Origin of the sequence: Actinoplanes sp. CA-051413 (genome assembly GCF_050955795.1) — a bacterium.
Classification (GTDB): domain Bacteria; phylum Actinomycetota; class Actinomycetes; order Mycobacteriales; family Micromonosporaceae; genus Actinoplanes.
Map to the genome: position 1 here is coordinate 1,600,001 of NZ_CP192100.1, position 57,671 is coordinate 1,657,671.

Below are 57,671 nucleotides of genomic sequence, written 5' to 3' on the forward strand. Positions count from 1 at the left end.
CCGTAACTTAGGGAGAAGGGGGGCCGGACGCGTGAAGCCCCTTGCGGGTGGAGCGTGGTATGGCCGCAGAGAGCAGGGGGAAGCGACTGTTTACTAAAAACACAGGTCCATGCCAAGTCGTAAGACGATGTATATGGACTGACGCCTGCCCGGTGCTGGAACGTTAAGGGGACCTGTTAGCCTTTCGGGGCGAGGCGGAGAACTTAAGCGCCAGTAAACGGCGGTGGTAACTATAACCATCCTAAGGTAGCGAAATTCCTTGTCGGGTAAGTTCCGACCTGCACGAATGGCGTAACGACTTCCCCACTGTCTCAACCACAGGCCCGGCGAAATTGCAGTACGAGTAAAGATGCTCGTTACGCGCGGCAGGACGGAAAGACCCCGGGACCTTTACTATAGCTTGACATTGGTATCCGAATGTAATTGTGTAGGATAGGTGGGAGCCTGTGAAGTCCGGACGCCAGTTCGGGTGGAGGCAATCTTGAAATACCACTCTGTTGGATTTGGGTATCTAACTTGCGGCCCTGATCGGGTCGAGGGACAGTGTCTGGTGGGTAGTTTAACTGGGGCGGTTGCCTCCTAAAAGGTAACGGAGGCGCCCAAAGGTTCCCTCAGCCTGGTTGGCAATCAGGTGTTGAGTGTAAGTACACAAGGGAGCTTGACTGTGAGACTGACAGGTCGAGCAGGGACGAAAGTCGGGACTAGTGATCCGGCACTTGCGAGTGGAAGCGGTGTCGCTCAACGGATAAAAGGTACCCCGGGGATAACAGGCTGATCTTCCCCAAGAGTCCATATCGACGGGATGGTTTGGCACCTCGATGTCGGCTCGTCGCATCCTGGGGCTGTAGCAGGTCCCAAGGGTTGGGCTGTTCGCCCATTAAAGCGGTACGCGAGCTGGGTTTAGAACGTCGTGAGACAGTTCGGTCCCTATCCGCCGTGCGCGTTGGATACTTGAGAAGGGCTGTCCCTAGTACGAGAGGACCGGGACGGACGAACCTCTGGTGTGCCAGTTGTCCCGCCAGGGGCACGGCTGGTTGGCTACGTTCGGAAGGGATAACCGCTGAAAGCATCTAAGCGGGAAGCTCGCTTCGAGATGAGGTATCCCACCACCTTGAGTGGGTAAGGCTCCCAGCTAGACGACTGGGTTGATAGGCCGGAGATGTAAGCCTAGTAATAGGTTCAGTCGACCGGTACTAATAGGCCGAGGGCTTAACTACACCAAACTTGATGTTCGACCGCGTCCACTGTGTGATTCACAGCAAACAACCACCCCACCCCAGGGAACAAGCCGAACGTTGGTTTGGTTCTGGGGGTGCAGGGAGTGTTGTGTCGCTGATAGCTGTTTCGGTGGTTATAGCGGAGGGGAAACGCCCGGTCTCATTCCGAACCCGGAAGCTAAGCCCTCCAGCGCCGATGGTACTGCACTCGGGAGGGTGTGGGAGAGTAGGACGCCGCCGGACTTAACGTTGGGAAAGGCCCACACCAGTGATGGTGTGGGCCTTTTCTATATCCCCTTTTGGAGCTCACCCCGGTCCGGGGTGGGCTCTTTTTGCGTTCCTAGGGCTTCCGGCCGGCGCCGGTCAGCCTGTGGTTGGCGGTGGCTTGGGCGCTGTTGCGGTCCGGGCCGGGCAATACTGCGGGGGCTAGTGACCTGCGTGGGTGACTGTCATGCCGGTAGGCCCCCGCGCGGACCGGGGATCGTGGATTCGCCGCGCGGAGGGTTTCGATTGGCCGCAAGAGCGTTCCGGGAACAGAGCCGATCATCGCTGAGCCGCGCCGCGGCTATTACGGCCAGCTGCAGAAAGCCCGCTCAGTTGCGAGTTTGGGCGGCGGCCCGGATCTCGCTGAACAGCTTCGCTGAGTCATCGACCGTGCGGCCCGGGAACATCGCCAGAGCCAGGCTGCCGTGGTCGGCCCAGCCGCATACCGGCATGTCCGCCCCGTCCGCCTTCGTCGTCCCGCACTTCATCGTGCCGCCGAGCGGGCCGGCCGGCACGTCGTGCAGCCCGGTCACCGAACCCTGCTCGTCGGAGACCAGATCAAACGCCGTCACCAGATCATCTTCCGGCGTCCAGAACAGCGTTGTGCCGCCGAAGAAGAGGACGTCGTTTGCTGAGCCGTCCGTGTACACCGCTCCAACTGCCCGGTCCAAGGCCACGTCCGCTGACAAGGCCGTCTGCAGGTAGTCCGCTGTGCTGCGGCCCTCGTCAGTGCTGTCGACAGTCAGCCCTGCGACCTTTGCCGGGACAGTCAGAGTCGCGTCCTTCTGCGAGGCGATGCGCCAGCCCACGTACCCGAGGACGGATGCACCCGCCAGGCTGACCGCCAGCAGTGAGCTCAGGACGATGGTCTTGGTCCTTGACCTGGGCGCTCGCTCCTCCTTTTCCTCACCGGTGGACTCGGTGAGGGGGAACGGGTCAGCGGCGATCTCCACCGGTGTTGCCTCGGGTGGCGGAGCGGAGCCAGGGCGTTCGGACATCGTGCGAGCCTAACAACTCGTCGATCCAGCGCCGGGCGTTGTCCACAGACCCACCCTTGTCCACAGGGAGGCGGTGCGATCGCAGGCTTCCCGGACGGGCTCCGTAGACTTGTCGGGTGAGCGAAGCAACCGACACCCGTACCCCCGACAGCCGGCCCACCGGTGGCCTTTCCGCCCAGTACCAGCCGGGCGAGGTAGAGCAGCGGCGGTACGAGCAGTGGGTATCGGCCGGCTACTTCACGGCGGACCCGGCTAGTGACAAGCCGCCCTTCTCCATCGTCATCCCGCCGCCCAACGTGACCGGCTCCATGCACGTCGGCCACGCCCTCGAGCACACCATCATGGACACCCTCAGCCGCTTCAAGCGGATGCAGGGCTTCGAGGTGCTGTGGCTGCCCGGCATGGACCACGCCGGCATCGCCACCCAGAACGTCGTCGAGCGGCAGCTCGCCGCCCAGCAGGTCTCCCGCCACGACCTGGGCCGGGAGGCCTTCGTCGAGAAGGTCTGGCAGTGGAAGGCCGAGTCCGGTGGCGCGATCACCGGCCAGATGCGCCGGCTCGGCGACTCCGTGGACTGGAGCCGCGAGCGGTTCACCATGGACGAGGGCCTCTCCAAGGCCGTGCAGACGATCTTCAAGCAGCTGTACGACGACGGCCTCATCTACCGTGCCGAGCGCATCATCAACTGGTGCCCGCGCTGTCTCACCGCGCTCAGTGACATCGAGGTGGAGCACACCGACGACGACGGTGAGCTCGTCTCCATCCGCTACGGCGACGGCGACAACGCGATCGTTGTTGCTACCACCCGGGCCGAGACGATGCTCGGTGACACCGCGGTGGCCGTGCACCCCGACGACGAGCGCTACAAGCACCTGATCGGCACCGAGGTCGAGCTTCCGCTCACCGGGCGGCGCATCCCGATCGTGGCCGACGAGCACGTCGACCCCGCTTTCGGTACGGGTGCCGTCAAGGTCACGCCGGCGCACGACCCGAACGACTTCGAGATCGGCCGGCGGCACGACCTGCCGAGCATGACGATCATGGATGAGCGGGCCGTCGTCACCGTACCGGGGCCGTTTGAGGGTCTTGATCGGTATGAGGCTCGGCCCGCGATTGTTGCTGCCCTGCGTGAGCAGGGGCGCATTGTCGCCGAGAAGCGGCCTTACCAGCACTCGGTCGGGCACTGCTCGCGGTGCAAGACGACCGTGGAGCCGCGGCTGTCGTTGCAGTGGTTCGTCAACACCGGACCCCTTGCCAAGGCGGCCGGCGACGCCGTCCGGGACGGCCGGGTCACCATCGAGCCGCCGGAGCTGGCGAAACGGTACTTCGCGTGGGTCGACAACATGCATGACTGGTGCATCTCGCGCCAGCTGTGGTGGGGGCACCGCATCCCGGTCTGGTACGGCCCGGCCGGCGAGGTCGTCTGCGTCGGACCGGACGAGCAGCCGCCGACCGGCGACGGCTGGCGCCAGGACGAGGACGTGCTCGACACGTGGTTCTCGTCCGGGCTGTGGCCGTTCTCGACCATGGGCTGGCCGGAGCAGACCGAGACGCTGGCGAAGTTCTACCCGACCAGCGTCCTGGTCACCGGCTACGACATCCTCTTCTTCTGGGTCGCCCGGATGATGATGTTCGGCCTGTACGCGATGGACGGTGTGCAGCCGTTCGACGTGGTGGCCCTGCACGGGCTGGTCCGCGACGCGCACGGCAAGAAGATGTCGAAGTCGTTCGGCAACGCCGTCGACCCGCTGGACTGGATCGACCGGTACGGCGCCGACGCCACCCGCTTCACGCTCGCCCGCGGCGCCAACCCCGGCTCCGACGTGCCGATCAGCGAGGAGTGGTGCCAGGGCTCGCGCAACTTCTGCAACAAGCTGTGGAACGCGACGCGCTTCGCGCTGATGAACGGGGCCACGGTCGAGGGCGAGCTGCCGGCGTCGGCGGAGCTGTCGAGCGTCGACAAGTGGATCCTGTCGCGGCTTCAGCACGTCATCGCTGAGGTCGACGAGCAGCTCGCGACGTACGAGTTCGCCAAGGCCTGTGACACGCTCTACCACTTCGCGTGGGACGACGTCTGCGACTGGTACGTGGAGCTCAGCAAGCCCGTGCTGGCCACGGACGGCGTCGAGGCTGCGCGCTCGCGCCGGGTGCTCGGGCACGTTCTTGACCAGCTGTTGCGTCTGTTGCACCCGGTGATTCCGTTTGTCACCGAGGAGCTGTGGACCGTGCTGACCGGTGCCGAGTCTGTTGTCGTCGCTGCTTGGCCGGTTGCCGACCAGGCTCGTGTCGACGATGTGGCCGAGGAGGAGCTGGCCGCATTGCAGAAGGTCGTCACCGAGGTGCGGCGTTTCCGCTCCGACCAGGGCCTGCGCCCGGGTCAGCGGGTCAGCGCCGCGCTCACCGGCCTCGGTAACGTCGGCATCGACGTGCACGAGCCGCTGATCCGCGCGCTGGCCCGGCTCGACGCCCCGACGCCCGAGTTCTCGGCCACGGCGACCCTCGCGGTCACCGGTGGCATCACCGTCGACCTCGACACCCGGGGCACCATCGACGTCGCTGCCGAGCGGGCCCGACTGGACAAGGACCGCGCCGCCGCCGAGAAGGAAGCGGCGCAGTGCCGGGCCAAGCTCGACAACGACGCGTTCGTCGGCAAGGCGCCCGAACAGGTCGTCGCGAAGATCAAGGATCGGCTGGCCACGGCCGAAGCTGACCTCGCGAGAATTGCGGCGGCCCTGAAAGTGTTGCCCTCGTCATGAGCACATACCGAGAGGTGATTGCCGCGCTCGACGGGCGCGGCTTCACCCGCATGGCCTTCGACATGCAGAAGATCCGTGACCTGATGGACGTGCTCGGTAGTCCGCAGCGGGCGTACCCGTCGATCCACCTCACCGGGACCAATGGCAAGACGTCCACGGCTCGGATGATCGACGGCCTGCTGCGTGCGCACGGGTTGCACACCGGTCGCTACACGAGCCCGCACCTGGAGACGGTCCGGGAGCGGATCAGCCTCGACGGTGAGCCGATCTCCGAGGAGCGGCTGGCTGCCGTCTACGACGAGGTGGCCCCGCTGGCCCAGTTGATCGACGAGCGGTCGGCTGAGCCGCTCACCTACTTCGACATGACCACAGCGCTGGCGTACGCGACGTTCGCCGATGCGCCCGTGGACATTGCCGTGGTCGAGGTCGGCCTCGGCGGCGAGGAGGACGCGACCAACGTCCTCGAGGCCGGCGTCTGCGTCATCACGCCGATCGGGCTCGACCACACCGAATGGCTCGGCGACACGATCGAGGACATCGCCTGGGCCAAGGCGGGCATCATCCACAAGGACGCCACCGTCATCAGCGCGCTGCAGACCGAGGATGCGATGCGGCCGTTGCTGGAACGCTCGGCACAGGTCGGTGCGACCGTCGCCCGCGAGGGCAGTGAGTTCGGCGTCATCCGGCGGGACCAGGCGGTCGGCGGTCAGGTACTGACGCTGCAGGGGCTCGGCGGCGTGTACGACGAGATCTTCCTGCCGCTCTTCGGCGCCCATCAGGCGCAGAACGCCGCCCTCGCGCTCGCTGCGGTCGAGGCGTTCCTCGGCGCGGGCGCGGCCAAGCAGCTCGACTCGGACCTGGTCCGGGAAGGCTTCGGCGGGGTCGACTCGCCGGGCCGGCTCGAACGGGTACGCAGCGCGCCCACGATCCTGCTCGACGGTGCGCACAATCCGCACGGCATGGCGGCGACCGTGACCGCGCTCGAGGAGGAGTTCTCGTTCCGTCACCTCGTCGCTGTGGTCGGCGTGCTCGGCGACAAGGACGTGGCCGGCCTGCTCGAGCTGCTGGAGCCGGTCGCGGCCCGGCTCGTCGTGACGCAGAACAGCTCACCCCGGGCGATGCCGGTCGACGAGCTGGCTCAGATCGCGGAAGAGATCTTCGGCGAGGACCGGGTGACGATCACCGAGAACATGCCCGACGCCATCGAGGAAGCGGTCGTGCTCGCCGAATCGGACACCGACGGTGAGCACAGCGGCGTCGCGGTGCTGATCACCGGGTCCATCGTCACCGTCGCCGACGCGCGGAAGCTCCTCAAGAAGTGACCACGCCGCCGCCGGAGCCGGCCTCGCCCGTGCCGTCGCCCGAGGAGGCGCCGGCCGGGGTCGAGGGCGACGAGCCGCGGCGGTCCGGGCTGCGCAATCCCGAGGCAGCGGTACGGGGGCTGGGGGCGGGCACGCTCGCTCTGGAAGCGATCGTCCTGCTGCTGGCGATCCAGCCGATCCGGATCATGGGCGGAGATCTCAGCGGCTGGGGCATCGGAGTGGTGGTGGCCCTGGCGGTGGTCGCGGCCCTGGTGGCCGGGAGCATGCGGCGCCGCTGGGCCTGGCATGCGGGTACGGGGTTGCAGGTGCTGCTGCTGGCGTCCGGGCTGCTGCACTGGTCACTTGCGGCGCTGGGATTGATCTTCGGGTTGACCTGGGCTTACGCGACGTCGGTACGGCACAAGATCCTGGGCTAGCCGCGGTCGCGGCCGGGTCTGTGGGTCCACCCGCTGCGGTGGGCGGGTGGACCGGCGACGGCTTGGTCAGCGGATGGCGCGCCACTGGGTGATGGCGATGTTGTGCTGGTCGGGGTCGTGGAAGGAGGCTGCCCAGAGTTCGAGCCTGTCGCCTCGGTTCACCGGGCGGGGGCCGTGGACGAACTTCACGCCCTTGGCCTTCAGCTCCTCGTAGACCGCCTCGACGTCGCCCACCTCCAGGTTGAGGTAGATCAGGCGGCCGGCCACGCCGGACAGGTCGGGGACCGTGCGGAGGACCAGCCTCGTGTCGCCGGAGGCGAGCACTGCGCCGCCTGAGCCGCTGTCGATTTCGTAGAAGCCCAGCAGCTGGCGGTAGAACGCCACTGAGCGTTCGAGGTTGGTGACCAGCACCGTGATGCCTACGCCGTGGATCGCGCCGGCCGGGCCGGGGCGGGCGCTCGGGTAGGCGGTGATCAGGTCGTCGGCGCGCTCGTCGGGTTCGAAGCCGCCTTCGAGGTCGGCCCAGGGCCTTCCTCGCTTCGGTGACGTCCCTCCGGCGGGGGTGGGAGTTAGGGGCTTCGGCTGGGCGGCGGCGGGTGCGGGGTTTTGCTGGGTGGGTTCGCTTGTGGTTGCGGCGGCGTAGACGGTTCCGGGGCGGATCGGGGTGGGTTCCGGTCGGGGTCTGGTGTCCTCGGGGTTGCCGGTGCCGGAGCCTCCGCCCGGGCCGAAGGCGGTTGGGGAGGCGTAGACCTGTCCGGGAGCTCCTGAGGCTGCCGGCCTGGGGTGAGTGGCGGAGACAGCTCCGGTGGCCGCTGCGCCCGATGCAGCGCCGAGACCGGCTGCGGTGGCCGCTGGGCCCGATGCAGCGCCGGAGCCGGCTGCGGTGGTCGCTGAGCCCGGTGCGGCGGCGGAACCGGCTGCGGCAGGGCCGCCCGATGGAGCATCGGGGCCGGTCGCGACCGCGGGACCAGATGCAGCGCCGGATTCGGCTGCGGCGCCGGACCGGGACGCGGCGCCGGACTCGGACGCGAAGCCGGACCCGGCCTGGGCGGCACGGTCAGAGGCCGGGGCCGGGGCCGGGGCCGGGGTAGAGCTTGGCGCGGGAGCTGAACGGGTAGCGGAGACTGCGCCGGGGCCTGGGGCGGAGGTTGATTCCGCTTCGGAGGCGCGGTCAACGGCAGGCGAGTCGGTGGGTCGAGGTGCGGCCGGCGCTTCGGCAGCCGGCTCATCCGTGGACCGGCCGGAGTAGGCGGCGGTGCCGGCGCTCGGACCGGGCTCGGCAGCCGACCGCGGAGCATTGGCCGGCTCCACGTCCGGAGCGGCCGCGCCGGCCGCGGCGGCTGTGCCGGCGGCGGCCGCGCTGGGTGAGGTGGCTGGGCGGGGAGCGGTAGCGGGCTCGGAGGGAGGGCTGAGCGCCGCCGCCGGGTCCAGACCATCCGGCGGCGGCTGGGTGGCCGACACCGAGCCGGTGGCCGCAACCGGCTCGGCTGGGCTAGGTGGCTCCGGACGCCGAGACGCTGGGCGTGGGGCGTCGGGGGTAGGGCGAGCTTCTTCTTGCTTCTTGCCGCGGAACGCATTGCCCAAAGCCGCCAACCCCGCAGCCACCACCGCCCCCGCAGCCGCTGCCAGGCCGGTCGTCTGCGCCGTGCTGCGTGGCTCGCCAGCACTGCGTGGGAGGTCGTCCGCAACTGGTGGCGCGTTGTCTGGTGGGCGCGGCCGGGGCGTCGGGCGGGGTTCCGCAGCCGGCGGCGGTTCCTCGGTGACCAGCGGCGGTGGAGTCTCGCTCTGGGATTCCGGCTGCCGGGCGCGGACCTCCCACGGCGGCGGTTCCAGATCCCCGAGAAGGTCGTCCTCGGCGTCCAGGACGCGGCCCGCGCGGTCGGTCGCCGGCGGGGCGATGATGTCCTCGTCCACCGCCGCCCGCGCCGCGCGGGTCTGCTCCGGGGGTGGTTCCGGGTCGCCGTCCAGGGGCAGGTCGATCTCCGGGTCCTGCTCCCGGCTGCGCTGGGCGGGCACCGGCTGCGCCGGGTCCTCATCCACTGAGTCTGAAGCCACTGGTTCTGAAGCAACTGGGTCTGAAGCCACTGGGTCTGAAGCCACTGGGTCTGAAGCCACTGAGTCCGAGGGCGGCCGGGAGGATGCCGTGGGGGCTTGGTCCGGTGCTGCTTCTGTCGGCTCTGTGCCCGTACCGTCGTCTTCCGGGTCCATGGTTGCTGTCGCGTGCGGTCTTGGTCTCGGGCGGGGTTTTTCCGCCGGGCGCGGCGGCGAGGCCGTCGCGGTGCGGGCGCGTTGCGGCAGCGGCGTCGTGTAATCGTAGTCCGGCTCCACCAGCTGGCCCTCGACGATCGGGCCGCCGGGGGAGTCGCGGACGATCACCGGCGGTGGTGGTTCGTCCAGCAGGCCTGCCTGCGGGGGTGGCGGGGGCGGGCCGTCCAGGTCGCCCAGGCGCGGCGACGGCGGCGGCGGGGGTGGCGGCTCGTCCGGGCCGCGGCCCCACTGGCGGTCTCGGGTCGCCCACGGCGGGGGTTCCGGTTCGCCGCCCAGCAGGTCGTCGTCCGGCAGGTCTTCCTCGTAGTACGTCGGGGGGACGTTCTGGGTGCCCAGATCGTACGTTTCCGCCTCGTCCCAGTTGATGCGGACGCGGCGCATGTCGTCGACGTCCACCGTCACCGGCAGGGTGTCGCCCACCCGCGGCCATTTGGCCACCGGGACGCGGGGGTCGCGGACCGTCACCTCCGACGTCGGCAGACCCGGGGCCACGATCACTATCTGCAACTCCGCGCGGCCGTAGATCGCCGTTGCCGGCGGTTCCGAGATGGCCTTGACCTGCGCTGATCCTGCCACCCAGGCGCGGGCGCCGCGCCGGACCACGTTGACCATGCCCAGCGCGATCGCCAGGATCAGCATCGCCAGGCCCAGCGCGACGATCGCCCAGCTCGACATGCCGAGCCCGAACAGCATCACGAAGACCGCGATCGTGCCGACGACCGCCGCCACGAGTTTGCGGGCCGGAGCGATCGGCCGGCCGTTCTGGTTCGCCACAGTGGACCTCCCGGGTGTACCCGTCAGGTTACGTAGCCGCGACCGCCCGTGGAAAGTGCGCTACCGGGCGGTTGCCGCTCGCGCCCGATCCGGTACCGATAGGCTGACCTCCCGACCGGCGTGTCGGCTTGCCACGTCCTACCCAGGAGGAACTACCGGTGTCCACTGCCACCGAGCGCACGCTCGTGCTCGTCAAGCCCGATGCGCTGCGGCGCGGCCTGCTCGGGGAGATCCTGGGCCGGTTCGAGCGCAAGGGCCTCACGATCGACGCGCTGGTCGTGCGGACCATGGACGCCGAGCTGGCCGACCAGCACTACGCCGAGCACGTGGACAAGGCCTTCTACCCGCCGCTCAAGGAGTTCATGACCAGCGGGCCGCTCGCCGCGCTGGTGCTCTCCGGCGACGAGGTCATCGCGGTCGTCCGGGCCCTGGTCGGCGCCACCGACGGGCGCAAGGCCGCCGCGGGCACGATCCGCGGCGACCTGTCGCTGTCCAACCGGGAAAACCTGGTCCACGCCTCCGACTCCCCCGACAGTGCGAAGCGTGAGCTCGCCCTGTGGTTCCCGGAGCTCTGAGCAGCCTCAGACCTCCAGCGGCGGTTCGTTCTGGATCGCGATCGACAGCCGGTTCCACACGTTGATCGTGGCGATGGCCATCAGCAGATCGGCCAGCTCCTCCTCGGTGAACTCCTTGGCGGCCGGCGCCCAGACCTCGTCCGGGACGCCGTGCTCGCCGAGGCGGGTCACCGCGTCGGTCAGGGCCAGCGCGGCCCGCTCCCGCTCGCTGAAGAACGGGGCGTCGTGCCAGGCCGCGACGGCGAAGAGGCGCCGGCTCGACTCGCCGGCGGCCAGCGCCTCGCGGCTGTGCATGTCGGTGCAGAACGAGCAGCCGTTCACCATCGAGGCGCGCAGCTTGATCAGCTCGTACAGGGTGGGGTCGACGCGGTCGCGGCAGTACTGCTCCATGCCGTAGACGGCCCGGTACGCAGCCGGTGCGACTTTGTCGATCGCCAAGCGGGGCATGAATCCTCCTGTGGTCGTGGTGTACACCGTCAGGACGAGACAGCGGCGAAGGACGTGACAGGGGGCGCAGCCGGCCGTCTGATCTTCGGCCGCCGTCCATCTCGGTCCCGCCCGGGCTTCACCTGGTCCCGAGAGCCTGCCGGTATGACCTCCATCGATCGGCGTAGCCTGCTGCGGGCCGGGGTGGCCGGCGGCGTACTCGGTGTCCTGCCCGCCGGGCCGGTCTTCGCCCGGCCGGTCGGCGCAGCGTCCCGTGCTCACCCACGGGGGCCGAGCAGCGTGAGTGGCTGATCCGCGGCCTGCGCAGGTCGCGGGCCACCTGGAAGGTGATCGCCAACGACCTGCCGCTGGGCGTGGTCGTGCCGGACGGCCCGGCGGCCCAGGAGGGGGTGGCCCAGGGCGACCCGGGCGCGCCGCTGGGCCGGGAGCTGGAGTGCCCAACGCGCTGGACGGCACGTTCGGCCCCGAGGCGGTCTTCGTGAACGCCCCGCAGGCCGTCGACCACCCTGCCGAAGCCGCGGAACAAATGACGGCCGGTATCGTTGTGTAGTCAGGCGTTGATCCGGCCATCACCGGGGAGCCTCCGGAAGAACAGGCGCGTGCGCCTCAGTAGAACCGGGCGGACACCGGCCCGCACCCCAGCCGGCGAACGAGCGGGCGACCCCATGGGCCGTCAAGCGAGGTGGTACCGCGGGCTCCGGCTCGTCCTCGCAGTCCACGCAAGTGCACTGCTCGAGGAGTGACCACCGATGGCTTATCCCAAGCACACCGACGCCGCCGGCGTTCCGGCGAGCCCCGACCTGCCCGCGGTCGAGCGGGCCGTGCTGGAGCACTGGGCCGCCGACAAGACCTTCGAGGCCAGCGTCGACGCGCGCCCGGCCGGGGAGAACGGCAGCAACGAGTACGTCTTCTACGACGGCCCGCCGTTCGCCAACGGGCTGCCGCACTACGGCCACCTGTTCACCGGCTACGTCAAGGACCTGGTCCCGCGCTACCAGACCATGCGCGGCAAGCACGTCGAGCGCCGCTTCGGCTGGGACACCCACGGGCTGCCCGCCGAGGTCGAGGCCGAGAAGCAGCTCGGCATCACCACCAAGGCGCAGATCCTCGAGCTCGGCGTGGACAAGTTCAACGACGCCTGCCGGACCTCCGTGCTCGCCTACACCAAGGACTGGGAGCGCTACGTCACGCGCCAGGCCCGCTGGGTGGACTTCGGCAACGACTACAAGACCCTCGACCCCAGCTACATGGAGTCGGTCATGTGGGCCTTCAAGACGTTGCACGAGAAGGGCCTGATCTACGAGGGCTTCCGGGTGCTCGCGTACTGCTTCCGGTGCGAGACGCCGCTGTCGAACACCGAGACCCGGATGGACGACGTCTACCGGGACCGGACCGACCCGGCGCTGACCGTCACCTTCCAGCTGGAGACCGGCGAGCGGATCGCGGTGTGGACCACCACGCCGTGGACGCTGCCGTCGAACCTTGCGCTGGCCGTCGGCCCGGACATCGAGTACGCGATCCTGGAGAAGGACGGCTCGCGCCTGATCGTCGGCGCGTCCCGGGTGGCCGCCTACGCCAAGGAGCTCGACGGATACGAGCAGGTCGGGACGGTGCTGGGCCGGGAGCTGGCCGGGCGTCGCTACACCCCGATGTTCGACTTCCTGGTCGAGCAGGCCGGCCCGAACGCGTACCAGGTGCTGGCGGCCGACTACGTCAGTGACGAGGACGGCACCGGCGTCGTGCACCAGGCGCCCGCCTTCGGTGAGGACGACCAGAACGTCTGCAACGCCGCCGGCATCCCGACCATCGTGACCGTCGACGACCACACCCGGTTCACCGCGCTCGTGCCCGACTACCAGGGCGTACAGGTCTTCGACGCCAACAAGCCGATCACCGCCGAGCTCAAGTCCCGGGGCGTGGTGCTGCGGCACGAGGGGTACACGCACTCGTACCCGCACTGCTGGCGCTGTGACACGCCGCTGGTCTACAAGGCTGTGTCGTCGTGGTTCGTGGCCGTGACCAAGTTCCGGGACCGGATGGTCGAGCTCAACCAGGAGATCACCTGGACGCCGGCGCACATCAAGGACGGCTCGTTCGGCAAGTGGCTGGCCAACGCCCGGGACTGGTCGATCAGCCGGAACCGGTTCTGGGGCTCGCCCATCCCGGTGTGGAAGTCCGACGACCCGACCTACCCGCGGGTCGACGTCTACGGCTCGCTCGAGCAGCTCAGCGCGGACTTCGGCGTCGAGGTCACCGACCTGCACCGGCCGTACGTGGACGAGCTGACCCGGCCCAACCCGGACGACCCGACCGGGCAGTCCACCATGCGCCGGGTGCCCGAGGTGCTGGACTGCTGGTTCGAGTCCGGTTCGATGCCGTTCGCGCAGGTGCACTACCCGTTCGAGAACAAGGACTGGTTCGAGCACCACTACCCGGGCGACTTCATCGTCGAGTACATCGGCCAGACCCGCGGCTGGTTCTACACCATGCACGTGCTGGCCACGGCCCTGTTCGACCGGCCGGCGTTCCGCAACTGCCTGAGCCACGGCATCCTGCAGGGCGCCGATGGCCGCAAGATGTCCAAGAGCCTGCGCAACTATCCGGACGTCTACGAGGTGTTCGACTCCTACGGCTCGGACGCGATGCGCTGGATGCTCATGTCGTCGCCCGTGCTGCGCGGCGGTGACATGCCGGTGACCGAGACCGCGATCCGGGACTCGGTGCGCCAGGTGCTGCTGCCGGCCTGGAACGTCTGGTACTTCTTCAGCCTGTACGCCAACGCCGCCGGTCACGAGGCCCGGTTCCGCACCGACTCGACGCACCTGCTGGACCGCTACATCCTGGCCAAGACCAGCGAGCTCGTCACGGACACCACCCGCCAGCTCGACGAGTACGACATCTCGGGCGCGGCCGCGTCGGTGCGCTCGTACCTGGACGCGCTGACCAACTGGTACGTGCGCCGCTCCCGGGACCGTTTCTGGGCCGGCGACGCCGACGCGTTCGACACCCTCGCCACGGTGCTGGAGACCCTGTGCCGGGTGGTGGCGCCGCTCGCGCCGCTGACCGCCGAGGAGATCTGGCGTGGCCTGACCGGCGAGCGCTCGGTGCACCTGACCGACTGGCCGACGGTCGAGGCGTTCCCCGCCGACCCGGAGCTGGTGGCTTCCATGGACGCGATCCGGGAGGCGGCCTCGGCGGCGCTGTCACTGCGCAAGGCCAAGGCGCTGCGGGTCCGGCTGCCGCTGGCCAAGCTGACCGTGGCCAGCCCCGACGCCGACGCGCTGCGGCCGTTCGCGGACCTGCTCGCCGACGAGGTCAACGTCAAGGATGTGCAGCTCAGTGCCGATCTGGCCGCGTACTCCCAGCAGGTGTTGACCGTGGTCCCGCGGGCCCTGGGCCCGCGCCTGGGCAAGCAGGTCCAGGTCGTCATCAAGGCCGTCAAGGCCGGCGACTGGGAGCTCGTCGACGGCGCGCCCGTCGCCGCGGGCGTCACCCTGCAGGAGGGCGAGTACGAGCTGAAGCTCATCGCCGCCGACGCGGAGAACTCGGCGCCGCTGCCGGCCGGCCGGGGCGTGGTGCTGCTCGACACCGAGGTCACGCCCGAGCTGGCGGCCGAGGGCCTGGCCCGCGACCTGATCCGGGTCGTGCAGCAGGCCCGCCGCGACGCCGACCTCGACGTGTCCGACCGGATCGCCCTGCGGATCGCGGCGTCGCCCGTGGTCGCCGCGGCCGTCGACGTCCACCGGGACTTCGTCGCCGCCGAGACGCTGGCGACCGCGCTGACCCTCGACGAGGCCGTGACCGGCTTCAGCGGTGAGGTCGGCGACGGCGAAACGGTAACGGTATCGGTCACCCGCACGGTGTGAGTCCTGCCTCCTGGCTCGGCATTTGCCGCATTGCGCGGTAAATGCCGAGCCGGGAAGCGGCCGCTCGACGGGAGTTTTCCGGGCTGTTTCCGTTAATCTCACATCGCCCCCCGCATCTCCCGCAGTCCCCGCCCGGAGGAACACGTTGCCGCTGCTCTACTCGATCGGCAAAGTCACTGTCGGTCACGCGATGACGCTCGGCTGGCGGCCGCACGTCGAAGGTCTCGAGCACATCCCCCGGACCGGCGGCGCGATCTTCGCCGGCAACCACCTGTCCGTCGCCGACGAGCTGTTCCTCGGCGCTGTCGTGCCGCGGCACATCGCGTTCTGGGCCAAGGCCGAGTACTTCCGCGGCGGCGGCATCGGCGGCAGCATCACCAAGTTCGTGATGCACGGCCTCGGCGCGATCAAGGTCGAGCGCGGCGGTGGCCGGGCCGCGCTGACCGCCTTCGACGGCGCGATCCCGGTGCTCAAGGCCGGTGACATGGTCGCGGTCTACCCCGAGGGCACCCGCTCCCCGGACGGCCGGCTCTACCGCGGGCGTACGGGCGTGGCCCGGCTCGCCGTCGCGGCGGGCGTGCCGATCATCCCGGTCGGCATGCTCGGCACGGACAAGGTGCAGCCGATCGGGCAGCGTTTCCCCCGCCCCGGCAAGGGCCAGGTCACGATCAAGTTCGGCACGCCGATCCCCACGGTCGGCCGCAGCGACGACCGCACCGCGCTGCGCGCGCTGACCGACGAGGTCATGGCCGAGATCCAGAAGCTCACCGGCCAGGAGTACGTGCCCAGGTACGCACCCCCGCGCCAGTCTTCCTAAGGAGCCCGGGAGCCACGGGCCTGCTCCTGCTCGACCAGTGCTTCCAGGTCGGTCAGCCGGTGCAGGCCCTGCATCGGCCGGCGCATCCGGTGGTTGTTCGCCAGCTGCTCCTCGTGGCGGTCCAGGAAAGCCCAATAGCCGGCCGTGTACGGGCACGCATCGTCACCGACGCGCACTTTCGGGTCGTACCGGCAGCCGCCGCAGTAGTCGCTCATCCGGTTGATGTACGCCCCGCCGGCCGCGTACGGCTTGGTGCTCATCCGGCCGGCGTCGGCGTACTGGCTCATGCCGACCACGTTGGCGGTCATCACCCACTCGTAGCCGTCGACGAACGCCCGGTGGAACCAGTCCGCCATCGCCCCCGGCCGCCAGCCGCGCTGCATCGCGTAGTTGCCGAGCACCATCAGCCGGGGAATGTGGTGCACCCAGCCGCGGTCGCGGACCCCGGCCAGCACGTCCGACAGGCACCGGGCCTCGACCGCGTCGGCGTCCAGCTCGGCGAACCAGCGCGGCACCGGCTTGCTTGCCTTGAGCTCGTTGGCGCGCCGGTAACCAGGCTCGAAGTACCAGTACAGGTGCCAGACGAAGTCGCGCCAGCCGATCAACTGCCGCACGAAGCCCTCCACGCTGGCCAGCCCGGCCCGCCCCCCGCGGTACGCCGCCTCGGCCTGCTCGACGGCCTCCAACGGGTCCAGCAGACCCAGGTTGAACGCGGCGCTGAGCCGGCTGTGGGCCAGGAACGGGTCCCCGGCCAGCATCGCGTCCTCGTGCGGCCCGAACGCCGGCAGCCGGTGCCCGACGAAGTGCCGCAGCCGCTCGACCGCCTCGGCGCGAGTCGCCGGGAACAGCCGCGGACCGTCACGGCCGATGAAAGTGATGCCGTCGTCGCGCTCCCAGCGGTCCAGGTCCTCCCGGACGGCCGCGTCGATGTCGTCCTCGCGGATCTCCGGCGGCTCCTCGACGTCGAGCCGGGTGACGCCGCGCGGCGGTGGCTCCCGGTTCTCCGCGTCCAGGTTCCACGTGCCGCCGGCCGGTTCGGTGCCGTCCATGAGGATGTCCAGGCGGCGCCGGGCGTCGCGGTAGAAGTCCTCCATCCGCAGGCCGCGCCGGCCGTTGGCCCAGGCGACGAACTCCGGCGGGGCGGTCACGAAGCCGCGCGGCGGCAGCAGCTCGGCGCCGAGGCGCTGGACCAGCCCGCGGGCCGCGCGGGAGGTCGGGTGGCAGACGCTCAGTGGCTCGCCGAGGTCGCGTACCGCCTCGGCGTAGGTCTCGGCCCGCACGAAGACGGCCTGGTCAGCGAGCTCGGCCGCCCGGTGCCGCAGCGCGGACAGCACCAGGTGGGCCTTCTGCCGATGGAACGCCCGGCGCCGGAACACCGCCTTGGACTCCACCAGCAGCACCGGCTGGGCGGGGTCGTCGAGGAAGTGCGGGCCGAGCTGGTCCGCGAACAGCCAGCGGCGGGTCATGCCGCCTTCTTACCCGCGGGTGAGCACCGCATTCCGCAGGACACCCGTGAGATCCGCGCTCTCCTCCACGGAACGCCTGGTCAGCAGCACGGTGGCGAGACTGCCGTGGTCGGCCCAGGCGCAGACGACGACAGCCTTGCCCCCGGAGCGGCCGACGCCGCAGCGCTCGTGCACACCGGTCTCGCCGAGGTCGTAGGACTGGATGTCCTTGATCGCGTACTCGCTGCTCAGGTGGGTGATCTCGGCCTCGACGTCGGACTCGGGGGTGAGCCGCAGCCCGGTCGTGCCGAACATGGTCACCCGCTTGCCGTTGCCGTCGGCGTAGACACCGGCGAAGACGTCGCCCTGGACCAGGTTGGTGCCGTTCAGCTGCTCGGAGAGCTTCTCGACGGCCCGCCGGCTGGCGCCGTCGTCGCGCAGAGCCAGGTCGGCCACCGACTGGGGCAGGGCCGCCGAGACCGGATACTGCTGGGCGGCGGGCCAGGCGAGATAGGCCGGTACGCCGCAGCAGCAGATGGCGCTGATCAGCGTGAACATGGCCAGTCTCCGGGGCCAGCGGCGTTTGCGCCGGGGCGGGGGCGGCGGGCCCTTGCCGGCCGGACCGCCTTGTCCCGGCCAGCCGGGTGCCGGGCGCTGCTGGACCGGCCGCTGCTGGGTGGCCCGTTGCGGGATCGGCCGCTGCTGGGCCGGACCTGACGGAGCCGGTGGGACCCAGGGGGAGGGGGCCGGGGGCCGGGACTGGACGGGGAGGCGGTTGGCCGGGGGCTCGGGTGTCTGGTTCGCACGGTTCTTGCGGCCCCAGCGGCGGCGTCGCGGTGGATCTCCGGCCGTGGGGGTTGCTCCCGCGGCCGAAGGCGGTGGGGCCGGGACCGGATCGCTCGCCGGCGGGCTCCCGGCCGGCGGCTGCATCCGGGTAGGCGGCAGCGGCGCCTCTGAGCGGGCCGGCGGCAGCGGCGCTTCTGAGCGGGTGGGTGGGAGCGGCGGCTCCGAGCGGGTCGGTGGTAGCGGGGCCTGCATCCGGGTCGGCGGCAGCGGGCTGTCGATCCGGGTCGGCGGCATCGCCTCCGGGAACGGGATCTCCGCCTGCCACGGGGTGTCCTGGTCGGCCCAGGGGTCGACCGCGGGTGTGGTGGACCAGTCCTCGCTGTCCGCCCACGGGTCGGCCGGGGGCGGCGGCTCGTCGGCGTCGGCCTGCGTGCGGCGGCGCGACCACCACGCCTGCTTGGGCACCGGCGGCGGCACGGCCGCCGAGCCGCGCGCTCTTGTCTCCTCCGCCGCGCCGCGTGCTCTGGTCTCCGCCGCCGCGCCCGGCGCTCCCTCGACGCGGGTGGGGTCGGGGGTGGTGTTCGGCGGGGTCCCGGCGGCCGGACTCTCCGGCTGCTGCTCGGTCATCCGTCGATCTCCTTCCGCTGCTCGCCCCGGGCCCGGGTGCCGGGCGTCTTCCGCCAGGTTAGAGACGGGCCGCCACCCATCGGCGAAGATCGAGGCCGCGGATCGACGGCCGTGGCGGCTCGCCGGCGCTGCGGACCAAACGCGAGAACGGACACCCGGGGCGATGTGCCGGACGGTGCGGAGTCGTATGGTGACCCGGTGGTGAGTGCGAAGAAGGCGACTGAGCGGAACGCGGTGACCGTGACCGGCCGGGCCCACGCCCAGCCGATGATGTTCGCGCACGGGTACGGCTGCGACCAGAACATGTGGCGCTCCGTCGCACCCGCGTTCCTGGACACCCACCGGGTGGTGCTCCTAGACCACGTCGGTGCCGGCCGTTCCGACCTGAGCGCGTACGACGACCAGCGGTACTCGACCCTGGACGGCTATGCCGAGGACATCCTCGAGATCATCCACGAGCTGGACCTGCGGGACGTCATCTTTGTCGGCCACTCGGTCAGCGCGATGATCGGCGTGCTCGCGGCCAACCGTGAGCCCGGCCGCTTCGCCAAGCTGGTCCTGGTCGGCCCGTCCCCGCGCTACATCAACGACGGCGACTACCAGGGCGGTTTCGACCACAGCGACATCGAGGCCATGCTGGAGTCGCTCGACAGCAACTATCTGGGCTGGTCGAGCGCCATGGCCCCGGTCATCATGGGCAATTCCGACCGGCCCGAGCTGAGCCAGGAGCTGACCAACAGCTTCTGTGCCACCGACCCCGAGATCGCCCGCAAGTTCGCGCACGTCACGTTCATGTCCGACAACCGCAAGGACCTGGGCCAGGTCCGGATCCCCACGCTGATCCTGCAGTGCGCCGACGACGTCATCGCGCCGGCCGTGGTCGGCGATTACGTGCACAGCAACATCCCCGGGAGCACACTGGTGGCCATGAACGCGACCGGGCACTGCCCCAACCTCAGCGCTCCCGCCGAGACCATCGCCGCGATCAGGACCTTTCTGTAGAGCGATGACGGAGAACGGTGGCGGTGGGCCCGACGTGACGCAGGATCTACGGGTCCCCTGGGAAGAGGATCCCGGGGACCTGTACGAGTACGCGCCCTGCGGCTATCTGACGACGCTGCCCGACGGCACCATCGTCAAGGTCAACGAGACGTTCCTGGCCTGGACCGGTTACGTCCGCGGCGAGCTGATCGGGCAGCGCCGGTTCCGGGATCTGCTCAGCGCGGGCGACAAGATCTACCACGAGACGCACTACGCGCCCCTGCTCAGCATGCAGAACGACGTCCACGAGGTGGCCTTCGACCTGATGCGCGCCGACGGTGAGCGGCTGCCGATCCTGGTCAACTCCAGCCTCGGCCGGGACCCGAACGGGATGCCGCGGGTCATCCGGACCACCATCTTCAACGCCAGCGAGCGGCGCGGCTACGAGAAGGAGCTGCTGGCCGCCCGGCGGGCGGCCGAGGCCTCCGAGCGGCGGGTCCGCGCGCTGCAGCAGATAGTGGCCGATCTCGCCGCCGCGCCGACCGCGGCGGAGGTGGCCGACGCCGTCGTCCGCGCGCCCGGGCCGGCCTTCGGCGCCGCGTCGGCGACGGTCTGGCTGGCCGACCCGGACCGGGACCAGCTCACGGCCGTGGCCGGCACCGAGTCGGCCGCCCTGACCGGCGACGACATCCCCCGCGGGTCGTCGCGGGTGATCGCCGAGGTGGCCCGGCGCGGCGACCTGCACGTGGTCGGCTCGCTCGACGAGGCGCAGGAGCACTTCCCGGAGCTGGCCGTCACCATGCGCCGCACCGAGCGGGCCATGGTGGTGCTGCTGCCGCTGACCGCGGCGCCCACCGCCGACCCCGCCGCCGTCGAGGTGCTCGGCGTGCTCGGGTTCGACTTCGCCGAGCCGCGCGAGCTCACCGACAGTGAGCTGCGGGTGGTCCGGCTGCTCGGCCACCAGGCCGGTCAGGCCCTGGACCGGGCCCGGCTGTACGACGACGCCCGCCGGCGCGAGGCGCTGGCGGTCTTCCTGGCCGCGACGACCCGGGCGCTGGAGGTCGAGTCCCGGCTCATGCCGCGGGCCCGCCTGCTGGTCGAACGCACGGTCCCCGAGATCGCCGAGTGGGCGGCGGTGCGGCTCCAGGTCGGCCCGGCCGGCCTGGTCGCCGAGGCCGGTGGGCCCGCACCCGACCCGCAGCGGCTGGCCGAGCGGGTCGCCCAGGTGCTGCTCGACGGCGAGGCGCAGCTCAGCGACGACAAGGAGTTCGACGCCGGGTGCGCGGTGCTGCCCCTGGTCGCGAACGGCCGGGTGCTCGGCACGCTCGCGCTGCGGATGGCCCCGGAGCGGCGTACGGCCGCGGCCGAGGCGGTCTTCCTGCGGGACCTGGCCGACCGGGCCGGGCTGGCCCTGGAGAACGCCCGCCTCTACGAGCAGGAACGGGCCATCGCCCGGACCCTGCAACGCAGTCTGCTCGCCGGTGACCTGCCCGCGGACCCCCGGTTCGCGGTCGAGACGCACTACCAGGCCGCCGCGCACGACCTCGAGGTCGGCGGTGACTGGTTCGACGCCTTCCTGATCACGCCGGACAAGCTGGCCGTGGTCGTCGGCGACGTGGTCGGCCGGGGCATCGACGCGGCCACCACCATGGGCCAGCTGCGCAGCGCCATCCGCGCGCTGGCCTCGGCCGAGGCGGGCCCGGCCCGGCTGCTGGAACGCCTGGACCGGTTCGTCGAACGGGTCGAGTCGGCCCGGATGGCCACGGTCGCGTACGCCGAGGTCGACCTGTCGGCCAACGAGATGGTCTACGCCTGCGCCGGCCACCTGCCGCCGCTGCTCACCGAGCCCGGCGAGCCACCTCGCTACCTACTTGACGCCCGTTCCGGGGCACTGGGCTCGCGCGCCGCCCGCCAGGCGCGGATCGAGCACCGGACGCAGCTGGCGCCGGGCAGCCGGCTGCTGCTCTACACCGACGGCCTCATCGAGCGCCGCACCCGCCGCATCGACGCCGGCTTCGAGCTGCTGGCCCGCACGTACGCCGGCAAGCGGGACTCGCCGCTGCCCGGGCTGACCGCGTCCATCGCCGACATGCTCGTCGGCCAGGAGCACGCCGACGACGTCTGCCTGCTGTGCCTGGCGCTGGGCACCGAGCAGCGGCTGGAACGCACCATCGGCGCGGACCCGGTGCAGATCGCCCTGTTGCGCAAGGACCTGCGCGGCTGGCTGGTCGCGCATGCTGTCGACGACGAGAGCGCGCAGGCCGTGCTGCTGGCCTGCTCGGAGGCAGTGGCGAACGCCATAGAGCACGGCTACCGGGACAACCCGCTGGGCCTGGTGGAGGTCGTCGCCACGGTGTCGCCGGACACGGTCGACGTCCGGATCACCGACCGGGGCGTGTGGGCCGATCCCGAGCCGGGCGGCGCGCGGGGCCGCGGCCTGCAGCTCATCCGCCAGGTGATGGACACCGTCGCGTTCGACCACGTCGACGGGACCATGGTGTCCATGCGGCGGATCCGCCGGGGAGCGCGACGATGACCGAGCAATGGGTGACTTTCGCCAAACTGGGTCAGGCCGATCTGGTCCGGCTCGCGGGCGAGATCGATCTGGCCAACGCCCCGGAGATCGGCCGCGAGATCGTCCGCCAGACCGGCCGGGCCGACGCCGTGGTGATCGACCTCACGGCGGTGTCGTTCCTGGACAGCGCCGGTGTGCGGCTGCTCGACGCGCTCGTCGGCGACCTCGACCTGCAGGGCACACCGATCCGGCTCGTGGTCGGCGCGACCGGCGCGGCGCGGATGACCCTGCAGCTGTGCGCGTTCCGGGATGATCTCCTGGCCACCGACCTGGACCGGGCCGCGGACGAATTGGGGCGCTGACCCGCGTACCCTAGGGCCCCATGAGCGTAAGTTCCGTCTTCCCGCAGCTCGAGCAGCTGCTGCCCCGGGTCAGCAAGCCGATCCAGTACGTGGGCGGCGAGCTCGGCGCCGTAGTCAAGGACTGGGACGCCACCACGGTCCGGTGGGCGCTGATGTATCCCGACGCGTACGAGGTGGGCCTGCCCAACCAGGGCGTGCAGATCCTCTACGAGGTGCTCAACGAGCAGCCCGACGTGCTGGCCGAGCGCACGTACGCGGTCTGGCCCGACCTCGAGGCGCTGATGAAGGAGGCCGGCGTCCCGCAGTTCACGGTCGACGCCCACCGCCCGGTGCACGCCTTCGACGTGCTCGGCCTCTCGTTCGCCACCGAGCTCGGCTACACCAACATGCTCTCGGCCCTCGACCTGGCGGGCATCCCGCTGGAGAGCAAGGACCGCACCGTCGACCACCCCATCGTGCTCGCCGGCGGCCACGCCAGCTTCAACCCGGAGCCGATCGCCGACTTCATCGACGCCGCCGTGCTCGGTGACGGCGAGGAGGCGGTCCTCGAGATCACCGGCATCATCCGGGAGTGGAAGGCCGAGGGCTGCCCCGGCGGCCGCGACGAGCTGCTGCTGCGCCTGGCCCGCACCGAGAGCATCTACGTCCCGCGCTTCTACGACGTCGACTACCTGCCGGACGGCCGGATCCAGCGGATCGTGCCGAACCGCCCGGACGTGCCGTTCCGGGTGCACAAGCGCACGACCATGGACCTCGACGCCTGGCCGTACCCGAAGAAGCCGCTGGTCCCGCTGGCCGAGACCGTGCACGAGCGGTACGCCGTGGAGATCTTCCGGGGTTGCACCCGGGGCTGCCGGTTCTGCCAGGCCGGCATGATCACCCGCCCGGTGCGCGAGCGCTCGATCACCACGGTCGGCCAGATGGTCAAGGAGGGCTTGGAGTTCTCCGGCTTCTCCGAGGTCGGCCTGCTGTCGCTGAGCAGCGCGGACCACTCCGAGATCGGCGACATGTGCTCCGGCCTGGCCGAGCAGTACGCGGACACCAACGTCTCGCTGTCGCTGCCCTCGACCCGGGTGGACGCATTCAACATCGACCTGGCCCAGGAGCTGTCCCGCAACGGGCGTCGCACCGGGCTCACCTTCGCTCCCGAGGGCGGCTCGGAGCGGATCCGCAAGGTCATCAACAAGATGGTGACCGAGGAGGACCTGATCCGTACGGTCGTCACGGCGTACTCCAACGGCTGGCGCAGCGTGAAGCTCTACTTCATGTGCGGCCTGCCCACCGAGACCGACGACGACGTGCTGCAGATCGGCCGGATGGCGCACGAGGTGATCCGGGCCGGCCGGATCGCCACCGGCACCAAGGACATCAAGTGCACGGTCTCCATCGGCGCGTTCGTGCCCAAGCCGCACACCCCGTTCCAGTGGGCGGCCATGGAACGGCCGGAGGTCATCGACAACCGGCTGCGGATGCTCAAGCAGGAGATCAACAGTGACCGGTCGCTGGGCCGGGCCATCGGCTACCGCTACCACGACGGCGAGCCGTCGCTGATCGAGGGACTGCTCTCGCGCGGCGACCGCCGGGTCGGTGCGGTGATCCGGCGAGCCTGGGACAAAGGCCAGCGTTTCGACGGCTGGAGCGAGCACTTCTCGTACGCCCGCTGGGTCGAGGCGGCCGCGGAGACGCTGCCGGCCTTCGGCGTGGACCTGGACTGGTTCACCACCCGCGAGCGCGAGCAGCTCGAGGTGCTGCCCTGGGACCACCTGGACTCCGGGCTGGACAAGGACTGGCTCTGGCAGGACTGGCAGGACTCCAAGACCGAGTTCGAGCAGGACGACTGCCGCTGGACCCCGTGCTTCGACTGCGGCGTCTGCCCGTCCATGGACACCGAGATCCAGATCGGCCCGACCGGCAAGAAGCTGCTCCCGCTCACCCCGACGAACGGGCTGCGCTCGCCCGCGCATACGCACTGACCAGGAGAAATACCATCGCCAAGAATCAGCCGGTGGGCGGCCAGGCCCCGGTCGTGCAGCGGATCCGCCTTCGGTACGCGAAGCGCGGACCGCTGCGCTTCACTTCGCACCGGGACTTCGCCCGGGCCTTCGAGCGCGCGCTGCGCCGGGCCGCCGTCCCGATCGCCTACTCCCAGGGCTTCACCCCGCACCCCAAGATCTCGTACGCGAGCGCGGCACCCACCGGCGTGGGCAGCGAGGCGGAGTATCTGGAGATCGGTCTGCAGGCCGAGGTCGACCCGGCCGAGCTGCGCGCCGCGCTGGACGCCGCGCTCTCGCCGGGGCTGGACATCCTCGACGCCGTGGTGGCCCGGGAGGGCAGCCTGGCCGACCAGATCAACGCCTCGCGCTGGCTGCTGGAGCTGCCCGGGGTCGAGCCGCAGGTCGCCGCCGACGCCGTCGCGGCGTTCCTGGCGGCCGAGGAAGTGCTGGTCGAACGCATGACCAAGCAGGGCCGGCGGTCGTTCGACGCCCGGTCCGCAGTGACCTTCTTCGCTGTGACCAAGCAGTCTGGTGCACCTTCCGGGGCCGCGGTCGCACCGTGTGCGATAATCGACCTTGTCGTGCGGCAGGTCACTCCGGCCGTCCGACCCGATGACGTCCTTTCCGGCCTGCGTGTGGTGGCTGGCCTGGAGCCGCCGGTGCCCGCACGGGTTACCCGGCTGGCGCAGGGCACTCTCACGCCGCAGGGGGAGATCGTTGATCCGTTGGAAGCGGATCGCGAGGGCGCCACCATCGGAGGGCTCTGACCGATTCGGTCGGCGTCCACGTTGGCAGACTTCGGCAGCCCGTCCGACCTGGTCGGGGCCGAAAAACTTGCGGCGACCCTGCGTGGCAGCGCTCACCCGCGCCCGGGGCCGCCAGAACTGGAGAGCGCCCCATGCTCGATAACGAGCGCAATGAGGGCGGTGAACGGGACGGAGCCACAACTCCTCCCGTCGATGCCGCCGAGAGCACCACTCCCGCGCGCCGTACGCGTGCCCCGAGGCGGAAGGCGACGCCCGCTGCCGCACCGGCTGCGGACGCGTCCGGCGCCGAGTCGGGTGCCGCCGACGAGACAGCCGGTGCCGTCGACGCGGCGGTGGAGCAGGCCCCCGCGGCTCCGGCCCGCCGGCGTCGCAAGGCGGCGGCGCCTGCTGCCGCTCCCGCGGCCGAGCCGATAGCCGAGGATCCCGCCGCGGTGGCCGAGAGCCTGCTCAGTGACGCTGAGCCGGTCGCGCCGGTGAAGGCCGTGCGCAGCCGCCGCAAGAAGGCCGTGCCCGCTGCCGCGCCGGTCGAGCCGGTCGAGCCCGTGGTGGAGGAGCCCGCTGCGGAGGAGGAGCCGGTCGCCGAGGCCGCTCCCGTCGCACCGCCGGTCGTGGAGCCGGTCGCGCCGGTGATCGGTGTGCTGCCGCTCGACGACGACCTGGTCGAGGAAGCGCCCGCGCCCCGCACCCGGAGTCGCAAGGCTGCCCTGCCGCCGGCCGTGCTGTTCATGCCGCCGGAGCCCGAGACCGAGCCGGCACCGACCCGGCGCACCCGCCGGGGTGCTGCGGCGGCTCCCGTCGCCGCCCCCGTCGCCGACGAGACCGACGCTGACGAGCCGATCGCCGAGGAGACCGTCGAGCAGGAGCCCGCCGAGGCTCCGCGCCGGGCCACCCGCAGCCGTCGCCGCCGTGGCGCGGCCGCCGAGGAGCCGGTGGAGGTCGCCGACGTCGTCGAGCAGCCCGTGCTGGAAGAGATCGACGAGACCGCCGACGACATCGAGGACGGCGCCGACGACGAGCTCGACGAGGACGGCAACAGCCGTCGCCGCCGTCGCCGGGGCCGTCGTGGCCGCGGCCGGGGCAAGGGCCCGTCCGACGAGGGCGACGACATGGACGCCGAGGCCGAGGCCGAGGGTGGCGCGGAGGGTTCCGCGGACGCCGAGGCCGAGGACGAGGAGGACGCCGAGGACGGCGACGGGGTCACCCGCCGCCGGCGCCGCAGGCGTCGCAAGGGCGCCGGCGACAGCGAGACCGGCGGCATCGAGGACGGCGTGCACACCGTCGTCCGGGTCCGGGAGCCGCGCACCCGCGAACGCTCGGACGAGGTGCAGGGGGTGTCCGGCTCGACGCGGCTGGAGGCCAAGCGGCAGCGTCGCCGGGACGGTCGTGAGCAGCGCCGCACCCGGCCGCCGATTCTGAGCGAGTCCGAGTTCCTGGCCCGCCGCGAGGCGGTCGACCGGGTCATGGTCGTGCGGCAGAAGCCCGACCGGACCCAGATCGCGGTGCTCGAGGACGGCGTGCTCGTGGAGCACTACGTCTCGCGCACCACGTCCGGGACCATGGTCGGCAACGTCTACCTCGGCAAGGTGCAGAACGTGCTGCCGAGCATGGAGGCGGCGTTCGTCGACGTCGGCCGCGGCCGCAACGCCGTGCTCTACGCCGGTGAGGTCAACTGGGACGCCACCGGGCTGGAGGGCCGGGCCCGCTCGATCGAGCAGGCGCTGCGCTCCGGCGACTCGGTGCTGGTCCAGGTCACCAAGGACCCGATCGGGCACAAGGGCGCCCGGCTGAGCAGCCACATCGCGCTCTCCGGCCGGCACCTGGTCTACGTGCCGAACGGCAACGCCTCCGGGATCAGCCGCAAGCTGCCCGACAACGAGCGCAAGCGCCTGCGTGACGTGCTGAAGAAGCTGGTGCCGGACGGCGCCGGGGTCATCGTGCGCACCGCCGCCGAGGGCGCCAGCGAGGACGAGCTGGCCCGCGACGTCAAGCGGCTGCAGGCGCAGTGGGACGACATCCAGGCCAAGGCGGCCGAGGGGCACGCGCCGGCGGCGCTCTCCGAGGAGCCCGACCTGGTCATCCGGGTGGTCCGGGACCTGTTCAACGAGGACTTCCGCGAGGTCGTCATCCAGGGCGAGCAGGCGTACGGCGAGGTGGAGAGCTATCTCGACTCCGTGTCACCCGAGCTGCTCGACCGCCTGCACCGCTACACCGGCGTCAACGACATCTTCGCCGACAAGCGCATCGACGAGCAGATCCTCAAGGGCCTGGACCGCAAGGTCTTCCTGCCCTCGGGTGGTCACCTGGTCATCGACCGCACCGAGGCGATGACGGTGGTCGACGTCAACACCGGTAAGTACACCGGTGCCGGCGGCAACCTCGAGGAGACGGTCACCCGTAACAACCTCGAGGCGGCCGAGGAGATCGTGCGTCAGCTGCGGCTACGCGACATCGGCGGCATCGTGGTGATCGACTTCATCGACATGGTGCTGGAGAGCAACCGCGAGCTGGTGCTGCGCCGGCTGACCGAGTGCCTGGGCCGGGACCGGACCAAGCACCAGGTCACCGAGATCACCTCGCTGGGCCTGGTGCAGATGACCCGCAAGCGGATCGGTGCGGGCCTGCTCGAGGCGTTCACCGAGACCTGCGACCACTGCAAGGGCCGGGGCCTGATCATCCACACCGAGCCGGTGCCGGAGAAGCGCGTCCCGGGCGCGGCGACCCAGGTGAAGGCGGTCGCCGCGGCGGCCCGCACCGAGGCGCCGGCGCAGCAGCCGAGCACCAAGTCGCGGCGCCGGCGGGGCGGCGGCAACGAGCCGGCCCCGGCCGAGACCGAGCAGGTCACGACCGAGACGGCGGCCGACGCTCAGGAGGCTCCGGCGGAGCCGGTGGCGGCCGAGCCCGCCCCCAGCACCCAGGACCGGACGACCCAGAACCGGACGACCCAGGACCGGACGACCCAGGACCGGACGACCGAGGACCCGGCGGCGGAGACGGCGGGCCTGCCGGCCGGCCAGTCCACCGGTACGGTCGCGGCCGGCTCCGGGATCGTGGCGCGCACCGCGCCGGCGGCCACCACGGCCTCCGACGACGACTACGACATCAGTGGTTACGACCTCTCCCGGTACGACACGGGCACCAACGGCGCGGCCCATCCGGCCGAGCCGCTCCAGCTGACCGGGTCGGACGACCCGGACGCGGCGGAGGACGAGGAAGAGGACGGCGACGACGACGAGCCCGTGGGCGCGGGAGCGGGCGGCCGGCGTCGTTCGCGGCGCGGCGGCACCCGGCGGCGGACCCGGCCGTAAGCGTGGTGGCCGGGCGGCCTCGGCGGGGATCTCCCGGCCGGGCCGCCCGGCGCAGCCACACTGATCTATCTCGGTTACCCTCGTGATCCCCCCGAGCCCCACCTGCGAGGAGTACCGATCCCCGATGCGACGCCTGCTGTGCGCGACCGCTGTGAGCGGCGCTTTTCTTCTGCTCGGCGCCGGTTGTTCGGCCGACGATCCGGCCGCCACCACGGCCGCGCCCACGCCGGCCACGTCGGGAGCTGCCGCACCGGCGGCCGGCGGCGGCACCACCGGTTCAGCCGCGGCCACCGCCTCGCCGCAGTCCGGTGACGCGGCGCTGTCGGGCAACAGCTCGGCGATCTGCCAGCAGGCCGCCAAGACCGGCGGCGACGCCGCCAAGAACTTCGCGCAGGACCTGAAGCTGCTCATCGACGCCCAGTCGGCGCAGGACGCCGACCAGGTGGCCAAGGCCAAGGCCAAGACCACCCGGGACGTCGAGAACTACTCGTACGCGCTGACAGACATGTCGAAGCTGGCCTCGGAGCCGACCCTCAAGGCGGCCCTGGCGGACATGGGCAAGCAGGTCACGGCGCTCAAGGGTGACGTCACGAAGATCGATGCCGCCCAGCTCACCAAGCTGCAGGAGACCCTCGACAAGGCCTGTGGTTCGAGCTGAGCGGTCCCCGGTTTGGGTCCGGGGCGTTCGATGAAGTAGTCTTTCTGACGGCGCATTTTCGTGCGCCTGTTCCGTGCGCGCCCTGGCCCATCCCCCTCGGGAAGCCCGGGCGCATGCCGGATCCAGTTTCATCCGCCAGCAGCTTTTCCGCTGCGTAAGTCTCAGGGAGTCCGCGTCGATGTACGCGATCGTCAAGACCGGCGGCAAGCAGTACAAGGTTGCCGAGGGCGACGTGATCGAGGTCGAGAAGCTCGCGGGTGTGCCCGGCGACGCCCTGACCCTCGCCGCGGTGCTCCTCGTCGACGGTGACAACCTGGTGACCGATGCGGCCAAGCTTGCCAGCGTGACGGTGTCCGGCGAGATCGCCGAGCACACCAAGGGTCCGAAGATCCGGATCCACAAGTTCAAGAACAAGACCGGTTACCACAAGCGCCAGGGGCACCGTCAGCCGCTGACCCGCGTCAAGGTGACCGGCATCAAGAGCGGGAAGTAGGGGCAGCCATGGCTCACAAAAAGGGTGCGTCCAGCTCCCGCAACGGCCGCGACTCCGCCGCCCAGCGGCTGGGCGTCAAGCGGTTCGGCGGCCAGCTGGTCAACGCCGGCGAGATCATCATCCGCCAGCGGGGCACGAAGTTCCACCCGGGAGAGCTCGTCGGCCGCGGTGGCGACGACACGCTGTTCGCGCTGGCCAAGGGCAACGTGCTCTTCGGTCACACGCGGGGTCGCAAGACCATCAGCATCGTGCCGGTGGCTGAGTAAGCATCACGTCACAGCGGGCCGCGGACCTCACGGGGTCCGTGGCCCGCTGTTTGCTTTTTCTGGTTTGAGGTAGGAGAACACAGTGTCTTTTACTTTTCGGGTTTGAGGTAGGGAAACACAGTGGCTACGTTCGTCGACCGGGTTGTGCTGCACCTGCAGGCAGGTGACGGCGGGCACGGCTGTGTCTCCGTCCGCAGAGAGAAGTTCAAGCCGCTCGGGGGTCCCGACGGTGGCGACGGCGGGCACGGCGGGGGCATCACGCTCGTCGTGGATCCGCAGCAGCACACCCTGCTGGACTTCCACTTCCATCCGCACGTCAAGGCGCCCAGCGGCACCGGCGGCATGGGGGCCAACCGCGACGGCGCCAAGGGCCGGGACCTGGTCCTGCAGGTGCCCGACGGCACGGTCGTGCAGACCCTCGACGGTGAGGTCATCGCCGACATGGTCGGCGAGGGCACGACCTTCGAGGTCGCCCGCGGCGGTCGCGGCGGCCGGGGCAACGCCTCACTGGCCAACGCCCGGCGCAAGGTTCCCGGCTTCGCCGAGCTGGGCGAGCCCGGTGACCAGCTCGACGTCGTGCTGGAGCTCAAGAGCGTCGCCGACGTCGGCCTGGTCGGCTTCCCGTCGGCCGGCAAGTCGTCGCTGATCTCGGTGATGTCCGCGGCCAAGCCCAAGATCGCCGACTACCCGTTCACCACGCTGGTGCCCAACCTGGGTGTCGTGCAGGCCGGCGACCAGACCTTCACCGTCGCCGACGTCCCGGGCCTGATCCCGGGCGCCGCCACCGGCAAGGGGCTGGGCCTGGAGTTCCTGCGGCACATCGAGCGCACCTCGGTGCTGGTGCACGTGCTGGACGCCGCCGCGCCCGAGATCGAGCGGGACCCGCTGGCCGACCTGGACGCCATCGAGGCGGAGCTGGCGGCATACGGGGGGCTCGAGGAGCGGCCGCGGCTGGTCGTGCTCAACAAGATCGACATCCCGGACGGCCGCGACCTGGCCGAGATGGTGCGCCCCGAGCTCGAGGCCCGCGGCATGCCGGTCTTCGAGGTCAGCGCGGTGACCCGCGAGGGCCTCAAGGAGCTGATCTTCGCGCTCGCCGAGACCGTGGCGGCGCACCGGCTGGCCAAGCCGGCTCCCGAGGCGACCCGGGCCGTGGTGCGGCCCCGCGCGGTCGACGAGAAGGGCTTCACCATCGAGGTCGACGGCGAGGGCGTCTACGTCGTCCGCGGTCCCCAGGTCGAGCGCTGGGTCCGGCAGACCAACTTCGAGAACGACGAGGCGATCGGCTACCTCGGCGACCGGCTCGACCGCCTCGGTGTCGAGGCGGCGCTGGCCAAGCAGGGCGCCAAGGCCGGCAGCCCGGTCCGGATCGGCGACCGCGAGTTCGACTGGCAGCCCAACACCGCCGAGTACGTCTCCGGACCACGCGGCACCGACATCCGCCTGGAAGAGACGAACACCCGGGCGAGCGCGGCCGCGCGACTGGCGGCCCGCCGGGCCCGCCGGGTCCGCGGCGACGACGAGCTGCTGCACATGTCCGAGGACGGCACAGTGTCGTCGGTCTCGATGGCGTCGAAGCCGGTGCTGGTCGAGGACGACGAGTTCGGCGACGACGAGTAGGTCTTTCCGCCGGGTCCCGGCCAGATCCCCGCAACCCGGCGGAAACTGACCCGTTCTAAGGTGTCCAGCGTGCTGATCGAATCGCGTGCCTCGTCCGACGCCGAACTGGCCGCCCTGGTGATCGCGCAGCAGAAAGAGCTGAGCGAGGCCGACGGCGGCGTCGACGGCGTGGTCTACATGCCGCACGACAACGCGGCGTACCTGGTCGTCGTGCTGCACGGGCGCGCGGTGGCGTGCGGGGCGTGGCAGCCGCTGGAGCCCGGCGTGGCCGAGCTGAAACGGATGTACGTGCGACCGGCGTTCCGCGGCCGGGGCATCGCCCGCCAGCTCATCGTGGCGCTGGAGGAGGAGGCGCTGGCCGACGGCCGGCCGGTGCTGCGCCTGGAGACCGGCACCTACCTACCGGCGGCGATCAGCCTGTACCGCTCGGCCGGCTACGTGCCGATCCCGGTCTTCGGCGAGTACGTCGGCAACCCGTACAGCGTGTGTTTCGAGAAGTCGCTGGCGGCGGTCACTTCCCGGTGAGGTCCGCGGTGACGAGTTTCTCGCCCCGCCGGGCGGAGAACTGCGTCGTCATCACCGGACCGGCATGATGGGCGAATGCCGAGCCTGACCCGCGCCGAGGCCACCGCCCGGGCCGCCACCCTCACCGTCACCGGGTACGACATCGACCTCGACCTGACCGCCGAGGGTGACACCTTCCGGTCCCGGACGGTGGTGCGCTTCACCGCCGAGCCGGGCACCACGACGTTCGCCGAGCTGGAGCCGGCCGAGCTGCTGTCGGCCACGCTCAACGGCACGCCGGTGGACCGGGCCGCGCTCGCCGAGGAGCGGCTCACGCTGACCGGCCTGGCCCGGGAGAACGAGCTGGTCGTCGAGGCCCTGATGGCGTACTCGAACACGGGGGAGGGGCTGCACCGCTTCACCGACCCCGCCGACGGCCGCGTCTACCTGTACGCCCACATGTTCCTGGACGGCGCCCGGCGGATCTTCCCGTGCTTCGACCAGCCCGACCTCAAGGCGCCCTTCACGCTGGCCGTGACCGCCCCCGACGGCTGGCTCGTCGCCGCGAACGGGGAGCCGGCCGGTGCTGCCGACGGCGGGCGGTTCCGCTTCGCCGCCACCAAGCCGCTGGCGACGTACTTCGTGTCGCTGATCGCCGGGCCGTACCACTTCCGTACCGATTCCCACGACGGCATCCCGCTGGCCCTCTACTGCCGTCAGGCGCTCGCCGAGCACCTCGACGAGCAGGCCGCGGAGATCTTCACCGTCACCAAGCAGTGCCTGGACCGCTATCACCAGATCTTCGAGGTGCGCTACCCGTTCGGTCACTACCAGCAGGCCTTCGTCCCCGAGTTCAACTTCGGCGCGATGGAGAACCCCGGGCTGGTGGTGTTCCGCGACGAGTTCATCTACCGGTCGGCGGTCACCGACAGCGAGCGCGAGCACCGCGCCATGGTCATCGCGCACGAGATGGCCCACCAGTGGTTCGGCGACCTGGTCACCATGGCCTGGTGGGACGACCTGTGGCTGAACGAGTCGTTCGCCGAGTACCTCGGCACCCGGATCACCGCCGAGGCGACCGCGTTCACCGGCACCTGGACCACGTTCGCGATGCAGCGCAAGGCCTGGGGCATGCGCGCCGACCAGCGCCCGTCCACCCACCCGGTGGCCCCCAGCGACGTCACCGACACCGCGCTGGCCCTGCTCAACTTCGACGGCATCTCGTACGCCAAGGGCGCGGCGGTGCTGCGCCAGCTCGTCGCCTGGGTCGGTGACGAGGCGTTCCTGGCCGGGCTCAACGAGCACTTCGCCGCGCACGCGTACGGCAACGCGACCCTCGCCGACCTGCTCGCCGCTGTCTCGAAGGCCTCCGGCCGGGACCTGACCGCCTGGGCCGACGTCTGGTTGCGCCGGGCCCAGGTCAACACGCTGCGCGCCGAGGTCGAGCGGGACGAGAGCGGCCACTACACGGCCGTCAGCCTCGTGCAGACCGCGCCGGAGGACTATCCGACCCTGCGGCCGCACCGGATCGGCGTCGGGCTCTACGACCGCGGGCCGGACGGAACTGTGGTCCGGCGCCGGCTGCTGGAGGTGGACCTCGATCCGGCGGTGGACGGCGGCCGGACCCCGCTGCCCGAGCTGACCGGGGAACCCGTCCCGGAGCTGCTGCTGGTCAACGACGGCGACCTCGGGTACGCCAAGATCCGGCTGGACGAGAAGTCGGCTGACGCCGTACCGCTGATGTTGCCCCTGCTGGACGACTCGCTGGCCCGGGCGCTGCTCTGGGGAGCGACGCTCGACGCCGTCGTCGACGGCGAGCGGCCGGTCGCCGAGCTGGTCACGCTGGTCCTGGCCGCCCTGCCGGTCGAGCGCGAGGTGGCGCTGGTCGAGGACGTGCTGCGGATGACCCGCACGCTGGTGGACCGCTATCCGACCCCGGAGACCCGGCCCGCCGCCCTGGAGATGCTGGCCCAGGCCAGCGACCGGCTGCTGGCCGCGGCCGAGCCGGGCAGCTCCCGTCAGCTCGCCGCGGTGCGCGGCCTGATCGGCGCGAGTGCCGACGTGCCCCGGCTGCGCGGCTGGCTCGCCGGCGAAAGTGTGCCGGAGGGCGTGACCGTCGACGACGACCTGCGCTGGCTCATCCTGTACCGGCTGGTCGTGCTGGGGGAGGCCGGGCCGGAGGAGATCGAGGCGGCGCTGGCGGGGGATCTGAGCGCCACCGGTGAGCAGCAGGCGGCGCGTTGCCGGGCCGCGTTGCCGGACGCCGAGGCCAAGGCCAGGGCCTGGGAGCTGATCGTCAACGACATGTCCGCCTCGAACCGGATCCTGGAGGCCACCGCGCACGGGTTCTGGCAGCCGGAGCAGCTCGACCTGACCACCGACTATGTGGCCCGTTACTTTGCCGACATGCCGGGCATGCTGCGCCGGCGGACCGGGATGAGCGGGGAGCGGGTGGCCGTCGCGGCGTACCCGTCGGTGGTCGTCAGGCCGCGGACCAGGGAGCTGGCCGCGGAGCTGCTGGCGACGCCGGACCTCTCGGCGATCCTGCGGCGGGTCGTCACGGACGGCGACGACGACGTCCGGCGTGCCCTGGTTGCCCGGGGATAGCGGATTCCGCCCGTTGTCCCCCGTTCGAGCCGTTAGCCTCGGCTTTACGGGGGTGGGGGCTGGTGGAGTGGTCCGAGGAGCTGTCCGGTGGTCTGCTGCAGGCCGCACCGGACGCGATCCTGGTGATGGACGAGGGGCGCATCGTCCTGGTCAACGACCGGGCCGAGGATGTCTTCGGCTGGCCCCGCGGCGAGATGCTGGGTCTGCGCGCCGACACGTTGCTGCCCGACACCGAGCGCGTGCCGGAGCTGGCCGGGCTGCGCCGCGAGGCCGACGACCGCGGCCCCGGCACGAGCCTGATGGGCACGCTGGCCCTCAAGGTGCGCCGGCGCAACGGCACGATCTTTCCGGCCGAGGCGTCGCTGTCGCGGGTGCAGACCCCGCAGGGCCGCCTCACGGTCGCGGTGATCCGGGACATGACCGAGCGCCACCGGTTGCAGGCCGAGGCCGAACGCCAGCGCAGTGAGGTGCAGGAACACCGCAACCAGCGGCTCGAGGCGCTGGGGCAGCTGGCCGGCGGCATCGCCCACGACTTCAACAACATGCTCGGTGTGATCGTCAACTACGCTAACTTCGTGATCGAGGAGGCCGAGGCGCCGGCGCCCGACCTGAAGGCGATCGCCGACGACGCCCGGCAGGTCATCCGGGCCGGCCAGCGCGGCACGGACCTGACCCACCAGCTGCTCAAGTTCGCCCGCCGCGAGGTCGTGCGTCCGCGGGTGCTCGATCTCAACGCGGTCATCGCGGACACCGAGGACATGCTGCGCACCTCGATCGGCGAGCACATCACCCTGATCACCCGGCCGGCCCCGGGACTGCCCTCGGTCACCTGCGATCCCGGCCAGATCGAGCAGCTCCTGGTCAACCTGGCCGTGAACGCCCGCGACGCGATGCCGGCCGGCGGCAACCTGGTGATCGACACCGCCTGCTCACGCCTGGGGGTGGGCGACCATCCCGACCTCGCGCCCGGTGACTACGTACGCCTGCGGATCTCCGACTCCGGCCAGGGCATGGCCCCCGAGGTCATCGAGCGGGCCTTCGAGCCGTTCTTCACCACCAAGGCCAGCGGCGAGGGCACCGGGCTGGGCCTGGCGACCGTCTACGGCATCGTCACCCAGGCCGGCGGCAGCGTCAGCCTGACCTCCGAGCCCGGCCTCGGGACGACGGTGACCATCCTGCTGCCGGCCGGTGCGTCGGAGGAGGAATCGGTCGCGCCCGCGCCCGAACCCGTCGGCACCGCCGGGCACGGCGAGACGCTGCTCGTGGTCGAGGACGAGGACGCCCTGCGCGACGTGGCGGGCCGGATCCTGTCGGGGGCGGGCTACCACGTGCTGACCGCCGACGGCGGGGCGCAGGCCCTGGAGCTCGCCGCCGTGCACGAGGGCACCATCGACCTGCTGGTCAGCGACGTGGTGATGCCCGGCATGCTGGGCAAGGAGCTGGCCGAGCGGCTGGTCTGCGTACGGCCCGACACCCGGGTGCTCTACATGTCCGGGTACGCCCAGCCGGTGCTGGCCTCACAGGGCACGCTGGAGCCGGGGGTGGCGCTGCTGGAGAAGCCGTTCACCGCCGCCGCGCTGCTCACCGCCGTTCGGCGACGCCTCGACGGCTGATCTAGGATTCGCCGGATGCGGGAGCGGCGACGAATCGGGATCATGGGCGGCACGTTCGACCCGATCCACCACGGTCACCTGGTGGCGGCGAGCGAGGTGCAGAGCCGCTTCGACCTCGACGAGGTGGTGTTCGTCCCGACCGGGCAGCCCTGGCAGAAGGGCGCGGTGAGCCCCGCCGAGGACCGGTACCTGATGACGGTGATCGCCACCGCCTCCAACCCGCGCTTCCAGGTCAGCCGGGCCGACGTGGACCGCGACGGGCCGACGTACACCGTCGACACGCTGCGCGACCTGAACGCCGTCTTCGGCGCCACGGCGGACCTGTTCTTCATCACCGGCGCGGACGCGCTCGCCAAGATCCTCTCTTGGAAGGACGCCCTCGAGATGCTCTCGCTGGCGCACTTCATCGGGGTCACCCGGCCGGGCTTCGAGCTCTCCGACGCCCACCTGCCGGCCGACACGGTGACGCTCGTCGAGGTGCCGGCGATGGCCATCTCGTCCAGCGCCTGCCGCCAGCGCGTGGCCGACGGGGAGCCGGTCTGGTATCTGGTACCCGATGGTGTGGTGCAGTACATCGCAAAGCGTGGACTTTATCGGAGCGAAGGTCCGGTTTAGGGCCATTCATCCGGGTAGAGATGTCATACCGGTATGAGAGGCTGGTAACTCTGAAACCGAACGAGGGGAGACCGGTGCCCGTCACCGAACGCGCCCGCGAGCTCGCGCTGACCGCCGCGCAGGCCGCGGCCGACAAGAAGGCCCAGGACATCGTCCTGATCGACGTCGCCGACCAGCTCTACATCACCGACGCGTTCGTGATCGCCTCGGCGGCCAACGAGCGCCAGGTCGGCTCGATCGTCGATGCCATCGAGGAAGCCCTGCTCAACCTGCCCGAGAAGGCCAAGCCCGTCCGTCGCGAGGGTGAGCGACAGGGCCGCTGGGTGCTGCTCGACTACATCGATGTCGTGATCCACATCCAGCACGCCGAGGAGCGGGAGTTCTACGCCCTCGACAAGCTGTGGAAGGACTGCCCGACCATCGAGTTCGTGGATCGTGACCTCGCCGAGGCGGACGCCTCCTCCGGCGCGGCATGACCACTCGCGTCATCGTCTGGCGGCACGGCAACACGGACTGGAACGCGGGTAACCGCGTCCAGGGCCAGACCGACGTGCCGCTCAACGAGCTCGGCCGGCAACAGGCCGTCGACGCCGCCGAGCTGCTGGTCCGGCTGCGTCCCACGGCCCTGGTCGCCAGCGACCTGAGCCGCGCCGCGGACACCGCGGCGGCGCTGGCCGCCCTGACCGGCCTCTCGGTGACCTATGACGAGCGGCTGCGCGAGCGCTCGTTCGGCCAGTGGCAGGGCCTCACCATGGCCAAGGTCGCCCTGACCCGCCCGGTGGAGTTCGCCCGCTGGCGGGCCGGCGCCGACGTCATCGGCGGCGACGTGGAGACCCTGGACGACCTCGGCAAGCGCGTCGCCGACGCGCTGCAGGCCGCGACCGACCGGGTGCCGCCGGACAGCACGATCGTCGTCGCCACCCACGGCGCGGCCGCGCGCTCGGGCATCGGGCACCTGCTCGGCTGGCCCCGCGAGCAGCTGCGCACCCTGCGGGCCCTGCAGAATTGCCACTGGGCCGAGCTCACCCACGACGACGAACGCGGCTGGCAGCTCGGCAGCTACAACGTCGGCCCGTTCGGCGACCGCCCCGTCCCGCCGCCAGTTTGATCTCCGGTGCCGGGAACGGGCGGGGCAGCGGGTAGCGTCCAACCACCATGACTATCCGACGCATCAGCCTGCCTCTGCTCGTCGCCCTGGCCCTCGCGGGCTGCGCCAACGGCGACTCCGCCGGTGCGCCGGGCTCCTCGGTCCCACCCGCCTCGTCGGCTCCGTCGACCCCGTCCGAGGCCCCGACGGAGGAGTCCGCGACTGTGAAGCCCCCGGCCGGCGGCACCCAGACCCTCACCGGCACGATCGCCGCCGGGGTCGAGCCCAACTGCCTGCTCCTCGACAAGCACCTGCTGATCATCAACGATCCCGCCCAGCGCGCCGACGCCAAGCCCGGTGCCTCGGTCACCGTCACGGGCCGCGTCGAGCAGGGCATGATGACCACCTGCCAGCAGGGCACGCCGTTCATCGTCACCACCCTCCGCGCGAACTAGGCCACCATCGGCTACGGTGCCCGCATGCCCGTCGCGGTCGTCACCGACTCCACCGCGTACCTGCCGTCCGAGCTGAGCGGGACGTACGACCTCACCGTCGTCCCGCTCACCGTCGTGATCAACGGCGAGGAGGGCCTGGAGGGCTCCGAGATCTCCCCGGCCGACGTGGCCCGTGCACTGGGCCAGCGGCGGGTCACCGTGAGCACCTCACGGCCGGCGCCGGAGCAGTTCGTGGCCGCGTACCGCCGGCTGCTCGACGCGGGAGCGGACGGGATCGTCTCCGTGCACCTGTCGTCGCAGCTCTCCGGCACCTACGACGCGGCCCTGCTCGCGGCCGGAGAGGTCGGACCGCTGGTCCAGGTGGTGGACAGCGGCACCACGGCGATGGGCCTGGGCTTCGCGGCCCTGGGCGCCAGCACGGTGGCCGGCACCGGCGCGACCCTGGAAGCAGTACGCCAGGCCGCGGTCGACCACTCCGCCCAGGTCAGCACGCTGTTCTACGTGGACACCCTGGAATTCCTGCGCCGCGGCGGCCGGATCGGCGCGGCGTCGGCGTTGCTGGGGACGGCGCTGGCGGTCAAGCCGATCCTGCACGTGGTCGACGGGTCGATCGTGGTGCGCGACAAGGTGCGTACCGCCGGTCGGGCGCTGGCGCGGCTGGTGGATCTGACGGTGGAGGCCTCCGGTGAGGGGGAGGTGGACATCGCGGTGCACCATCTGGGGGCGGCGGACCGGGCGGCAGCGTTGGCTGACGCGGTGACCATGCGGTTGGGTGACCGGCTCCGGGACTGCTACATCACGGAGATCGGGGCAGTGGTCGCGGCCCACGTGGGGCCGGGGGTTGCCGGGGTGGTCGTGCACCGGCGCGTCTGAGCCCGCGCGATGGTCAGTCCTGGCCCGTGTCCTTGGGCCAGCTCTCGCCGCGCCAGCGTGGGGGTGTGAGCTGCTCCTCGGTCAGGTGCGGCACGACCTCCCGCCACGGCCGGATGGTCTCGCCGACCTGCACCTCGTCGGCCACCGGGAGCAGCGCCGGCCCGTCCTGCGGCCACAACGCCCGGGTGCGACCGTTGTCCGCGATCAGCAACTCCGCCGCCAGCGGCAACTGCTCGGCCTGGCGGGCGTACTCCCGCGCAGCGAGCACCCCCTGCGCCCGCCGCACACAGATCTCGTACGGTGAGCCCGGCGCCGCCCGGTAAGGCACCGTGCGCCCGTCGGCGTCACTCACGTAGGCCATCGGGGTGATCGCCCGCGGCGACGCCAGATAGATCGCCTCGGCCTGAGAGAACAACCCCGGCAGGTGATCGCTGTTGTCCGCAGTTACCAGCAGCGTGCCCCGATCGGGCGCGAAGGCGACCGGCTCCCCGCCGACCTGTCCGGCGAGCCCGGCCAGCCACCCGTCGAGCAGCAGATGCGAGGTCCAGTAGGAGTCCCCGTCGTCGATGAACTGCACGACGACCGGTTCGGTGGCCTTGCCCAGCAGCTTCGCCGCGGTCAAGTTGGCCCGCGCGGCCGCGAACACCTCGTCGGCATCGACGTCCCACCCGTTGTCGACGGACACGTACGTCATCGTCTCGGGGTGGTCCACCACGACGAACTCGGCCAGGAACGGCAGCGCGGACCGCCTCAGCGGCGCGCTGACGTCCGAAGGCGTGGTCACGCCCCGCAGCACCGGCCGCAGCAGCGGACGGGCCGCATGCCAGTCCACAGGTAGGCCGGGATTGCGCAGGAACCCCGCGACAAACCGGTCGACCCGACGCCGGCGCCGGCGCCCTCGCGACCGTTGCGCCAGCAGTCCGTCGAGCTCAAGCACACTCGGAACGTCGTCACCGTCCGGAGTGAAACTCACCGAAAAGGTCGCCGAGTGGTATCGGGCGTCGGCGAACCCGGCACGGCGCAGCCTTCTGATGACCTGGCTGGCCAGCCGAGCCCGGGCGACCCTGCGGAAAAACCCCACGCGCAGTGCCTCCTTGCTCTGCCCCCCGGCATCGGCCGCTGACCTTATCGCAGGGCTGTTACCGCTAAACATTCCGACCACCGACCGGTGACAGCCCGCGCCTCCAGATCCTCGTCCTCGACGACGCCCGCATTCAGCCCCGCGGCCCGCACAGCTGCGACGGCGGCCTCGGTCTGCGCTTCGGTGATCTCGGACAGCAGCAGCCCACCAGGGGCGAGCCAGTCGGCGGCACCGGCGACGACAGCACGGAAGACATCGAGCCCGTCGGCGCCACCGTCGAGGGCTGTGCGGGGCTCGTGCAGGCGGGCCTCGGCGGGGAGCAGGGCGAGATGCTCGGTGGCGACGTAGGGAACGTTAGCCAGCAGGACGTCCACGTGACCGCGCAGCTCCTCGGGCAGGGCCGTGAAGAGGTCACCCTGGAAGACCTCCCCGCCGAGGTTGTCCAGCGCACAGGCCACGGCGACGGGGTCGCTGTCCGCGGCGACCAGGCGGATGGTTGGTGCCTTTTCGCGTACGGCGAGTCCGAGCGCACCGGAACCGCAGCAGAGGTCCACCACGGTCTTGCCGGGCGTTCTGAGCTCGGCCAGGGCGGTGTGCACGAGCAGCTCGCTGCGGACCCGGGGCACGAAGACGCCGGGGCGCAGCCGGACCCGTACGCCGCAGAAGTCGGCGAAACCGACGACCTGCTCCAAGGGCTCGCCCAGCGCCCGGCGATCGACGAGCTCGCTGAGATGTGCCGGATCGGTGGCGGCGCTGCCGAGCACGGCGGCCTCATCCTCGGCGAAGACGCAGCCGGCGGCCCGTAGCCGGACGGTGGCCTCGGTCAGGTCGGTAACTGTCACAGCGCCATGTCTAGCAAAGCGGGGGACGGGGCCGGAGGTTATCCACAGTCCGTTTTTATCCACAGGGGGCGGGGCGGGGGAGGTTTGCTTCGGCTTAATTTCGGCCGGTGCGTGAGGCGAGCAATCCCGATGAAGTCAGTGCCAGGCTGCGGACGGTTCTGGCGCCGGTGCGCAGCCGGCCGGTGTCAGGGTCTGTGGGCTCTTCGCGGCCTTCGGGGTCGCCGTGGGCTACGCCGCCGAGGCGGCTGTCCGGCGAGCTTCCTGGTTCAGGGGCGCCCTCCGTTGCCGGGGATTCGTCCGAGCCCGTCTCTTCGGACCAACCGCCTTATCGCGCTGCCCCTGTTCCTTTCGAGCCGCCACCGCCCTCACCGCCCTCACCGGAGCCGGACTTGGTTCACCATGCCCCCTCATCGTCGCCTCCCCGGAGGTCCGCGCTGCCCGAAGGTGGGGATGGTGACGGGGCTTGGCCAGTGCCGGGTGGGCCACCGCTCACCTGGAACGATCTGTTGCCGGGCTGGCCGGATGATGTGACGCTGCAGCCTGAGGAGCCGCGCCCTGCTGTCGCCGCAGCCAGCCCGCCTGCGCCGCCGCCCATCCCCGCCCCCGAAGACCTGGCGACTCGGCCGCCGTGGGCTCCCCCCGAAGCATTGCGGCCGCCTGCCCTGTTCGGGCCCGATGCCGACGACGAATACCCCGGCGAAGAATCTTTGACCGGCGCCGGCGCGTTCGACAGCGCTCCGCGTTCGCGTCTCGGCGCCTTCGACCCCGGCCGTCGCGGGGTGAAGGCGCTGGCTGCGGTGGCGATCCTCGTGGTCGTGATCGCGGCCCTGCTGGCGTGGCGGGCCCGTCCGCGGGTTGATCCGGTAGCTCCACCCGGCATCGACCCCGCCGCCGCGGACGCCTCCCTCGCGGACGACTCGGACGACTCGGACGCAGCTGGACCAGCGACCAGCGCTCCGGCCGGACCAGGCGCCAAGCCGTCCTCGCCGGCTGCGGTGGTCGTGGCGGTCGGCGGCAAGGTCCGCAAACCCGGACTGGTCGAACTACCGCCGGGTGCCCGCGTGGCGGACGCTCTGCAAGCGGCCGGCGGCGCCAGCCCGGGCGTCGATGTGGCCCCGCTCAACCTGGCCCGCAAGGTCGCTGACGGTGAACTCATCATGGTCGGCGTCACGCCACCGCCGGGCGCTGCTCCGACCGGCGCTGCCGGTCCCGCAGCACCCGGGCAACCTGGTGCCGGGCCGATCAACCTCAACACCGCCACCCTCGCCGACCTCGACACACTCCCAGGCGTAGGACCGGTCCTGGCCCAGCGCATCTTGGAGGCCCGCGATGCCCAGGGCGGCTTCAAGGCGGTCAGTGACCTCCGCCAGGTGAGTGGCATCGGCGCAGCCCGCTACGAACAACTCAAAGACCTGGTGACCGTGTGAGCCGCGAGGCCGGCAACCATCCGTCAGAGGATCGCGTGCCGGATCTTCGGCTGGCGAGCTTCGCGGTTGCACTGTGGCTCGCTGCGCTGGCTTCGCTCTACCTGTCCGCGCGTTGGGGCCTCATCCTCGGCGCTGGGGCGCTGTCGGCGGCCGCAGGCACAGCCCTGATCCACCGCATACCGCGTGCCTTCGATGACTCACGACGAGAAGCGGTGCGTTGGCTGGTTGCTGCTGCCTTGCTAGGCGCTGGCTGCGGAGCCGTGGCCACCGCCGCGCGGGTCAGTGTTCGGGATGCCGGGCCGGTTGCTGCGCTTGTTGATGCCGGTGCCACCGTACGAGTGGATCTTGTGGTGCGGGATGATCCGCGGGCCTTGCGGGGGTCGCCCGGGCTGCCGGCCACCTACCTGGTCGCGGTCGAGCTGACCTCGGTGTTTCCCGAGGACGGGTCGCGGCTGCGGCTTTCGGTGCGGGCGCTCGTGCTGGGCTCCGATCCGGCCTGGCAACCGCTGCTGCCCGGCCAGCGTGCCTCGGTCAAAGGCCGCCTGATGGCCCCTCGTGGGGGCGACCTGCGGGCTGCCGTCCTGTCGGTGAAGGACCCGCCCGTGCTGCACGGGCGTTCGTCGTGGACTCAGCGCGCCGCGGGCACGCTGCGTGCCGGTCTGCAACGAGCCTGCGCGCCGCTGCCGGACGACGTCGGCGGCCTGCTGCCTGGCCTGGTCGTCGGCGATACGAGCCGGCTCGACGACGCGCTGGAGGAGGACTTCCGCACGACCGGAATGACGCATCTGAACGCCGTGAGCGGCGCCAACGTGGCGATCATCCTCGGGGTGGTGCTGTTCGCGGTGCGGTGGACCCGGGCCGAGCCGCTGCTCACCGCTCTCGTCTGTGCCGTCGCGCTGGTCGGCTTTGTCATCCTGGCCCGGCCGTCACCCAGCGTGGTGCGAGCCGCCGCGATGGGGGCGATCGGACTCATCGGGCTGGCCGCCGGGCGTCCGCGCGCCGCCTTGCCCGCCCTGGCCGCCGGGGTGGCAGTGCTGATCGTCGTCGACCCGGAGCTCGCGGGCGACATCGGCTTCGCGCTGTCCGTGCTGGCGACCAGCGGCCTGCTGCTGCTCGCACCGAAGTGGCGGGACGCCCTCCGGCGCCGGGGATGGCCGCTGCTGGCCGCTGAGGCGCTGGCTGTGCCCGCCGCCGCCCAGGTGGCGTGTGGCCCGGTTGTCGCCGGGATCTCGAGCTCTGTGAGCCTGGTCGCCGTACCCGCCAACCTGCTTGTGGTGCCCGCGATTGCGCCCGCCACGCTGTTCGGGGTCTCCGCCGCTGTGCTGTCGCCCGTCTGGCCGGTCGGTGCTGAGTTCGCCGCCTGGCTGGGGCAGTGGCCCGCTCGGTGGCTGGTGCTGGTCGCGACGTACGGCGCCCGGGTGCCCGCGGGTGCGCTGCCGTGGCCCGGTGGCGTGCTGGGCGCCCTGCTGCTGGCTGTGGTCACGGTCGCGCTGCTCATCGCCGTACGGCGGCCGCTCGTCCGGCGGTTGGTGGCGGTTGTCTCGCTCGGGGCGATGCTCGGGGCCCTGCCCGTACGGCTGATCGCGTCGGGGTGGCCGCCGCCGCGCTGGCTGATCGTCACCTGCGCTGTCGGCCAGGGCGATGCAATCGTGCTGCCGGCCGGCGCTGGGCGTGCGGTCGTGGTCGACGCCGGACCGGAGCCGACCTCCGTCGACCATTGCCTGCGGCGGCTCGGCGTACGGCAGGTCGTGCTCTTCGTCGTCAGTCACTTCCACGTCGATCACATCGGTGGGATCGCCGGCGTCTTCCGCAACCGCTCTGTCCTGGGCGTGATCACGCCGGACTGGCCGGAGCCACCGGGCGGTCGTGCCCTCGTCGCCGCGCAGGCCGCCGGTGCCCGGGTGCCGATGCTCGCGGTGGGGCCGGGCTGGTCGTACACGGTGGGTGGGCTCGCGCTGACGGTGCTGGGGCCGTACGAGCCGTTGCACGGCACCAACTCCGACCCGAACAACAACTCCCTGGTGTTGCGGGCCCAGCTCGACGGTCGCACGGTGCTGCTGCCCGGGGACGCCGAGACCGAGGAGCAGCAGGCACTGCTCAACCATCTCGGGCCCGCGGCGGTACGCGCCGACGTGCTCAAGGTGTCGCACCACGGCTCGGCGTACCAGTTGCCGGAGTTCCTCGACGCTGTCGACCCCGCCGTGGGGCTCGTGTCGGTCGGGGCCGGCAACGTCTACGGGCACCCGAACACCTCCCTGCTCGCGCGGCTGAGCCGGGGCGGGACGCGGATCCTGCGTACCGATCGGGGCGGTGACCTCGCCGCCGTCAACACCGGCTCAGGTCTCGCGGTCGTGGCTCGCGGCGACCCGCCGCAATGACCTGTCACGTCCGGTGGCGCGCCCTCGTCCTCATGACAACGACGAACCTAAGGAGTACGAGCATGAAGGTCGCAGTGGCCGGCGGCACGGGTCTGACCGGCCGCCACGTCGTCCAGGCGCTCAAGGATGCCGGTCACGAGCCGGTGGTGCTGGCCCGGTCGACCGGCGTTGATCTCGTGACCGGCGCCGGGCTGGAGGCGGCGCTCGCCGGGGTCGACGCCACCATCGACGTGAGTAACGTGACGACGCTGAAGCGCGCCGAGGCGGTCGGCTTCTTCGAGCGAGCCGGGCGTCACCTGCTCGACGCCGCCGCGCGGGCCGGGGTACGGCATCACGTCGCGTTGTCCATCGTCGGCATCGACCGCGTGCACACGGGCTACTACCAGGGCAAACTGCGGCAGGAGGAGATCATCCGCGCTGGCTCGGTGCCGTGGACCGTGCTGCGGGCGACCCAGTTCCACGAGTTCGCCGAGCAGATCCTCGAGCGGATGCCGGGACCCGTCGCCCTGGTGCCCCGCCTGACCGTGCAGCCTGTCGCCGTACGGGAGGTGGCCGAGGCCCTTGTCGAGCTGGTCGGCGGCGAACCGCAGAAGGCCGCGCCCGAGCTGGCCGGGCCGCGGGTGGAGTCGCTGTCCGACATGGCCCGGCGGCTGGTCCGGGCCGGCGTCGTCCGCCGGCGTGCCGTGGTGCCGCTGTGGCTGCCCGGGCCGATGGCGCACGGAGGGCTGCTGCCCACCGGTCCCGGGCCGCGGGGCACGCAGACCTTCGAGCAGTGGCTGGCCGGACGGCGTGGGTGACGGTTCGCGCAGCGTTCACCCGGCGGCCGGGCCCGGGAACATCGGTGATCATCAACTTCGTCGTAGGGTCCACGTATGTCGACGTCTCGTGTTCGTGCAGCGCTGGCCGGGGTCGTGGGAGCGGTCCTGGTCGTGACGCTGACGCCGGTCGTGGCGGCCGCCGCCGCACCCGCTGTGGTGCCGCTGGTCGACGATCCGGCGAGCTATGTGGATCCGTTCATCGGGACCACCCGCGGCGGCAACACGTGGCCCGGCGCGACCCGGCCGTTCGGCATGATCGCCTGGAGCCCGACCAGCACCAACGGCGACCAGACCAACACCGGCGCGGCCAACGGCTACGAGTACAACGTCACCAAGGTGCGTGGCTTCAGCCTGACCCACGTCAACGGCGCGGGCTGCAGCCCGGGGGCCGCCGGGGACGTGCCGATCATGCCGTACGTGGGGGACGTCACCACTTCACCCACCGCGGACACCCGTGATCAGCAGTACGTCTCGACGTTCGCGCACGCCAACGAGTCCGCCACCCCCGGCCGGTACACAGTCGGGCTAGACAACGGCGTACGGACCGACCTCGCCGTCAGCACCCGGGCCGGCGTCGGCGACTTCACCTTCCCCACCGGCTCGGCCGCCAACCTGCTGTTCCGCACGTCCAATTCGCTCAACGGCAGCGAGGACGCCGAGATCACCATCGACGCCGGCAGCCGTACCGTCACGGGGTCGGTGCTCACCGGCGGCTTCTGCGGGCGCCGGGGCAACGGTGGCGGGGCGACCAACCCGAACCGCCGCTCTTACTACCGGCTCTACTTCAGCGCGGCCTTCGACCGTGACTTCGCCCGGACCGGGACCTGGCAGAACGCGACCGTCACCCCGGGCGGCACCACCGCCACCGGGGGAGAGGGCTACCTCACCGGCGCGGACCGGGCCGGTAAGGGCTCCGGCGGCTGGGTGGGCTTCGACACGGCCGCCGGCGGGGCGGTGCGCATGCGGGTCGGCATCTCGTACGTGAGCCCGGCCGGCGCCGCCGCCAACCGGGACGCCGAGGTCCCCGCCACCGCCACCGTCGACTCCGTTGCCGCGGCGGCCCGCGACGCCTGGAACACCGAGCTCAAGCGCATCCGGGTCGGCGGCGGCACCGAGGCGCGGACGAAAGCCTTCTACACCGCGGTCTACCACTCGCTGATGCAGCCGCAGACGATGAACGACCTGGACGGCCGCTACCTCGGCGCCGACCGGCAGATACACAGCATCCGGGCCGGCCAGCGGGCGGCGTACGGCACGTTCTCCGGCTGGGACCAGTACCGGGCGCAGATCCAGTTCCTCGCGCTGCTGCGGCCCGACGTGGCCGGGGACATGGCCCAGTCGATGCTGGACTTCGCCGCCCAGAACAACGGCATCTGGGACCGCTGGCTGCACCTCGGCGCCCCGACCCACGTCATGACCGGTGACCCGGCCGCGCCGACGCTGGCCACGTACTACGCCATGGGCGCCCGCAACTTCGACTCCCGGGCGGCGCTCGACTCGCTCGTCCGGCAGGCGACGGTGCAGAATCCGGACGCCCTCTCCGACGCCGGTTGCCCCGGTCAGTGCCTCGGGCAGCGGCCGACGCTCAACACGTACCTGGCGCTGAAGTACGCGGCGAACGACATCTGCCACTGCTGGGGCGGTGCCGCGGAGACCCTGGAGAACTCGCTGGCCGACTTCTCCCTGGCGATGTGGGCACGGCGGGCCGGGCGCAACGACCTGTACCGGCAGCTGCTGCCGCGTGGCGACTACTGGAAGAACACGTACAACCCGGCGGTCGGGTACCAGGCGGCGCGGCGGGCGGACGGCAGCTGGCAGAGCGGCTTCACGCCGTCGACGGATGTGGGCTTCGCGCAGGGGTCCAGTGCCACGTACACGTGGATGGTGCCGCAGGACGTGTCCGGGCTGGCGGCGCTGATGGGTGGGCGTACGGCGGCGGCGACCCGGCTGGACGGGCTCTTCCACGACGAGAACGGCAACTGGGCGGTGCTCGGCGGCAACGCGCTGCGCTACGACCCGACCAACGAGCCGGGCATCCATGTGCCGTGGATGTACAACGGGCTCGGCCAGCCGTGGAAGACCCAGGAGACTGTGCGGCAGATCGTCGACACCGCGTACGGGACCGGTCCGGCGGGCCTGCCCGGCAACGACGACCTGGGCACGATGAGCGCCTGGTACGCGTTCGCGGCGATCGGCATGTTCCCGCAGGTTCCCGGCCGGGCGGAGATGCTCCTGGGCAGCCCGGTGTTCACCCGCGTCGTGATCGACCGCAGCAACGGCGTCCGCCTCACGGTGAACGCGAACTCCGCGGGCCCGTACGTCCAAGGGCTCAAGCTGAACGGCTCGACGCTGCGCCGCTCCTGGCTCCCGGAGTCGTTCGTGCAGACCGGCGGCACGGTCACCTTCACGCTGGCGACCAGTCCGAACAAGACCTGGGCCACCGCGTCCGCCGACCTCCCGAAGGACCACTGACGACCGGCCGGGCGTCGATCGTCACAACGACACGCCCGGATTAGGCCGACCGTTCCCTTCGACCCCGGGCGATCGGTTCGGATGTGGGTGGGATCACCTTCGTCCGGCGAGCCAGACATTCAGCCTGATCGAGAACCATTACGGCGGCGGCCGCATGGCGGATCACCGATATGTCTGGTTTCGCGTTCCTCGGTCAGCGGGCTGCGCGCAGGAGTGAGTCGTGCGGAAGCGTCAGACCTTCGTGCGAAGATTTCCGACGTGAACACCGCGTCCCCGGCACCGTTGCTGCTCGTCCAAGGCGACGAGGAGTTGCTCGCTGCCCGGGCGATCGCCGCCGCGGTCGCCGCCGCGCGGGCCGATGAGCCCGGCGCGGACGTCCGCGAATACGAGGCCGGTGCGCTCAGCGCCGGTGAGGTCGCCGAGATGCTCAGCCCGTCGCTGTTCGGCGGGCGCCGTGTCCTGGTCGTCCGCAGCGGGCAGGACGCGCGCAAAGACCTCGTCGCCGCGCTGCTGGCCTACGCCAAGAATCCGGACCCCGACGTCTCGCTGATCGTCTCCCACGTGGGTGGCGCCAAGGGCAAGGCGTTCGCCGACGGGCTGCGGGCCGCCGGCGCGACCGTCGTCGCCGTCGCCAAGCTCAAGGGGGAGCGCGAGCGGATCGCGTTCGTGCGTGACGAGTTCCGGCGCAACGGTGGCCGGTGCGACGAGGCCGCCGCGTCCGCGCTGCTGGCGGCGGTCGGCACCGACCTGCGGGAGATCGCCGCCGCCTGCTCGCAACTGCTCGCCGACACCGATGGCAAGATCAGCGCGGCCGTCGTCTCGCGCTACTACAAGGGACGCGCCGAGGTCAGTGGCTTCGCGGTGGCCGACGCCGCCATGGTCGGTGACGTCCCGGGTGCGCTCGAGGCGCTGCGCTGGGCCCTGCACGTGGGTGTCGACCCGGTGCCGATCGCCGACGCGATCGCCGACGGTGTGCGCACGGTGGCCCGGGTCGCTTCGGCCGGCCGCGGCAACCCGTACCAGATGGCCAGCTCGCTCGGCATGCCCGCGTGGAAGATCCAGAAGGCCCAGGAGCGCAGCCGCGGCTGGACGCCGGAGGGCCTGGTCGACGCGATGCGCGCGGCGGCCGATTGCAACGCGGCGGTCAAGGGCGGTGCCGAGGACCGGGGGTACGCACTGGAGCGCGCTGTCTTCGCCGTCGCCGCTGCCCGTAACTCCGGCGGCTCGCGATGACCCGGTCACGCCGGGCCGGGCTGTCCCGTGACGAGGCCCGCCAGCAGCCGCTCTACGCCCGCATGCTGGGTCTGCAATATCTCGCGCCCGGTGGCTTTCTCTGCTTCGTGTTCCTGGAGGGCGCCGTCGCGCTGGGCATCCTGCTGGCGCTCGCCGAGCTGGTCAGCTGGTGGGGCGTGCTGGCGCTGCCGCTGACCGTGGCGGCCATGGTCAAGCTCAACGACGTGGTTGCCGGCGCGTTGATCCGTCCCGCGACCACCCGGCCGCCGGTTGCCGGGGTTCGCGCTTCCGCTGCCTCACCGGGAGCGGCGACGGTTCGTCTGTCGCCCGCCGTAATTGCGCAGGTCAGCGCGGCTGCGCCGGAGGGCGGGTCACCTGCGCTGCGCCCGGCCGTCGTTCGGCGAAGCACCACAGACCTGGCTTCCGGGCCGCCCGACGAAGATCGCTGGACCCCGGCCGCCATGGACGCGAGCGCGCTGAACGGTCCGCCGGTGACCCGGCAGTGGACCGAGGACCTCGACGACAGCCAGCAGCGTGCACGACAGTCGGCAGCCCGCCGCTACGAGTAGGCGGGCGCGCCCCTCCCACTGCCTGACTGTGTCACCTGACCGGGGAAACAACTCAGGCACCGCTGAACCCGGAGGTTCGGCGGTGCCCAGAGGTGTGTGACGCTGAAACCAGCCTGCGGTCAGGCAGACAGCGAGGCGATCCGCTTGGCGATGGCCGACTTGCGGTTCGCCGCCTGGTTCTTGTGAATGACGCCCTTGCTCGCAGCCTTGTCGAGCTGACGCGAGGCGTCACGCAGCAGCGCGGTAGCCGTCTCGGCGTTGCCGGACGCGCTCGCCTCGTTCAGCTTGCGGATCACGGTCTTCAGCGACGACTTGACCGACTTGTTGCGCAGCCTGGCCTTCTCGTTCTGCCGGTTGCGCTTGATCTGGGACTTGATGTTCGCCACGCGACAGCCTTGTCCTGACTAGTTCGGATGATGTACTCGGACGGTGGCGACGCAGCAAACAGCAACGTCACCACACGCGACGAACTAATGTATCAGGCCCACTTCGCGCCGCCCAAATCGCTCGGCTCCCCGGCCTGCTCACGGCTCACTTCGGTGGCACCCAGCCGCGGCGCTCGGCCAGCCAGGCGAGGGCCTGCTCGCCGCTGAACCGCTGGTGCTGCCGGCTGTGCGGCGAGGCGCTGCTGGGACCGCGGGCCGCGCTGGTCAGCCAGTATCCGCCGAGCGCGGCCAGGGCGCCGTCGACACCGTTCGCCGGCGGCTGCCACGGCTCCAGGGCGGCATCCACGTCGAGGGCGCTCGCGTACGCCGTGACCAGCAACGTCACCGTGTCGAACCACGGTGCGCCGAGGCAGGGCCAGGTCCAGTCGCAGAGCCAAGCTGCGCCGTACGCGTCCAGCAGAACGTTGTCCACCCGCAGGTCGCCGTGCAGCATGCCGGACCCCGCGGCCAGCTCCGGCAGCCCGCGCTCCAGCGCGGCCAGCTCGTTCAGCCGGCCCGGCACCCAGTCCGGCGCGGGCGGCAGCGGCGCCCGCCCCGCCGCGATCTCGGACCACCATGACAACTCGTCACGCACGATGTCGCCGAGCCGTGGCAGGCCCAGGGCGAGCAGCTCAGGGCCGGGCTGACTCAACGCCACCGCCGACGCCTGCCAGGCCGCCAGCGCCGCGCTCAGGTCACCGGGCGCCCATGGCAGCTCCGGCACGTGCCCCGCGATCGCCTCCAGGCACAGCACGAAGTGCCCCTCGGCCACGAGCGTCCACCGCGGCCGCGCGGCCGGTACCTCGGCCGGTAGCGCGGCTGTGACGGCCGCCTCACGGGCGTACCAGTCGGCGATCGGCTCCGTCACCGGCGCGGCCTTGACGAAGACCCGGTCCCCGGCCGCCGTCGTCAGCACGGCCGCGAAAGCCCTGGTGAAACCACCGCCCGCCGCGGCCGCGGCCACGACCGGCGAGCCGAGCCGCAAGCTGATCGCTTCCCGCAAGGCCGCCGGCAGATCCCCCCAATCCGGACGTACGGCGGTAGCGCCGTAAGCGACCTCGGGCAATGTGACGGCGCGCATGCCCCCATCCTGCCTCCCCGTTTTTGTCGTACCCGGCTGGCAGGCTGTGCCCATGAGAACGGACGACTTCTGGGCGGTCATCGACCGGGCTACCGCCGACCGGCCGGGCTCGCCCGACGAGGTGGCCAAGCGGGCCACCGCCGAGCTGGTGGGGCGCGACCCGGCCGAGATCGTGGCGTGGGGCCGCCACCTCGACAAGGTGATGAACGCCTCGGGCAAGGAAGACCTCTGGGCGGCGGCCTACCTGATCAACGGTGGGTGCTCCGAGGACGGCTTCGACAACTTCCGCGGCTGGCTGATCGCGAACGGGCGGGATGTCGTCGCCCGGGCGGTGCGCGAGCCGGATTCGCTGGCCGATCTGCCGGCGGTGCAGGCGGCGGCTTCGACGGGAGCGGTGTTCGAGGCCGAGGAGGTGCTGGGCATCGCCGAGGCGGCCTACCGGGAGGCCACCGCGGACGATCTGCCGCCGAGCGAGACGCCCAGGACCCGGCCGGATCCGGCGATGCTGTGGGACTTCGACAACGAGGAGGAGATGCAGAAGCGGCTGCCCCGGTTGTCCGCCCTGTTCCTCGAGCCGCCGGACTGATTCGCCGGACTGATCCGCCGGACTGCCCAGGGGGCGGGAAACGACGTCGAACGGGTGGTCTGGTTTGGGCAGAATCAGGCGCATGGACGTTCATCAGCAGGAGACGGCCCCGGTGGGGGAGCAACGGTCGATGCGCGGCGCGGTCGTGTCGGTGAGCTGCAACGACGTTTACTCGTTCAGCAAGCCGGTCCGCGACGAGATCGTGCTGATCGCCGGGCTGGGTGTGGCCGGTGATGTGCATGCCGGGCTGACGGTCCGGCACCGCAGCCGGGTCGCCGTGGACCCGGACCAGCCCAACCTTCGCCAGGTGCATCTGATCCGCGCCGAGCTGCACGACGAGGTGAATCAGGCCGGCTACGACGTCCCGGCCGGTGGCCTGGGGGAGAACGTCACCACGACCGGCATCGACCTGCTCGCGCTCCCGGTGGGCACTGTGCTGCGCTTCGGCCCGGCCCCCGCGCCGGGCGCGGAACGCTCCTCGGCTGTCGACGTCGCTCACGCGCCGGCGCCCGCCGCGGAACGCTCACCGGCCATGGAGACCGACCTCGCTGGTCCGCCGGACGGTGCCGCCGCGGTTGTGGCTGTCGCTGGGCGCGCCACCCTCGACGCTCCCAGCGCCGAGGCCGTAGCCGCTCTCGCCGCCCGCATCCAGGCCGAGCAGACCGCCGAGCAGACCGCCGAGCAGACCGCCGAGCAGACCGCCGGGCCGGTCACCGAGCGCGATCCGGCCGACCACGACCACGAGCACACCGAAGCCGACGGCACCCCCGACCCCCGTCCGGCGATCGTCGTCACCGGACTGCGCAATCCCTGCCAGCAGATCAACAACTACCGTCCCGGCCTGCTCAAACGCGTACTCGGGCGGGAGCCCGACGGCTCGGTCAGCCGGCGGGCGGGCGTCATGGCCGTGGTCCTGCGGGGCGGCCCGGTCCGGCCCGGCGCCGAGATCCACGTCGAGCTTCCGCCGGGGCCGCACCGGCCGCTGGACCGGGTGTGATCGGGGCTTGCCGCGCGGCGTGGGACGATAGACGTTGCCGGTGCGTTCATCGGCAGCCAGCCCGCTTGAAGAGAACGGACGATCGTGCCTGGACCGCTCGACCCCGGCGTGAACATCATCGGAGCGACCGATCCTGGTCGGATCCGCAACTTCTGCATCATCGCGCACATCGACCACGGGAAGTCGACCCTGGCCGACCGGATGCTGCAGATCACCGGCGTGGTCGACCCGCGGCAGATGCGCGCTCAGTATCTCGACCGGATGGACATCGAGCGCGAGCGTGGCATCACGATCAAGAGCCAGGCCGTGCGCATGCCGTGGATCGTCCGCGAGGGTGACCGCACCGGCGACACCGCCGTGCTCAACATGATCGACACGCCGGGCCACGTCGACTTCACCTATGAGGTCTCCCGCAGCCTCGCCGCCTGTGAGGGCGCGGTCCTGCTGGTCGACGCCGCGCAGGGCATCGAGGCGCAGACCCTCGCCAACCTGTACCTGGCGATGGAGAACGACCTGCACATCATCCCGGTGCTCAACAAGATCGACCTGCCGGCCGCGCAGCCGGAGAAGTACGCCGAGGAGCTGGCCAAGCTCATCGGCTGTGAGCCCGACGACGTGCTGCGGGTCTCCGGCAAGACCGGGGTCGGCGTCGCGCACCTGCTCGACGAGGTCGTCCGCCAGTTCCAGCCGCCGGTCGGCAACCACGACGCCCCGGCCCGCGCGATGATCTTCGACTCTGTCTACGACGTCTATCGCGGCGTCGTGACCTACGTCCGGGTCATCGACGGGCGTATCGAGGCCCGCGACAAGATCAAGATGATGTCCACCGGCACCGTGCACGAGCTGCTGGAGATCGGCGTCGTCTCGCCCGAGATGGAGAAGGCCGGCGCGCTCGGCGTGGGCGAGGTCGGCTACATGATCACCGGTGTGAAGGACGTCCGTCAGTCCCGCGTCGGCGACACCGTCACCAACAACCAGCGGCCGGCCACCGAGCCGCTGGGCGGCTACTCCGACCCGAAGCCGATGGTCTACTCCGGCCTGTACCCGATCGACGGCTCGGACTACCCGGCGCTGCGTGACGCCCTCGACAAGCTGCAGCTCAACGACGCCTCACTGACCTACGAGCCGGAGACGAGCACCGCGCTCGGGTTCGGCTTCCGGTGCGGCTTCCTCGGCCTGCTGCACCTGGAGATCATCGGCGAGCGGCTCGAACGCGAGTTCAACCTCGACCTGATCTCCACCGCGCCGAACGTGGTCTACCGCGTCTTCACCGAGGACGCCGCCGAGTTCGTCGTCACGAACCCGAGCGAGTTCCCGGACGGCAAGATCGCCGAGATCCACGAACCGGTGGTCCGGGCAACCGTCCTGGTCCCCAACGAATACGTCGGCGCCGTCATGGAGCTGTGCCAGAGCCGCCGCGGCCAGCTGCTCGGCATGGAGTACCTGTCCACCGAACGGGTCGAGCTGCGCTACACCCTGCCGCTGGGCGAGATCATCTTCGACTTCTTCGACCAGCTGAAGTCCAAGACCAAGGGCTACGCGTCGCTGGACTACGAGCCCTCGGGCGAGCAGGCGGCGGAGCTGGTCAAGGTCGACATCCTGCTGCACGGCGAGCCGGTGGACGCGTTCAGCGCGATCGTGCACAAGGACAAGGCATACAACTACGGCGTCACGATCGCGGCCAAGCTGCAGAAACTCATCCCGCGGCAGCAGTTCGAGGTGCCGATCCAGGCCGCCATCGGCAGCCGCATCATCGCCCGCGAGACCATCCGCGCCATCCGCAAGGACGTGCTCGCCAAGTGCTACGGCGGCGACATCAGCCGCAAGCGCAAGCTGCTCGAGAAGCAGAAGGAAGGCAAGAAGCGGATGAAGATGGTCGGCCGCGTCGAGGTCCCCCAGGAGGCCTTCATCGCCGCGCTGTCGACCTCGGACTCGGTCGACAGCAAAACAAACAAAAAATAGGGCGGTTTGGTTTTCCGGCCGGTCGGGAACTCTGGGGTTCAGACGAACGCAACAACTGTTCTACCCCCCAAGGAGACCTTCAATGACCGTCACCGGCATCATCACCGCGCTCATCGTCGGCCTGATCATCGGCGCCCTCGGCCGCCTGGTCGTACCCGGCAAGCAGAACATCCCGATCTGGCTGACCATGGTCATCGGTGTTGTGGCCGCCCTGCTGGGCACGGTCATCGCCCGCGCCTTCGGCGTGGACAACACCGGCGGCATCGACTGGATCGAGCTGCTGTTCCAGGTCCTGCTGGCCGCCGTTGGTGTGGCGCTGGTCGTCGGCATCCTCGGCCGCCGCGGCGTCACCCGCTGAACCCGGATCAGCTGAGGCTGAACCGAAAGCTACACAGGAACGCCGGACCGCGAGGTCCGGCGTTCCTGCATTTCCGTCTCCTGTCGCAAGCCGGGGAAGTCTCGCGACGCTGAGCCACCAGCGAGCTGGAGCGGGACCGAGCGGGCGCGGTGCAGGCCAGAGCGATGCAGATCACAAGGCGCAAGATCAAGGGCAAGTTCCGGTCGTAGGTCCGTGCGTGGTGCTGAGCGTCGCTCACGCCGAGACCGGTCGCTTCGCTCCCTGCCATGTCCGTGCTTGGTCACCCTCCGCGCGCTTCGCGCGCACTCGGGCTTCGCCTTCGGCTCGGCTTCGCCTCAACCTCGGACTCGTTCCCGAGTCGAGGTCGCCTCCACCTAGATTCACCATCCAGCCGCCCCCGGCCTTGCAGCCGCCCCCGGCCTTGCAGCCGCCCCGGCCTTGCAGCCGCCCCGGCCTTGCGGCTGACCCCTGCCTTGCACCGCGCTTCGCGCAGCTAGGCGGCCCCGGGCCTTGCTGCCGGCCCCGGCCTTCCGGTCGGGCTTGCCCTGCCAGGCGGGCTTGATCGTCCGGCTGGCTTGCCCTCCACCTCGGGCTTCATTCTCGGCCCCGGGCTTCCGCGCCAAGCCCAAGCTCCACCTGAGACTTCGCCTTGAGGACCGGGCTTCGCTGGATTGCGGGCTGCGCAGTCCGCGACCCGGCCGCTAGCTTGGGCCGATGGCTGTTCGGGGGCTTCTGCTCGACGCCGGCGGCGTACTCATCGGACCCGTCGGCGGCCGCTGGAATCCCCGGTACGACTTCGAGCAGGTCCTGGCCCGCCACGTCCCCGGCATCCCGGACTCAGCCCTACCGGCAGCCTTCGCAGCCGGCCAGGCGCTGCTCGACAGCACCTCCGGCACCGCAGACAGGACCGACTACCACCGGGCCATCCTCCAAGCCCTCGGCATCGCCGCCCCCACCCCCGAGCCGCTCGCCGAGCTTGACCAGCCCGCCGCCGGCCTGCCGGTCGAGCCCTACCCCGAGGTCAGGGACGTGCTTGCCCGACTCCACGCCGACGGGGTGCCGATGGCTGTCGTCTCGGATGCCTGGCCGGATCTCGATGACCTTTTTGGCCGGCTCGAGCTGCGGGACTTCTTCGTCACCCTGGTCATCTCGGCCGTTCTCGGGTGCCGCAAGCCCGATCCGCGGATGTACCGCGCCGGCAGTGACGCGCTCGGGCTTTCGCCGGCCGATTGTCTCTTTGTTGATGACGATCCTGAGCTTGTCGCCGCGGCCGTCCGGCTCGGCTATCAGGGCGTCACGATGGTTCGCGACCCCGACCAGGCAGAGCCGCCCGCCACGCGGTGGATCGCCTTACTGAGCGAGCTTGTTCAGTAGCGGAACTTGTGTTGCGCGCTGCGGCGGTTCACCCAGGCCGGGAGTTCGTCCACGTTCTCCAGATGTGGCACCTGCTCCACCGGGTCCTGCGGCTTCGTGACCTTGCGCATCGTCACCACGTAGCCCTGGACCAGGCGGTCCTCGCGCAGATCGCGGTACGTCGCCTCCACCATCACCTGGGTCTCGTCCGCCCGTTGCAGGGCGCAGTAGACCACCCCGTCGCCCTCGTCGCGGAGGGCTCGGCGGATCTGGCCCCGGTCGTCCGGGTGGACCAGATCCGGCAGCTTCGCGAACGGGGGGAGTTCCTTCTCGCCGATCAGTTCGTGCAGCGCCGGGCTCGCGTACCGGATCTGCTGGTCCTCGTCGATCACCAGCATGATGTCCGCGGTGTTGCGGATCACCGCCCGCAGGTAGAGGTCGCTGTCGCGGCGGCCCACCGCCTCCACCAGGGAGATCCGGTCCAGGGCCAGCGCCGCCTGGCCGGCCAGGACCTCCAGGGCGTCGCGGCTCACCGTCAGCATGTCCTTGCGGCCCGCCAGCACCAGCGCACCGCCGCTCGGGCGGGCCACTGCCAGCGGTTCCAGCCACAGCGGACAGACCAGTGTCCCGTCGGCCGGGTCCGTTCCGGGTTTCTTCTCGTCGTCCAGCCACCAGCTGCGCGGGCGGGGGCTCGTCGCCGCCGCCGGCAGGGCCTGGAGGGTGAGCTGGCGGTCGTCGGTGGCGAAGACGATGCGTTGCACGTCGTGCGGGGGCAGCAGCTGGGTCACCGCCGTGC

46 protein-coding genes, 2 rRNA genes and 1 pseudogene (2 of these 49 running past the window's edge) are annotated in these 57,671 nt (G+C 71.0%); 39 read left to right on the top strand and 10 right to left on the bottom strand.

What is annotated here, in order from left to right; translation table 11 throughout:
* Together ACQP2Y_RS07670 and rrf are read left to right on the top strand one after the other, a co-directional pair.
* Window positions 1-1,217, top strand: a 23S ribosomal RNA gene (locus tag ACQP2Y_RS07670) (it extends 1,896 nt beyond the left edge of the window).
* Between the two features lie 126 nt (window positions 1,218-1,343).
* Window positions 1,344-1,460, top strand: a 5S ribosomal RNA gene (gene rrf / locus ACQP2Y_RS07675).
* 350 nt (window positions 1,461-1,810) lie between these two features.
* On the opposite strand, the gene ACQP2Y_RS07680 is transcribed toward rrf, so the two are convergent.
* On the bottom strand, window positions 1,811-2,479 hold the full coding sequence (locus tag ACQP2Y_RS07680; RefSeq protein WP_433725853.1) for a hypothetical protein: 669 nt from the start codon (window positions 2,477-2,479) through the stop codon (window positions 1,811-1,813).
* Between the two features lie 116 nt (window positions 2,480-2,595).
* On the opposite strand from ACQP2Y_RS07680, the gene ACQP2Y_RS07685 reads away from it, so the two are divergent.
* Genes ACQP2Y_RS07685 through ACQP2Y_RS07695 form a run of 3 tightly spaced genes read left to right on the top strand, consistent with a single transcriptional unit; the run spans window position 2,596 to window position 6,973 of the window.
* On the top strand, window positions 2,596-5,235 hold the full coding sequence (locus tag ACQP2Y_RS07685) for a valine--tRNA ligase (RefSeq protein ID WP_433725855.1): 2,640 nt from the start codon (window positions 2,596-2,598) through the stop codon (window positions 5,233-5,235).
* Window positions 5,232-6,557, top strand: coding sequence for a bifunctional folylpolyglutamate synthase/dihydrofolate synthase (locus ACQP2Y_RS07690; RefSeq protein WP_433725857.1), 1,326 nt, complete (start codon window positions 5,232-5,234; stop codon window positions 6,555-6,557). The genes ACQP2Y_RS07685 and ACQP2Y_RS07690 overlap by 4 nt, the downstream gene beginning before the upstream one ends.
* 29 nt (window positions 6,558-6,586) lie before the next feature.
* Complete coding sequence (locus ACQP2Y_RS07695) at window positions 6,587-6,973, top strand: DUF4233 domain-containing protein (protein ID WP_433731817.1); 387 nt, start codon at window positions 6,587-6,589, stop codon at window positions 6,971-6,973.
* Window positions 6,974-7,039: 66 nt separating this feature from the next.
* Here ACQP2Y_RS07695 and ACQP2Y_RS07700 read toward each other — a convergent pair whose 3' ends face one another.
* Complete coding sequence (locus ACQP2Y_RS07700; RefSeq protein ID WP_433725859.1) at window positions 7,040-10,015, bottom strand: VOC family protein; 2,976 nt, start codon at window positions 10,013-10,015, stop codon at window positions 7,040-7,042.
* A 158-nt stretch (window positions 10,016-10,173) separates the two neighbouring features.
* On the opposite strand from ACQP2Y_RS07700, the gene ndk reads away from it, so the two are divergent.
* Window positions 10,174-10,590, top strand: a complete 417-nt coding sequence (gene ndk / locus ACQP2Y_RS07705) for a nucleoside-diphosphate kinase (protein WP_212992765.1) — start codon at window positions 10,174-10,176, stop codon at window positions 10,588-10,590.
* Window positions 10,591-10,596: 6 nt separating this feature from the next.
* On the opposite strand, the gene ACQP2Y_RS07710 is transcribed toward ndk, so the two are convergent.
* Complete coding sequence (locus ACQP2Y_RS07710) at window positions 10,597-11,037, bottom strand: carboxymuconolactone decarboxylase family protein (RefSeq protein ID WP_360825079.1); 441 nt, start codon at window positions 11,035-11,037, stop codon at window positions 10,597-10,599.
* A 144-nt stretch (window positions 11,038-11,181) separates the two neighbouring features.
* On the opposite strand from ACQP2Y_RS07710, the gene ACQP2Y_RS07715 reads away from it, so the two are divergent.
* The 4 genes and pseudogenes from ACQP2Y_RS07715 (at window position 11,182) to ACQP2Y_RS07730 (ending at window position 15,720) form a co-directional block, all read left to right on the top strand.
* Window positions 11,182-11,328, top strand: a complete 147-nt coding sequence (locus tag ACQP2Y_RS07715) for a hypothetical protein (protein ID WP_433725862.1) — start codon at window positions 11,182-11,184, stop codon at window positions 11,326-11,328.
* Window positions 11,304-11,563, top strand: a pseudogene (locus ACQP2Y_RS07720) (alkaline phosphatase D family protein); the annotation flags it as partial. The gene ACQP2Y_RS07715 and the pseudogene ACQP2Y_RS07720, both read left to right, overlap by 25 nt.
* A gap of 223 nt (window positions 11,564-11,786) precedes the next feature.
* Window positions 11,787-14,903, top strand: a complete 3,117-nt coding sequence (ileS, locus tag ACQP2Y_RS07725) for an isoleucine--tRNA ligase (RefSeq protein WP_433725864.1) — start codon at window positions 11,787-11,789, stop codon at window positions 14,901-14,903.
* Between the two features lie 145 nt (window positions 14,904-15,048).
* Window positions 15,049-15,720: a lysophospholipid acyltransferase family protein gene (locus tag ACQP2Y_RS07730; RefSeq protein WP_433725866.1), complete on the top strand. Its 672-nt coding sequence runs from the start codon at window positions 15,049-15,051 to the stop codon at window positions 15,718-15,720.
* Here the strand turns inward: ACQP2Y_RS07730 and ACQP2Y_RS07735 are convergent.
* Window positions 15,717-17,186: a cryptochrome/photolyase family protein gene (locus ACQP2Y_RS07735; RefSeq protein WP_433725868.1), complete on the bottom strand. Its 1,470-nt coding sequence runs from the start codon at window positions 17,184-17,186 to the stop codon at window positions 15,717-15,719. The genes ACQP2Y_RS07730 and ACQP2Y_RS07735 overlap by 4 nt on opposite strands.
* Before the next feature lie 9 nt (window positions 17,187-17,195).
* The gene (locus tag ACQP2Y_RS07740) at window positions 17,196-18,578 is read right to left on the bottom strand and encodes a hypothetical protein (protein WP_433725870.1); all 1,383 of its coding nucleotides are present in this window, start codon (window positions 18,576-18,578) and stop codon (window positions 17,196-17,198) included.
* Window positions 18,579-18,776: 198 nt separating this feature from the next.
* Between ACQP2Y_RS07740 and ACQP2Y_RS07745 the strand changes: the two genes are divergently transcribed.
* The 18 genes from ACQP2Y_RS07745 (at window position 18,777) to ACQP2Y_RS07830 (ending at window position 39,293) form a co-directional block, all read left to right on the top strand.
* A complete protein-coding gene (locus ACQP2Y_RS07745; protein ID WP_433725872.1) occupies window positions 18,777-19,580 on the top strand; it encodes an alpha/beta fold hydrolase in 804 nt (267 codons plus the stop codon).
* 4 nt (window positions 19,581-19,584) lie between these two features.
* A complete protein-coding gene (locus tag ACQP2Y_RS07750; protein ID WP_433725874.1) occupies window positions 19,585-22,095 on the top strand; it encodes a SpoIIE family protein phosphatase in 2,511 nt (836 codons plus the stop codon).
* Window positions 22,092-22,436 (top strand): STAS domain-containing protein, encoded by a 345-nt coding sequence (locus ACQP2Y_RS07755; RefSeq protein WP_360828370.1) that lies wholly within the window; start codon window positions 22,092-22,094, stop codon window positions 22,434-22,436. Before ACQP2Y_RS07750 ends, ACQP2Y_RS07755 begins: the two co-directional genes overlap by 4 nt.
* A gap of 20 nt (window positions 22,437-22,456) precedes the next feature.
* Entirely contained in the window at window positions 22,457-24,409 is a 1,953-nt protein-coding gene (locus ACQP2Y_RS07760) for a TIGR03960 family B12-binding radical SAM protein (protein ID WP_433725877.1), read from the top strand.
* A gap of 92 nt (window positions 24,410-24,501) precedes the next feature.
* The gene (locus ACQP2Y_RS07765; protein ID WP_433731819.1) at window positions 24,502-25,197 is read left to right on the top strand and encodes a TIGR03936 family radical SAM-associated protein; all 696 of its coding nucleotides are present in this window, start codon (window positions 24,502-24,504) and stop codon (window positions 25,195-25,197) included.
* Window positions 25,198-25,328: 131 nt separating this feature from the next.
* Entirely contained in the window at window positions 25,329-28,502 is a 3,174-nt protein-coding gene (locus tag ACQP2Y_RS07770; RefSeq protein WP_433725879.1) for an Rne/Rng family ribonuclease, read from the top strand.
* A 124-nt stretch (window positions 28,503-28,626) separates the two neighbouring features.
* Window positions 28,627-29,160 (top strand): hypothetical protein, encoded by a 534-nt coding sequence (locus ACQP2Y_RS07775; RefSeq protein WP_433725881.1) that lies wholly within the window; start codon window positions 28,627-28,629, stop codon window positions 29,158-29,160.
* Window positions 29,161-29,338: 178 nt separating this feature from the next.
* The gene (rplU, locus tag ACQP2Y_RS07780) at window positions 29,339-29,653 is read left to right on the top strand and encodes a 50S ribosomal protein L21 (protein WP_203770857.1); all 315 of its coding nucleotides are present in this window, start codon (window positions 29,339-29,341) and stop codon (window positions 29,651-29,653) included.
* 8 nt (window positions 29,654-29,661) lie between these two features.
* Window positions 29,662-29,919 carry a 50S ribosomal protein L27 gene (rpmA, locus tag ACQP2Y_RS07785; RefSeq protein ID WP_203770859.1) on the top strand — a complete coding sequence of 86 codons (258 nt, stop codon included), beginning with the start codon at window positions 29,662-29,664 and terminating at the stop codon, window positions 29,917-29,919.
* 120 nt (window positions 29,920-30,039) lie between these two features.
* Window positions 30,040-31,539: a GTPase ObgE gene (obgE, locus tag ACQP2Y_RS07790; protein WP_433725884.1), complete on the top strand. Its 1,500-nt coding sequence runs from the start codon at window positions 30,040-30,042 to the stop codon at window positions 31,537-31,539.
* Window positions 31,540-31,608: 69 nt separating this feature from the next.
* Window positions 31,609-32,064 (top strand): GNAT family N-acetyltransferase, encoded by a 456-nt coding sequence (locus tag ACQP2Y_RS07795; protein WP_360816606.1) that lies wholly within the window; start codon window positions 31,609-31,611, stop codon window positions 32,062-32,064.
* A 75-nt stretch (window positions 32,065-32,139) separates the two neighbouring features.
* The gene (gene pepN / locus ACQP2Y_RS07800) at window positions 32,140-34,650 is read left to right on the top strand and encodes an aminopeptidase N (protein WP_433725886.1); all 2,511 of its coding nucleotides are present in this window, start codon (window positions 32,140-32,142) and stop codon (window positions 34,648-34,650) included.
* Between the two features lie 62 nt (window positions 34,651-34,712).
* Window positions 34,713-36,263 carry a hybrid sensor histidine kinase/response regulator gene (locus ACQP2Y_RS07805; protein ID WP_433725888.1) on the top strand — a complete coding sequence of 517 codons (1,551 nt, stop codon included), beginning with the start codon at window positions 34,713-34,715 and terminating at the stop codon, window positions 36,261-36,263.
* 15 nt (window positions 36,264-36,278) lie between these two features.
* Window positions 36,279-36,878 carry a nicotinate-nucleotide adenylyltransferase gene (gene nadD, locus ACQP2Y_RS07810; protein WP_433725890.1) on the top strand — a complete coding sequence of 200 codons (600 nt, stop codon included), beginning with the start codon at window positions 36,279-36,281 and terminating at the stop codon, window positions 36,876-36,878.
* A gap of 74 nt (window positions 36,879-36,952) precedes the next feature.
* On the top strand, window positions 36,953-37,354 hold the full coding sequence (rsfS, locus tag ACQP2Y_RS07815) for a ribosome silencing factor (RefSeq protein ID WP_203770871.1): 402 nt from the start codon (window positions 36,953-36,955) through the stop codon (window positions 37,352-37,354).
* Window positions 37,351-37,986: a histidine phosphatase family protein gene (locus ACQP2Y_RS07820; RefSeq protein WP_433725893.1), complete on the top strand. Its 636-nt coding sequence runs from the start codon at window positions 37,351-37,353 to the stop codon at window positions 37,984-37,986. The genes rsfS and ACQP2Y_RS07820 overlap by 4 nt, the downstream gene beginning before the upstream one ends.
* Window positions 37,987-38,033: 47 nt before the next feature.
* On the top strand, window positions 38,034-38,420 hold the full coding sequence (locus tag ACQP2Y_RS07825; RefSeq protein WP_433725895.1) for a hypothetical protein: 387 nt from the start codon (window positions 38,034-38,036) through the stop codon (window positions 38,418-38,420).
* Window positions 38,421-38,444: 24 nt separating this feature from the next.
* Window positions 38,445-39,293, top strand: a complete 849-nt coding sequence (locus ACQP2Y_RS07830; RefSeq protein WP_433725897.1) for a DegV family protein — start codon at window positions 38,445-38,447, stop codon at window positions 39,291-39,293.
* Between the two features lie 13 nt (window positions 39,294-39,306).
* Here the strand turns inward: ACQP2Y_RS07830 and ACQP2Y_RS07835 are convergent, their stop codons facing one another.
* Together ACQP2Y_RS07835 and ACQP2Y_RS07840 are read right to left on the bottom strand one after the other, a co-directional pair.
* Window positions 39,307-40,230 carry a hypothetical protein gene (locus tag ACQP2Y_RS07835; protein ID WP_433725899.1) on the bottom strand — a complete coding sequence of 308 codons (924 nt, stop codon included), beginning with the start codon at window positions 40,228-40,230 and terminating at the stop codon, window positions 39,307-39,309.
* 188 nt (window positions 40,231-40,418) lie between these two features.
* Entirely contained in the window at window positions 40,419-41,216 is a 798-nt protein-coding gene (locus ACQP2Y_RS07840; protein WP_433725901.1) for a putative protein N(5)-glutamine methyltransferase, read from the bottom strand.
* A gap of 533 nt (window positions 41,217-41,749) precedes the next feature.
* Here ACQP2Y_RS07840 and ACQP2Y_RS07845 point away from each other — a divergent pair.
* From ACQP2Y_RS07845 to ACQP2Y_RS07870, 6 genes are all read left to right on the top strand, one after another.
* A complete protein-coding gene (locus ACQP2Y_RS07845) occupies window positions 41,750-42,643 on the top strand; it encodes a helix-hairpin-helix domain-containing protein (RefSeq protein ID WP_433731821.1) in 894 nt (297 codons plus the stop codon).
* Window positions 42,640-45,021 carry a ComEC/Rec2 family competence protein gene (locus ACQP2Y_RS07850; RefSeq protein WP_433725903.1) on the top strand — a complete coding sequence of 794 codons (2,382 nt, stop codon included), beginning with the start codon at window positions 42,640-42,642 and terminating at the stop codon, window positions 45,019-45,021. The genes ACQP2Y_RS07845 and ACQP2Y_RS07850 overlap by 4 nt, the downstream gene beginning before the upstream one ends.
* A 62-nt stretch (window positions 45,022-45,083) precedes the next feature.
* Window positions 45,084-45,818 carry an SDR family oxidoreductase gene (locus tag ACQP2Y_RS07855; protein WP_433725905.1) on the top strand — a complete coding sequence of 245 codons (735 nt, stop codon included), beginning with the start codon at window positions 45,084-45,086 and terminating at the stop codon, window positions 45,816-45,818.
* Window positions 45,819-45,893: 75 nt separating this feature from the next.
* Window positions 45,894-48,311: a GH92 family glycosyl hydrolase gene (locus ACQP2Y_RS07860; RefSeq protein WP_433725907.1), complete on the top strand. Its 2,418-nt coding sequence runs from the start codon at window positions 45,894-45,896 to the stop codon at window positions 48,309-48,311.
* 249 nt (window positions 48,312-48,560) lie between these two features.
* Entirely contained in the window at window positions 48,561-49,544 is a 984-nt protein-coding gene (gene holA / locus ACQP2Y_RS07865) for a DNA polymerase III subunit delta (RefSeq protein WP_433731823.1), read from the top strand.
* The gene (locus ACQP2Y_RS07870) at window positions 49,541-50,113 is read left to right on the top strand and encodes a hypothetical protein (protein WP_433725909.1); all 573 of its coding nucleotides are present in this window, start codon (window positions 49,541-49,543) and stop codon (window positions 50,111-50,113) included. The genes holA and ACQP2Y_RS07870 overlap by 4 nt, the downstream gene beginning before the upstream one ends.
* A 119-nt stretch (window positions 50,114-50,232) precedes the next feature.
* Here the strand turns inward: ACQP2Y_RS07870 and rpsT are convergent, their stop codons facing one another.
* Both rpsT and ACQP2Y_RS07880 read right to left on the bottom strand, forming a co-directional pair.
* On the bottom strand, window positions 50,233-50,499 hold the full coding sequence (gene rpsT, locus ACQP2Y_RS07875; protein ID WP_433725911.1) for a 30S ribosomal protein S20: 267 nt from the start codon (window positions 50,497-50,499) through the stop codon (window positions 50,233-50,235).
* A 145-nt stretch (window positions 50,500-50,644) separates the two neighbouring features.
* Window positions 50,645-51,619: a phosphotransferase family protein gene (locus ACQP2Y_RS07880; protein ID WP_433725913.1), complete on the bottom strand. Its 975-nt coding sequence runs from the start codon at window positions 51,617-51,619 to the stop codon at window positions 50,645-50,647.
* 52 nt (window positions 51,620-51,671) lie between these two features.
* On the opposite strand from ACQP2Y_RS07880, the gene ACQP2Y_RS07885 reads away from it, so the two are divergent.
* The 5 genes from ACQP2Y_RS07885 to ACQP2Y_RS07905 all read left to right on the top strand — a co-directional run bounded on the left by ACQP2Y_RS07885 (window position 51,672) and on the right by ACQP2Y_RS07905 (window position 56,896).
* On the top strand, window positions 51,672-52,205 hold the full coding sequence (locus ACQP2Y_RS07885; protein ID WP_433725915.1) for a DUF4240 domain-containing protein: 534 nt from the start codon (window positions 51,672-51,674) through the stop codon (window positions 52,203-52,205).
* A gap of 82 nt (window positions 52,206-52,287) precedes the next feature.
* Entirely contained in the window at window positions 52,288-53,202 is a 915-nt protein-coding gene (locus ACQP2Y_RS07890; protein WP_433725917.1) for an MOSC domain-containing protein, read from the top strand.
* A gap of 84 nt (window positions 53,203-53,286) precedes the next feature.
* Window positions 53,287-55,164: a translation elongation factor 4 gene (gene lepA / locus ACQP2Y_RS07895; RefSeq protein WP_433725919.1), complete on the top strand. Its 1,878-nt coding sequence runs from the start codon at window positions 53,287-53,289 to the stop codon at window positions 55,162-55,164.
* A gap of 82 nt (window positions 55,165-55,246) precedes the next feature.
* Window positions 55,247-55,522: a GlsB/YeaQ/YmgE family stress response membrane protein gene (locus ACQP2Y_RS07900; protein ID WP_433725921.1), complete on the top strand. Its 276-nt coding sequence runs from the start codon at window positions 55,247-55,249 to the stop codon at window positions 55,520-55,522.
* A 714-nt stretch (window positions 55,523-56,236) separates the two neighbouring features.
* Window positions 56,237-56,896: an HAD family hydrolase gene (locus tag ACQP2Y_RS07905; protein WP_433725923.1), complete on the top strand. Its 660-nt coding sequence runs from the start codon at window positions 56,237-56,239 to the stop codon at window positions 56,894-56,896.
* Here ACQP2Y_RS07905 and ACQP2Y_RS07910 read toward each other — a convergent pair.
* Window positions 56,890-57,671, bottom strand: partial view of a PAS domain S-box protein gene (locus ACQP2Y_RS07910; protein ID WP_433725925.1) — the end only. Its footprint extends 871 nt past the window's final position; the window shows 782 of its 1,653 coding nt (coding positions 872-1,653); its start codon lies off the right edge, out of view; its stop codon occupies window positions 56,890-56,892. The genes ACQP2Y_RS07905 and ACQP2Y_RS07910 overlap by 7 nt on opposite strands.

Bases quoted from the DNA above. Each gene is read 5' to 3' on its own strand.
- ACQP2Y_RS07680 (WP_433725853.1), bottom strand. From the start codon at position 2,479: ATGTCCGAACGCCCTGGCTCCGCTCCGCCACCCGAGGCAACACCGGTG.
- ACQP2Y_RS07690 (WP_433725857.1), top strand. From the start codon at position 5,232: ATGAGCACATACCGAGAGGTGATTGCCGCGCTCGACGGGCGCGGCTTC.
- ACQP2Y_RS07710 (WP_360825079.1), bottom strand. From the start codon at position 11,037: ATGCCCCGCTTGGCGATCGACAAAGTCGCACCGGCTGCGTACCGGGCC.
- ACQP2Y_RS07715 (WP_433725862.1), top strand. From the start codon at position 11,182: ATGACCTCCATCGATCGGCGTAGCCTGCTGCGGGCCGGGGTGGCCGGC.
- ileS (WP_433725864.1), top strand. From the start codon at position 11,787: ATGGCTTATCCCAAGCACACCGACGCCGCCGGCGTTCCGGCGAGCCCC.
- ACQP2Y_RS07735 (WP_433725868.1), bottom strand. From the start codon at position 17,186: ATGACCCGCCGCTGGCTGTTCGCGGACCAGCTCGGCCCGCACTTCCTC.
- ACQP2Y_RS07740 (WP_433725870.1), bottom strand. From the start codon at position 18,578: ATGACCGAGCAGCAGCCGGAGAGTCCGGCCGCCGGGACCCCGCCGAAC.
- ACQP2Y_RS07750 (WP_433725874.1), top strand. From the start codon at position 19,585: ATGACGGAGAACGGTGGCGGTGGGCCCGACGTGACGCAGGATCTACGG.
- ACQP2Y_RS07755 (WP_360828370.1), top strand. From the start codon at position 22,092: ATGACCGAGCAATGGGTGACTTTCGCCAAACTGGGTCAGGCCGATCTG.
- ACQP2Y_RS07760 (WP_433725877.1), top strand. From the start codon at position 22,457: ATGAGCGTAAGTTCCGTCTTCCCGCAGCTCGAGCAGCTGCTGCCCCGG.
- ACQP2Y_RS07770 (WP_433725879.1), top strand. From the start codon at position 25,329: ATGCTCGATAACGAGCGCAATGAGGGCGGTGAACGGGACGGAGCCACA.
- ACQP2Y_RS07775 (WP_433725881.1), top strand. From the start codon at position 28,627: ATGCGACGCCTGCTGTGCGCGACCGCTGTGAGCGGCGCTTTTCTTCTG.
- rplU (WP_203770857.1), top strand. From the start codon at position 29,339: ATGTACGCGATCGTCAAGACCGGCGGCAAGCAGTACAAGGTTGCCGAG.
- rpmA (WP_203770859.1), top strand. From the start codon at position 29,662: ATGGCTCACAAAAAGGGTGCGTCCAGCTCCCGCAACGGCCGCGACTCC.
- pepN (WP_433725886.1), top strand. From the start codon at position 32,140: ATGCCGAGCCTGACCCGCGCCGAGGCCACCGCCCGGGCCGCCACCCTC.
- nadD (WP_433725890.1), top strand. From the start codon at position 36,279: ATGCGGGAGCGGCGACGAATCGGGATCATGGGCGGCACGTTCGACCCG.
- ACQP2Y_RS07820 (WP_433725893.1), top strand. From the start codon at position 37,351: ATGACCACTCGCGTCATCGTCTGGCGGCACGGCAACACGGACTGGAAC.
- ACQP2Y_RS07825 (WP_433725895.1), top strand. From the start codon at position 38,034: ATGACTATCCGACGCATCAGCCTGCCTCTGCTCGTCGCCCTGGCCCTC.
- ACQP2Y_RS07830 (WP_433725897.1), top strand. From the start codon at position 38,445: ATGCCCGTCGCGGTCGTCACCGACTCCACCGCGTACCTGCCGTCCGAG.
- ACQP2Y_RS07855 (WP_433725905.1), top strand. From the start codon at position 45,084: ATGAAGGTCGCAGTGGCCGGCGGCACGGGTCTGACCGGCCGCCACGTC.
- ACQP2Y_RS07860 (WP_433725907.1), top strand. From the start codon at position 45,894: ATGTCGACGTCTCGTGTTCGTGCAGCGCTGGCCGGGGTCGTGGGAGCG.
- ACQP2Y_RS07870 (WP_433725909.1), top strand. From the start codon at position 49,541: ATGACCCGGTCACGCCGGGCCGGGCTGTCCCGTGACGAGGCCCGCCAG.
- ACQP2Y_RS07880 (WP_433725913.1), bottom strand. From the start codon at position 51,619: ATGCGCGCCGTCACATTGCCCGAGGTCGCTTACGGCGCTACCGCCGTA.
- ACQP2Y_RS07885 (WP_433725915.1), top strand. From the start codon at position 51,672: ATGAGAACGGACGACTTCTGGGCGGTCATCGACCGGGCTACCGCCGAC.
- ACQP2Y_RS07890 (WP_433725917.1), top strand. From the start codon at position 52,288: ATGGACGTTCATCAGCAGGAGACGGCCCCGGTGGGGGAGCAACGGTCG.
- ACQP2Y_RS07900 (WP_433725921.1), top strand. From the start codon at position 55,247: ATGACCGTCACCGGCATCATCACCGCGCTCATCGTCGGCCTGATCATC.
- ACQP2Y_RS07905 (WP_433725923.1), top strand. From the start codon at position 56,237: ATGGCTGTTCGGGGGCTTCTGCTCGACGCCGGCGGCGTACTCATCGGA.